Here is a 46,732-nt window from a genome sequence, read left to right as displayed (position 1 = left end):
CCCTATCGCCCATCCGGCTAATTGCAAGACTCAAATTTCTAACGGGGGCGTTAGGGTCACGCTATCGGTTGTAGTCCTCGTAGCACTTGGCTATCGCCGCGTGCTCCTGTGGGCTACTTACCTCTATCGTTGCCCGAGGTGCAAACCCAATCAGTATAATCAAAACCATGGCATGGTAAGCAGATGAAAAGCTGTTTAGGCAATTTATTGCCAGGCCTCATTAGACTATTACAGATCGGTGATCGGTCAAACTTCCAATATTTTTGGTGGGTAAAGGTGACGGCTCATGGGCTTGCACGGTCTTTCCGGGTAGGGATAGAGGCAAGTAGCCCACAGGCACACGCAGCGATAGCGGAGGGTGGCGAGGACTACAGCCGATAGCCCGGACCTGAGCCCGAAAAATTATGGGGAAAAGGATAATTTAATGCGAAGGTACCCGCCTAATTAAACAAAAAAATGGAAAATTCTTATTTAATTCCCTTCTTTTCGCGCCATCTTTCATTGAATGATTTTTGGGCAAGTTGAGGCATTTCACGGCGATTACCCCAAGCAGACTTGAAAAAACTATTCAGAAAGAAATTTTTAACAGAAGCCCCACCTTTGTTCATGTTTTTTCGGCTAAGAGTAACTTTTTTCCAAAAGAACATGGAAATATTTTCCACTTTAGAACTGTAGTTTTGATTGATACTGTCGCGACGGTTGTGAAGCAAATGCTTGTGAATGTCGATTTTAACAGGGCAAACTTCGGTACAGCGTCCGCACAGCGAGGAAGCAAAACTAAGGTGCCTAAAGTCGTCAAAACCACGCAAATGGGGCGTAATTACGCTGCCAATAGGACCACTGTAGGTAGTTGCATAGCTATGGCCTCCCACATTGCGATAAATGGGGCAGGCATTTAAGCAAGCACCGCAACGAATGCAATTAAGCGCTTCTCGTTGATCCGGCTGCGCCAATAAATTGGTACGTCCGTTATCGAGTAAAATGACATACATCTCGTCTGGTCCATCAATTTCTCCATTTTGGCGGGGGCCGGTAAGCAAAGTGTTGTAGACTGTTACTTTTTGTCCGGTTCCATGTACTGCCAGAAGAGGGAAAAACAGGTCTAAATCGGCCAAAGAAGGAATCATTTTTTCTATACCAACAATAGAAATAATGGTTTTGGGAAAGGCCACGCTCATAAATTGGTTGCTTTCGTTTTCGGTAATTCCAACGGCGCCAATATCGGCCACCAGGAAATTTCCTCCGGTAACTCCCAATTCAGCTTCAGTATATTTTTCTCTTAAAATTCGTCTAACATAGGCCATGATATCGGATGGGCTGCTACCCGGAGGTAGTCCTTTTTTCTCATGAAAAAGTTTAGCCACATCCTCCTTGCTTTTGTGCATGGCCGGGGTAACAATGTGGTATGGAGGTTCACCATCAAGTTGTTGAATATACTCACCCAAATCGGTCTCAATGCTTTCAATACCTGCTTTTTCCATGTGATGGTTTAGGTGAATTTCTTCAGTAACCATACTTTTGGCTTTTACCAAGGTTTTAGCATGAATTTTTTTGGCAATTTTCAAAACTTCTTCAATTGCCTGATCTCCATTTTCTGCCCAAAGAACTTTTCCGCCTCGCTTAACAAATGCAGCTTCAAATTCAATGAGGTATTTGTCCAGGTTATTGATGGTTTTGGTTTTAAGGTGAGAAGCACGTTCCCGGGCTAAATTCAGGTCGGAATAGATAAGTTTTCCTTCAACTACCTTTTTGTCGTATTGGGAAATATTGAATAATAGCTTACGCTTATGTTCTTTATCAAAGGATTTTTTATCGCTGGCAGAAATAAAATCCTTAAGTGTTTCAGTCATAACAGGAAATTTCAGAGCAAAAATAGGCTTTGAATCAAAAGAATTTACTATTTCCCCAATTGATTTAGTAACATTTTTAAATTAGCTGAAATTTTGGAGATGAGTAAGAAGACTTTGGTAGTTGGAGCCAGCCTGAAACCTGGAAGGTATGCCAATATGGCTATTGAGTTATTAAATCAATACGGGCATGATGTGGTGGCATATGGAAAAGATAAAGGGAAGGTAGGGGATATTGATATTCAGACGGAATGGCCTGAAGGAGAGTTGTTTGATACAGTAACTTTGTATGTTGCTCCTTCAAATCAGGAAGAGTTGATGCCCAAGGTTTTGGCTTTGAACCCCAGAAGGATTATTTTTAACCCCGGCACAGAGAATGTGGTTTTTGAACAACTGGCTCACCAAGCAGGAATAGGGGTGGATGAGGCTTGTACCTTGGTTATGTTGCGCACTAATCAGTATTAATGAAAGCAGTAGTTCAACGGGTTCAATCAGCATCGGTGCTTGTGGAAGGAACAACCATCAGTTCAATCGGAAAAGGTTGTTTGGTTTTGTTGGGTGTTCATGTGGATGATGAACCGGAAGATTTAGAATGGTTGGTAGGCAAAGTGGCTCGTCTTCGAATTTTTTCTGATGCAGCTGGTGTTATGAATTGTTCGGTGAATGAAGTAGGTGGCGCAATTCTGGTGGTAAGTCAATTTACGTTGTATGCTTCAACCAAAAAAGGGAATCGACCGTCGTATATAGCTGCTGCCCGGCCGGAGAAAGCTGTTCCGATGTATGAGAAATTTGTAGAAATGTTGGAGAAGGAACTTGGAAACAAGGTTTTAACAGGTTCATTTGGTGCCGATATGCAGGTAAACCTTGTCAACGACGGTCCGGTTACTATAGTCATTGATTCAAGAAACAAAGACTAACAGTACTAAAAATTCCAAGAATTGTTTTGGTGTTAACCGGGATCGATTGGTATTAAAACGTATCCGTTTTTTGTTTCAATTCGATGTATTCCGGTTTAGGCTTTTGTTTGGGAATGGTAAAGGAGAAAACAGCCCAATCGTTGTTGTCGGTGCCGGCAGAAATGGTTCCGCCATGTTTTTCAATAATTCGGCAGGCCAAGGCTAATTCCAAATTTATGGGATGGGTTTCATCTTCTCGTTTGATATTTTGAAAAACGCCGAACATTCGATCATTTTTGTTTTGCTGAAAAATGGAGCCATTGTCTTTGATTGAAATAATGACTTCCTGGTTGTTTTCTTCGGCACTAATTTCAATGTAAGGGAAGATTTTTTTAGAGGAAGAACGAATCGAACCCATGACCAGATTTTCCATCATGAGGGTAATAAATTCCTGATCAGCCCATATTTTAGGCAATGGGAGGATTTTTAGTTTGATGGTATCCAAAATTCCTTCCGGAAGAGAGTTCTGCAAGGTGTTATTTACTACTTCGTCTAAATCGCAATTTTGGAAGGATGGTTTTCTGTTAGTAATACGAAAGAATTCAAGTAAATCGTCGAGTTTGCCTCCGATGGATTCGGAAAATTCGATGATTTTTTTTAAGTTCTTATTGGAGTTTTCAATATCGAGGCTATAAAGGTCATTTCCCAGCAATTGAGCATATCCTGTAATGTTTCGGATGGGATTTCGAAGGTCATGAGACAAAGTGAAGAAAAAGGCCTCCAATTCTTTTTGAAGGTTGCCTACATGGCTGGATTGGGTTGCAAGTTCCTGGTTTAACTTTTCTAATTCTTCAAAGGCTAATTCAAGGCGGGTGTTGTCAATTAAAGTTAAATGTGCCAGCTCAATATTGCCTTCATTGTTCTTCTCGGTAATTCCGCTAATGGTTGCATTGAGTAGGCTTCCATCCTTTTTGCATATATCTAAATGGAGGTTATTAATGCTTCCTTTGATAAACAATTGATTGAGCGCATTGATAAATTTGGGTACAGAATTTCGGTCTAATAAATCAACAAATTGTATGTGGTTTAGGTTCTCGTTATCCGGTATTCCCAACCATTGCAAACCGGTTTTATTGGAACGAACAATTTGGCCATCCAAATTAATACTATGAATTCCGATCGGGGCTTTATCGTACAATTCTTTAAAAATATCGACTGCTTTTTTACGCTCCAATTCAGATTTTTTGTTGGTCGTGACATCAACAGTTAAGCAACCAAACTCCTCGGTCGCACCGGTTTTGTTTTCGAATTTGAATAAAAAGGTAACATAATGTCGTATCTCCCCATCGAAATTTTGTTCTTTTTCAAGAATCATTCCTTCGGATCCATTTTTGATTTTAATGAAATTTTCTTCCAGTTCTTCTGAAATGATATCAGGAAATAATTCGTGTATAGATTTGCCTTCTATTAAGCTTGTCGGACGTTTTAATGTGTTTGAAAGGTTTTGATTGGCCAAAGTCACTTTAAATTGATTATTGACAATAAAAATTGAAGCCGGAATATGATTAACTATACCTTCCAATCTACTTTGAAGTATTTCCTTTTTGACGAAATTGTGGGCTAGTGCCCATCCCCCGGAAATCAATACAAGAATGATTAGAATAAAAACCACTTTGGCAAGCCGAATTAAAAGGGCCTCGTTTTGTGCTCGATTAATTCGTTGATTTTCCAATTCTGTTTTTTGGTTTGTAATTAATAAGTCTACTTGTTTTCGGATTTTTTCCATTAATACATGGCCTTTTAACGTATTGACCAATTCTTTAGCATCATTTCCTTTCCCTTGATCCACCAAATAAAAAATTTGATTTCCCAATTCAACTTTCTCCTTAATTAAAATTTCCAGTGTGTCAAGCCTTTTCATTTGATCAGGCTTGTTGGCAAAAATCCGATGGAGGGTGTCCAGCTTTTTGTAGATTTTTTCTACAGCCAATTCACCCGGTTTTTTAACTTCTTTATTATTAGTTAAAATGTAGCCTCTGCCGCTAGTTTCAATGTCCGTAGTAAAAATTAATAAACGATTGGTATGGTAGAGGGTTCTTTCGATACGCTCTATGCTATGGTTGTTTTCTAAGGCCGAAACTCCAATGCGTTGAACAAGATAAAATAGTACTGACAATAAACCAACAAGGATAAAAACGATAAATAGAATTTTACCTTTTGAACTCATAAAAAACTAAAATTTGAATAAATTAATACCAATTTAAACCTGACTGCCTTGATAATCTAAGCAAAGATAAATGAAAATCGATTAGTACTAAAGAATAGTGTATTGGTGGTCTTTTGTCAGTCCTTAGGGTTTGATTGAAACCTGATCCGGGAGGAATCAATTTTCCTTTTTAAGCCAAATTATCCATTGGATGATTTCAAATCCGAACTACTTGATTTAGTTGGATTTACCCCTCCCGAAGCATTTCGGGAAGAAGTTGTTATACCAATGTTATTTGAAAAATAGTCCAAATACTAGTTTGAAAATTACAGTGGTAAATGCCGATGCAAAAGGTGTTTAGGTAAATTAATGCGAAGCATAATTGGACTATTACAGATTTGCTATCGGTATTATCAATTTGGACAAACAAATTAACTTAGAAATTCTTAACTCGTTTATGATTTTCTAATGAGTAATCTGGATTTAATACCTTGTATGCGGGCCCCCTCCGCCCAACTTTTTTTTGCCAAATCCATTCCTTCTTGCATGGCGTTCGGGTCACGCTATCGGCTGTAGTCCTCGTCCCCCTAGGCTAAAGCCGTAGTGGTACTGTGGGCTACTTGCCTCTATCGTTGCCCGAGGGTGCAAACTCAAAAGGTAGTAAATTGGTATTAACACAAAATTGTCATTTGAAACGAAGTGAACAAATGACAAGCGCGATGGGATGTGAGATGATTTGGGTTAATCCCGAGCTAGTGTTAGTTAGTGCCGAGGAAACAACATGTTAGTCCTATTTTACAAGAAATATTAACACTTAATAGGACTTACATTTTGTTCTCTCGGTAAAAATTACTTGAAAGCCTTACTAACACTTGTCTCGAAACGTAGTTTAAAATTTCTATTGACAATTTTGGGATTAAAACCCGTGAATGTCTATCCTAATTTAAAATGGTTTTTGGAAGGAGAATTTTTTTGAGGTGTTTATTTGCGACTATAAAAATCAAAAGAAGAGAGTCTGATTTTTAGGAAAGGGTTGCAATCAGCGGGGAAAGAAAAGTATAAAATCAATAAGGATTAAAAGTAGGAGGTGGAATGAATTATTTTTTTTCTTCCAACTTTAATTTTTCTGCGTTTTCAGGTTTTACCAAAAAAACTTCTTCCCCTTCATTTAATCCTGAAAGTACTACTACAAAATTTTCATTTGTAACCCCGGTTTTGATAGGTGTTTTAACTACGGATGTTCCTGATTTTTTATAAACAAAATTTAAGCTGTCACCTTGCACGTGTAAGGCTTCAAGAGGGATGTAAAGAACATTTTTAAGTTTATCTGCCAAGATGTAATTTCCTGTTGTCATTGCCGGTCTGAGTGAAGTGTCCTTTTCATTGATCAGGATGTTTACTTCAAAAACTTTGGCATCGCTTCTAGGATTTTGTTCTCCAACATTGGCAACCGCATCTACCAATCCGGTTAATTTTTTTTCGGGGTAGGCGTCCAGGGAAATGTTTACTTTTTGTCCTTTCTTAATTTTTCGAATATCTACTTCGTTAACATAGGTTCTGCTTTGCATAATTGAGAGGTCGGGGAGGGTTGCCACGGTTGGATCCCAGGCGCCAATAGTTGATCCAACGATTCTCTTTTTGCCGTTCCATTCCCGTTGGTAAATTACCATACCGTCTTCAGGGGCTACAATGGTAAAGTCATTCAGAAGGTCTTGCAAAACCTTAACTTTATTTTGAGATCTTTCTAAAACTGCAGTAACTTCCTGCATTTTGGCTTTAGCTTGTTTTTCTTTGATTTTATAATTGGTTTCTGCCTGATTTAACTGGCGTTTGGATTTATCCAAATCCATTTTTGCTTGTTGAATGATGGAAGGGGCTTCGTAAGTGCTTTGTGAAACAATGTTTTCTTTTTCTTTCACAGCGAAACCAAGATTAATAATTTCATCCCTTGCATTGCGCAAATCCAAGGTTGTATCTAATTTGGTTTGAATAAATCTACTTTCATTTTTAGCTATTTCGGAACTTTCATCTTTAATTCGATTCATTATTTCAGTTTGGTCTAATCGGCCTATGTATTCACCTTTTTTTACTCTGGTTCCTTCCGAAACCAAATCGGCAATTTTTACTTGCCAAATTTGAGCGTTTCTCATGCCGGTCGGACCATCTATATCCAAACTGTTCTTGGCCTGTAATTCCCCTGTAGTGAATACGGTTACTTCAAAATCTCCTTTAATAACTTTGGCAGTTAATTTTTCCTCACTGGAGTCTTTCCATAGGTTGGAAATGAAAAAATAGGCAAGAACAGCCATTGCCAAAGCGACTAATGCATAAATAAACTTCCGATTCATCTAGGTAAAAGTAGGAGATTTGCTAACAAGGCCTTTGATTTCCTTATCAATTTATCAACCTTTTCTTATCAGTATTTTTTGAAAATAGCTGTTGCCATTTTGTATCAGTTCTAACAGGTAAATTCCATTTTCCAATTTCGTAGTTTGAAGGGTTGGTAAAGTTGAATTAATGCTTCCACTCAGGCATTCTTTACCATCAAAGGAATAAATAGTCCAGGTTGTTATTCCGTTTTCAGGGGCATTGATGTAAAAATCGCCTTCGGAAGGATTAGGATAGATTTTTATCGAATTTGGAATCCAATCGGTTATGCCGGATTCACAAAATGCTGAATCAATCGTTAGTTGGGCAATTGGAATGCCGGATTGGGAGTTATAAATCGTTTCACCTCCCGGATAAAAGAAAGGATCAAGGAAATAAGAGTTTGGACCATTGGTATAAGGGTAGTCCAACTGACAAACATATAAACCCGATTCAGAAGGTGTGCTGTTTATTAGGGTTAAATTACCACCAGTCAAATTTAACGGTACTCCATCTTTTGTCCAATTCAAGAATGGATTATTGCTTGAACTAATAAATGCTGAAAAGCTATCGCCGGGACATAAATTGGAATCTGTAAAGTTGGAAAATTGAACATCGGGGAATTCAAATCGACCATACATGGCACGGTGGTCGCTAAACTGGGATAAATCCCACATTTCATCTGCAATACTTGTATAGGTTAAGGCTTTGTCTACTGCAGAAATAGGAAGTAAGTGTTGGCTGCTAATCCAAATATGGTCGATAAATCGACCTGTATCCAAACTGAAATTAGATTCATAAAAGCCTCGTTGAGGAGGATAAATGAAGTGAATTGAATCTTCGAAATGTTGAAATACTCCATCGTCACCATAAGGCCTGGTATTCAGATCTCCTCCAAAAATTACCGGTTCCCAGGATGGAATATTTTTCGTTAAAATGAACTGATTAATTTCATCTACTTGAGAATGGCGCGCTGCCATGTCTTCCGCATCACTTCCGGCATCCATGTGGGTGGCAAAAAAGTGATAGTTTTTCCCTAGTTTATTGATTTTAGCATACTTAACTCCTTTTCTCGCCAGGCAATCGGATGAAGTTGGTCCGCATTCTGCATATTCAATTTCATCGCTATCCAAAATTGGCCATTTGCTAAAAATCATCACTCCGCCATTGATAGGAAAAGGTATTAAACCCGGGTCATTTAGGATGGAGGTATGGTAGGTAAATCCCTGGGCTTCCATAGATGGAATCATGTGGTCGTTTCTTGGACTATCGTCGAATATTTCTTCAAAGGCAATAGCATCCAAATTGGAATTAAAATGGGATGGTAGTAGATCGCAGCGCAAAGCAGCATCTCCTAATCCTGAAACTCCAAAAGTGATCATTTGCACATTGTAACACATGATGTTCAGAACATTGGGATTGTTAAAGTCTGAATTTGCAATTGCAAGTGGTTGGTCATCATGAATGGTAACTCGTATATCCCTTGAAAACCCCGAATCATCGTTGTCCGGTTTATATTTGAGGTGTGCAGCTTGTTGGTTATAGGTAAGGGCGGCTTCATGGAAATTGGCATCACTAAGCCATCCTTCATCATAACCCGGACAAATAACCCTATATGAAAAATTACTTCCTAAATCATTACCTATTATTCTAAATAAAACAAGTGTTGAATCCGAAATGGATTTAAAAAGTACACGAAGAATAAGGCTATCCCCCGGATTGAAATGGTTGGAATCACGCAGACATTGCAAAACTTCGGTGTCAGTTTCCTTCCATGCTAGAACGGTATCTTCTAATAAAATCCAATTGGAGTCAGGAGCATTTAAGTTGGAAGTAATACTGACTTCGACATGGAAATCATTACCTGTGTTGTTTCGGAAAAATAAGGAAGATTGCCCCCAGCTAATGCAGGATAATAGGCTAAAAAACAAAAGTGTAAAGATGTATTTCATAAGTCTGATATAAAGCGAAAGTAAACAAATGGTAAACAAATTGTTACCGCCGAGGGTAATTTATCCAACTATTTCAGATTTGTTTGTGGGAAAGTTCTAATTGAAAGTTTATATCGTTGTTTTATCCTACTTACCTTCGCACCATGACAATACATAAAGAAGGATATCCCAGCATTTTTATTGCTACTGTTTTTGTTGCCATACTTATTACTGCTGTAACCTATTGGGCTCCAGAGGTAAAATGGTTAAATTACCTGGCATTGGCCGTAAGCATTTTTGTTATGGTAGTTGTTTTGCAGTTTTTCAGACATCCCAATAAAGAAATTATTATTGATGAAAATAGCTTATTGGCTCCTGCAGATGGAAAAGTGGTTGTTATTGAAGAAACGGTTGAAGATGAATACCTAAAAGATAAACGAATTCAAGTATCGATTTTTATGTCCCCAATTAATGTGCATGTGAATCGGTATCCGCTTTCCGGAGTGATTAAATATTTAAAATATCATCCCGGTAAATACCTGGTAGCCTGGCATCCAAAGTCTTCTACGGAAAATGAGCGTACCACCATTGTAGTGGAGAATGCGAAAGGGGAAAAATTTTTATTCAGACAAATCGCGGGTGCGTTAGCTCGCCGAATTGTTTGGTATGGTAAGGAAGGTCAGTCAGTTCGTCAAGGCTCTGAATTAGGATTCATTAAGTTTGGATCCCGGGTTGATATTTACCTTCCGCTTAGTGCCAAAGTTACTGTAAATCTGGAAGAAAAAGTTGTTGGAGGGAAAACAGTGATTGCTAAATTAGGTTGATTGTTAATTGGAATCTTAATTGAAAGTTTTGTTCTACCTTTACAGCATCTTAACGATCTATTTATGAAAAAAATTCTTGCCATTGTAGCTTTGGTTTCCTTTGTGGGAGCTAATTCAGCCCAAGTTTTTGCTTATTCATTACCTAAAGCCCAGTTGGTAATAACCAAAGGTGGTGAAAAGGAAAAGGAGAAGGGAAAAGACGGCAAAGCTTGCTGCAAAAAAGAGGGAAAAACATGTTGTTCTAACCCACATAATACTACAGAATCAAAGGAAGCAAAAGAAGCGAAACCCCAGGTTCCGCCTCAAAATTCCGAAAAATCCGGAGATAAACAACCCAAAAACTAGTTAAATCAATTCTAAAGTAGCCCTGTTCGACTGAATGGGGCTATTTTTTTGCCATCTATTTTCCCATGAATACTTTACCCAATATCAATCCAACAAAAACCCAGGCTTGGAAAAGGCTTAAATCCATTCAGAAAGAATTGTCTAAAGTGGATTTAAAGGATTTGTTTAAAAATGATCCTGAACGATATACAAAGTTTCATATTGAGCTGGAAGGAAATGTTTTTGACTATTCCAAGCATTTCATCAACCAAGAGGCGTTTAGGAGTTTATTAGATCTTGCGGATGAGTGCAAGTTGGATTTGGCTAAGGAAGCTGTTTTTTCGGGGTCATCTATCAATGTTACGGAGAATAGAGCGGTGTTACATCATGCTTTACGAAATCTGAGTGATTTGCCAATTGAATTGGAGGGTGAAGATGTTATGCCGGAAGTAAATTATGCTTTGGCTAAAATGCAGCTATTTACCAAACAGGTTTTGAGTAAAGATTGGAAAGGGTTTACTGGTAAACCCATCGAGCATGTTGTAAATATTGGCATTGGCGGGTCTGATTTAGGTCCTGTTATGGTGTCGGAAGCGCTAAAAGCTTACCGAACCAGGTTAAAAGTTCATTTTGTGTCCAATGTGGATCCTGCTCATTTAGGTGAAACTTTGGTTAATTTGGATCCTGAAACCACCTTGTTTATTATTGCTTCTAAAACTTTTACCACCCAAGAAACCATGGCCAATGCTCAATTGGCTAAAGATTGGTTAGTTGGCGCCTTGAAAAGCCAAGAAGCGGTTAAAAGGCATTTTGTAGCTGTTTCAACCAATGAAAAGGCCGTTTCTGATTTTGGTATTGATACATCCAATATGTTTGGATTTAAAGATTGGGTAGGTGGTCGTTTCTCGCTTTGGAGTAGTATAGGTCTAAGTATTTGTCTTGCCGTTGGTTATGAGAATTTTGAAGAGTTGTTGGAAGGTGCTTTTGTAATGGATTTGCATTTTAAATACTCACCAAACGATCGGAATATTCCGGTAATTATGGCTTTGTTGGGAATTTGGTATACTAATTTTTGGGGTTGTACAAGTCAGGCAATTCTTCCATATAGTCAGTATCTTCATCGCTTTCCGGCATATCTGCAACAGGCAGAAATGGAAAGCAATGGTAAATCAGTTGATCGGAATGGTAAACCGGTGGATTATGCCACATGCGGAGTGATTTGGGGTGAAGCAGGAACAAATGGTCAACATGCGTTTTATCAACTTATACACCAAGGCACCCAGTTGATACCTTCAGATTTTATAGGGTTTAAGGAAACTTGTTTTGATGCTGGTATGAACCACATGTTATTAGCCAATTTTATCGCCCAAACCGAGGCTTTAATGAATGGAAAGAGTAGGGAAGAGGTTGTAGAAGAATTAAGGAAATCGGGGAAATCAGCGAAGGAGATTGATCAATTGGCGCCTTTTAAGGTTTTTAAAGGGAATAAACCTAGTAGTAGTTTTTTATTTTCTAAATTAAGTCCACGTAGTTTGGGAAGTTTGATTGCTGCCTACGAACATAAAATCTTTGTGCAAGGAATCATTTGGAATGTTTACAGTTATGATCAGTGGGGGGTTGAATTAGGTAAGCAACTAGCCGGAAAGATTCTTCCGGAAATTAAGGCAGGGAAAAAGGTGAGTTCACATGATGCCAGCACCAATGCCTTAATTGGATTGGTTTTGTAAACCATTAGTCGCTTGAGTTCAAATCGGATGGCACCTATCGATTGGATGGTGGAATGTTTTTAAACCGATTGAGTAGGGTGGAGAAAGTTGTAAAATTGACCGGTTTTAAATAGGTATTTGTCTGTGGAGGGTGTTTTTCTAAGAGGTGGTTTGGACGTGTAGGGCGTTTTTCAAATCCACCTCCGCAATTGGGGCATACGTTGAACAAGAGGTTTTGTGCACAATCCTGGCAAAAGGTACATTCAAACGAGCATATCATTGCATCGGTGCAGGTATTGGGTAGCATTTTTCCACAGTTTTCGCAATTGGGTTTAAGTTCTAGCATGTTGGTGAGTGCAGGTTGGATGGTGGTCAATGGGGAAATTAACGGAATTGGCAATAAAGCACATAGCATTGGCTTTAGCATGTAAATCTAAGGCAGGTAATACCATGGAGGCATCACTAACTATAACCTCTGGGTTTAAGGTAGCGCCAGTGAATTTCCCGCTACCTTGTATGTTTTCTGTGAGAATTCCGTGTGCAATATCCCGGTATTCCATTACCTGAATGCCGGCTTCGGAGCACAAATGCAGGTACCAAAGCATATGGCATGAAGAAAGTGCGGCCAACAACAATTCTTCGGGATTATGTTTGCTTGGATCTCCCCGGAAACTGGAATCGGATGAGCCATAAAGTTCGGGTTTGTTTTCGATTCGAATGGTATGGCTACGTTCATACCCGGAGTAGGAGGAAGTTCCCGGTCCGAGATTGCCTGTCCATTCTGTGTTAACTGTAAACCTATGGTTTCGTTTCATGAATTGGGAAATGGATAAGAGTAAACGCAGTAGGAGTTTTTTAATAGTTAGGTAAATATATAGAAATGTTTATTTCGGATGAAAGGCGATGCTTTTTTAAGGTTGTATTCATGGTGTTGTACCTAGTAGGTAAGGATAAAAGGTTGAATACTTAATACAGTTTTAAGGAGCGTCGGGCAGGGATAGAAACGGAAAGCCCACAGCCCCGAACCCTTTCGGGGCGAGGACTTGTAGTGGATAGCCCGGCGCTTTCGCCTTTTTATTTTAGTTGGATTGATGGTTCATGTTTGTAGGCGAAAGCGGCCCGCATAATTAAAATTAGAACAAAAAAAAGTCCCACCTCATGGCAGGACTTCTTGTGTTGCATGGTAGCAAGAATTAAGAAACTTTGATTTCGCGGGTAGTTTTTACCGGCTCCTGAACTTTTTTTGGAATTTCTACATTGAGGATTCCGTTTTCGTAGCTGGCTTTAATTGATTCTGTTTCAATGTTTTCCGGCAAGGTCCAAGAGCGTTTGAAGGATCCGTAGCTAAACTCTTTGCGGGTGTATTTACGCTCAGAATTGTTTTCGGTATTTTCAGTTTTATACTCACCGGAAATAGAAAGAACGTTTTGTTCTACCTCAATTTTGAAGTTATCCTTGTTGAAACCTGGGGCAGAAACATGGATTTCGTAAAGGTTTTTGTCTTCCACAATGTTTACGGAAGGTACGTGGCTTGAATGTTCTTCGCCTGTAAAACGAGTAGTGAAAAAATCGTTGAAAAGGTTGTTCCACATTGGATTTACGAACTGTTTTGTTGGGTTGTTAACTTTAATAAGTGTCATGGTTTTATCCTCCTAAATTTTAATTGTTGTTTTGATGATTCGACCTTGACAAGGATAATGCCTGTTAAAAAAAACGGGACTAATAGCGACAAAATGACACTTTGTTTTGTATATTAGTGACAAAATGGCTTATTTTTATTGCGGCAGAAGAAATGTTGACTTGGAAGGGGCCGGTTACTGTGGTAGGTATTTCTTCCAATCTTCGGATTCTGCTGTTTTTTTTATGAATTCGTTTCTTCCAACCAAGAATTTGGTCATATAGTTTTTCAGTATGAAATAATCGAAGAGTTCGCCGATTATTCCGAAAGGAGAAGCAAATTCGAAGGTGTCGGTCATAGTGGTAGTACCATTCTGAAAGGAGAAAGTGTGATGATGGACAAAGTGATGAAAAATCCCTTTAATTTGGGTATCGCAGAAGGAATTAGGATAGGAAAGTTCGATAATTTTAGAGCTTAACCGGTGTTTAAAGCCAAAATGAACGGCTTCCCAAGTAACGTATTCTCCACATTCGATGAGGCCAGAAGTTCTGCCTCCGATGGCTTTTTCTTTGGTATTACTCACAGATTGGCTATGAAGGTCAATGCTTCTGGATAAGTCAAAGCATACTTCAATGGGTGCCTGAATGGTGGTAGTAAGAACAATAACAGGCATTGCAGAAATCAGGTTAGCCTATTTGGGTTGCTCGAGTAATTCGAAGGAGGCATTATCAATTCCATTCACCCTTAGGTTTTGCATTTGGTGGGTAATTTGGATGTAATAAGTTCCCTGACCTTTGATCATAATTTCAGGAATTTCTGTTTTAATGGTATTTTTGCTGTATTCTAGGAAGTCGCTGGTGTTAACCTCTATTTCTTTATTGAGAACTACGATTCCTTGTTCCGGACTTATTACCTTGATGCGTATAAAAAGTCTGTCGAATTCAAAGTTTTCTGTGAATACAAAGTTGATTCGCAAGTCTTTATGGGAGTCTTCTTGTTTGGTAATTTTAAAAAGAACAGGGTCATCTGCCGACCATAAGGTGCCGGGAAAAAGATTTTTGTTAAATTTATTATTAATTGGTAAAACACCTCCAGGGTTAAGGTTCATGGATCCTATAAGGTTTTTCACCTCCTCTGTTTCTTCATTGTTCAGGTAGAGGTACATTTCAATCGATTCTCCTGCTGTCAATGGTATTTGTTTGATTATTCCATCGTGGTTTCCGGTGAAATGCAAATAATCGGTAATGGTATCAGAGCCAATGATATAAATAGCCCGTAAGTATAAATTACGCTTTTTTGCTTTGGACGAATTTAGTTTAAACTTGACATCAACAATGGTTTTCGATTCTGCTTTAAAGCCTGCTTTAACAGGGTAGTTGCGAGAAAGGAAAGCAAAATCCTCCGCTTGAATTGTATTACAAGCAAAAACAAAAAGAAGGGTTTGAAGGAGAATGCGCACCATGTAATCTTATCTTGCAAATTTCAACAACTCTGTATGAGAGAAGTCATGAAGTTGGATAAGATTTTAACAATGATATGCTAACAAGCTAGGAAATCATTTTTTCCCGCTTAATTAGGTAAGGCATTAAAATTTGTTTGAAACCCTGAGCTATATCGGCCTCAATAAAATCGATGTTGAATTGACCGCACTTTAATTTCAAATCAGTTAGGTTTTGGCCAACCTGTCTGGTATAATATTCCTTTACTTCATTGGGAAGTAGTTTTAATTCTTCTCCGGTTTCCAGATCAATAAACTTGTAAGGTCGGTTTTCGAATTTAAAATCTATTTCGGTTTTTTTATCGGTGGTATGGAAGAGAATAACTTCGTGTTTGTTGTGCTTTAGATGCTGTAAAGCTGCAAATAAGTCATCTGTTTTACCGCCACCATCAACCATATCGCTAAAAATGATTACCAAGGATCTCCTATGAATGCTTTCGGCTATTTGATGAAGGCAGGTTGAAGTTTGGGTGCCATGTTTTTCTTTTTCAACCCCGGGTTGCAAGAGTTTTTCAAGTTCGTAAAAGAGCAATTTGCTATGGGTTAAACTACTTTTTGCCGGAATTTGTTGGTGAACTTGGTTATCGAAAAGGCTCAATCCAAAGGCATCTCGTTGTTTTTGCAGCATTAAAATCAAAGATGCCGCAGCAAAAATTGAAAAGCCAATTTTGGTTTGTTCAAAATCTTCCTTTTTAGATGGAAAAGGAAAGTACATCGAGGAACTGGTATCGATAACGATTTGGCAACGGAGGTTTGTCTCTTCCTCGTAACGTTTCATAAATAGTTTATCGGTTCTGCCAAACAAACGCCAATCAATATGCCGGGTACTTTCACCTGCGTTATAGAGGCGGTGTTCTGCAAATTCTACAGAAAAACCATGAAATGGACTTTTATGAAGTCCGGTAATAAAACCTTCAACCACCTGGCGAGCAATAAACTCCAAGTGACTGATTTGCTGGATATCCGAACCGGTTAAGTCTATCATGAAACAAAAATGGGATGTCGCTAAGTTAGCAACATCCCATCAAGATAAAAGGTTTAGTTGAGTTGGGCGTCTAATTTGCCGGCCAAAACTGTCTTTGGAACAGCACCTACTTGTTTGTCAACTACTTGGCCATTTTTGAAAACTAAAAGAGTAGGAATGTTTCTGATTCCGAATTTCATGCTAATGTTGGGGTTGTTATCCACATCTACTTTCCCAATAATTGCTTTTCCTTCATAGTCTTTCGACAATTCTTCTACGATTGGACCAACCATGCGGCAAGGTCCACACCATACTGCCCAAAAATCTACCAATACCGGTTTATCTGACTTCATAACGATTTCGTCGAAGTTCGCATCTGTAAGTTCTAATGCCATACTATTTGTTGTTTGTTGATTGACAAAAGTAGCCCTTTCTGATTAGCTTGTATACTTGATTTAAATGCTTTAACATTATTTTTTAAACAAGTACATATTTAGTTGTTGGTTTCCTTATCCACCACCAGGATGCCATTTAAGATTACCTTTTCAATCAGGTTCGATCCAAAACTGTAAGGCAAATAAGCCAAACTATTGATTTCTCGGGTAATAAACACATTGGCTTTTTTACCAATGGCAATGCTTCCGTACTCAGTTTCCAATCCCATGGCATAGGCAGAATTGATGGTTGCAGCATTGATAGCTTCTTCCGGTAGCATTTTCAGAAGTATGCAAGCCAGAGAAATAACAAAAGGGAAATTACCCGAAGGTGAAGAGCCTGGGTTAAAGTCTGTCGCCAAGGCCAAGGGCAATCCGTGATCCATCATTTTTCTGGCAGGAGGAGGACTAATTCTTAAAAAGAAAGCTGTGGAAGGTAGTAAGGTTGGCATGGTTTCGCTTTGGAGTAAGACTTCCATTTCATTGTCACCCGTAAATTCCAAATGATCCACTGATAAAGCTCCATTTTTTACCCCTACTTGAATTCCGCCGGAATAATCAAGTTCATTAGCATGAATTTTTGCCTGTAAACCAATTTTTTTACCAGCCTGTAGCAATCGGTCCGTTTCTTCAACAGTAAAGAATCCTTTGTCGCAAAACACATCGATATAGTCAGCCAAGCCTTCCTGTTGAATAATCGGTAACATTTTCTCTATTATCAAATCAAGATATGCAGAACGGTTTTCTTTAAATTCAATTGGTAAGGCATGAGCTCCTAGAAAAGTGGATTTTATTTTCACAGGCATGCTTTCTTTCAAACGCTTAATGACCCGTAACATTTTTATTTCACCTTCTACCGATAAGCCATAACCGCTTTTAATTTCTAAACAACCCGTTCCAAAGCCAATCATCTCCTCAATTCTTTTTTTGGCACTCTCGTATAATTCTTCCTCCGAAGCCAATGACAAACGTTTGGCACTGTTTAGGATTCCTCCACCACGTTTGGCAATTTCTTCATAGCTTAAGCCTTGGATTTTGTCAACAAATTCCGATTCTCTGCTACCGGAATAAACTATATGTGTATGTGGGTCATTCCAACAGGGGAAAACATATTTCCCACTTACATCAATTACTTCCAAGCCATTCCAATCGCTGATTCCTTCCCATTCTTCCATGGTGCCAAATCCAACTATGGTGTCATTTTCCATAGCCAACCATGCGTCCTCCAAAACGGGTAAGTTTTGCATTTCTTTTCCGCATCGCCTCCTGATTCTGGAGTCAGATTCTACCTGCACCAAACCCTTGATGTTCTTTAATAATAGTCGCTTTGCCATGATTATTTATCCAAAATGGATTTAATATTGGGTCTAAAGTACTTTTCGCTTTTCAGAATTTTACCGTCCTCCCTGAAAATGGGTTTGCCTTCACCATCTAATTTAGACATGTTGCTGCGATGAATTTCATCAAAAACCTCCTCGATTTTGTGCTGTAAACCATGTCTTAAAATAGTCCCGAATAAAATGTAAAGTTGATCTCCCAAAGCATCCGCGATTTCTACGATATCCCCATTCTTGCAGGCATCCAGGTATTCTTCGTTTTCCTCTTTAATCAGATTATAACGTAGCTGAAATTCATTTTCACCCACTTCAGCTGTGGGTTCATACCTATTCCCAATCAGGAAAGTATCGTGGAATTCTGCCACCGAATTGATTTTGTGCAGCAGATGTACTTTTTCACTCATCTTTAATAGTAATAAAACTGCTCGAAGTTATCTAAGCTAGTGTTGGGACGAGTGAAGATTTTTTTAACTACCCTGCCTGAGTTATCAAAAATTACCTCCGTTTTCTGAACTAATTCATTGTTTAATCCCATAATTTCTTCCAAAACTAATTCTCCTTTTGGGTTAAACTGTCGGGTTGTTTGTCCCCTTTTCTTTCCGGAAGCATCTAATTTTCGCTCAATTACAAAACCTTTGGCTGAGGTGGAAAATACAGATTGACTATCCAATACAGAACTTAAAGAGCCATATAGAATTTTATATACTTGCTGACTCTGATTGTAGAAAAAGTAACGTTGAATTTGAACCAATTGTCCGTTTCTATATACAAGTACAGTATCCAACTGTGGGGAATAGCTGAATTCTTTTTTTTCAACCTGATATCCCCCGTTTACAAGTGTATAGGTAGTTTGGGCAATTAGGCTGTCAAAATTATTGTAATTCCTGATAACCTTGGTGTTTATTCTATCTTCAGCATTCCAAAAGTAAGTGCTGTCGAGGCGATTTCCGGTATAGAAATATTGCAATTTCCCTTGCTTTTTTTCTTTGGTATTCAGGTATTCTTCTTCTGCCAGAAGGTTGTTTTCGTCGTAACGATACCTTACAAATCCAAGTGGTTTGCCATCGGAAACCACAAACTTTTTGCAAAGCAAATTTTGCAGATTATTGTCCGTTTCACAAGGGATATAGGTATCAGTTTGGCAGGAAGCAGCTCCAAGCAATACAAGTATGAAAATAAAAGAATGGAATTTTTGAAAGGTTTTCACAACTGGTTCAATACTATAAAAAAAGCCGCACCAATGGTACGGCTTTTTCGTTTATGAGATTTAAAATTAGGCGATTTGCTTTTTGATAATGTTCAAGGCAGCACCAGCTTTAAACCATTCAATTTGACCTTCGTTGTAGCTATGGCCTACACTAATTTCTTCCTTGGTTCCATCAGCGTGGTTCAATACCAGGGTTAAAGGAACACCCGGAGCAAAGCTTGTTAGCCCTACGATGTCAAAGGTGTCGTTTTCTTGAATTTTGTTGTAATCCTCTTTGTTCACAAAAGTCAAGGCTAGCATACCTTGTTTCTTTAGGTTTGTTTCGTGTATACGGGCAAAGGATTTAACCAAAATGGCACGAACACCTAAAAATCTTGGCTCCATAGCAGCATGTTCACGACTTGAACCTTCGCCATAGTTTTCATCACCAACAACGATTGATCCAATTCCGGCAGCTTTATAGGCACGTTGAACCTTAGGTACTTCGCCGTATTCGCCGGTGAGTTGGTTTTTAACACTGTTGATCTTTTCATTGAAAAAGTTGGTTGCTCCAATCAACAAGTTGTTACTGATATTGTCTAAGTGACCACGGAATTTCAACCATGGACCTGCCATAGAAATATGGTCGGTTGTACATTTTCCCTTTGCTTTTATCAAAAGTTTCAAGCCTTTCAAATCGCTTCCTTCCCAAGGTTGGAACGAATCTAACAGTTGCAAACGGTTCGAAGTTGGACTTACAACCACTTGCACCCCTGAACCATCCGCAGCCGGTGCTTGGTAACCTGCATCTTCCACGGCAAAACCTTTTGTAGGAAGTTCATCTCCAACCGGAGCATCCAATTTAACTTGTTCTCCTTTTTCGTTGGTTAGGTAATCAGTCAATGGATTAAAGGTCAAATCCCCGGCAATGGTCAATGCTGTCACTAATTCAGGTGAGGCAACAAAGGCATGGGTGTTTGGATTTCCATCCTGGCGAGCCTGGAAGTTACGGTTAAAAGAATGAACGATGGTGTTTTTTTCTTTTTTTTCAGCCCCAACTCGACTCCACATACCAATACATGGGCCACAGGCATTGGCAAACACTTTTGCTCCAATTTCATCAAAAGTTCCAATTAATCCATCTCTTTCAATAGTATAACGAACCAATTCAGAGCCCGGTGTAATTGTGAATTCTGCTTTTGTTTTTAAGTTTTTAGCTGCAACTTGCTTAGCCAAAGAAGCAGCTCTGGCGATATCTTCATACGAAGAGTTGGTACAACTTCCAATCAAGCCAACTTCAACTTTGGTAGGCCAGCCATTTGCAGCAGCTACCTCTTTCATTTTTGAAATTGGAGTAGCTAAATCCGGAGAAAATGGCCCATTTACGTAAGGCTCTAATTCATCCAAATTAATTTCAATTAACTGATCGAAATAGGCTTCCGGATTTGCATAAACCTCGGCATCTGCATTCAAATGCTCTTTTACAGCATTAGCCAATTCAGCTACATCAGCACGGTTGGTGGCTTTTAGGTAACGTTCCATCGAAGCATCGTATCCAAAAGTAGAAGTGGTAGCACCAATTTCTGCACCCATGTTGCAAATGGTTCCTTTTCCGGTACAACTTAATGCTTCGGCACCTTCACCAAAATACTCTACAATACAACCGGTTCCTCCTTTTACTGTTAAAATACCCGCTACCTTTAATATAATGTCTTTGGCCGAAGTCCAACCATTTAGTTTACCGGTCAATTTTACACCAATTAATTTAGGAAATTTCAGTTCCCAAGGCAATCCTGCCATCACATCACAAGCATCAGCTCCACCTACACCAATAGCCAACATGCCTAATCCGCCTGCATTTACCGTGTGGGAATCAGTTCCAATAATCATTCCTCCCGGGAAGGCATAATTTTCTAACATCACCTGGTGAATGATACCAGCTCCCGGTTTCCAAAATCCAATTCCATATTTGTTCGAAACAGAAGCTAAAAAGTCGTAAACTTCTTTTGATTCAGCATTTGCAAAAGCCAAGTCAGATACTGCTTCGTCTTTGGCAGTAATTAAGTGGTCACAATGAACGGTAGATGGAACCGCAACTTTTGGACGACCCGCTTGCATAAATTGTAACAAAGCCATTTGCGCAGTGGCATCCTGCATGGTAACCCTGTCAGGATTGAAATCTACATAGTCTTTTCCTCGATTGTAAGCCGCATTGGCTAACCCGTCCGAAAGATGAGAATAAAGAATTTTTTCGGTTAAGGTCAATGGACGACCTACTGCCTTGCGTGCTGCTGCAACGCGCTCTGGTAAACGGCTATATACCGTTTTTATCATGTCAATGTCAAATGCCATGTGATATTGTTTTGGTGAGTTGATTTCGAATGTTAAAGAACCAAATCTTCGCTTCAGATTTGCGGGTGCAAAAGTACGCCTATGTTGGGAGTTTTCAAAATGGAATTTTCTAAAAATTATGAACCTTCTCAATGCTTTGATTTTGAATTGGTGTTTTTTTTGTTTTGGAAAAGATCGCCTTTCTTTCAAAAAATCTTCATCCCCGCTTTACATTCCAAGTCCGGCCTACCCACTCCCCAACGCATTCGGGCTTTCCATTGCAATCGGGTTTAGATTAGGTGGTTCAGCTTTCAAAAAATCATATGCTATCACAGCTTCCACCTTTCACTTAATTCCCTACCAAATATACCGCTTAATAAATTCTTCCCCTACCTTTGCTCCATGGCATTATCACACGCAGCCCTGGGATCCGGTCTTCGAAATTGGATTTCCATGCTATCCGAAAATGCCGGCGATGTTTCCCTGTCCAAATCTCCAAACCTTCTCTCAATTACCCTAGCCATAAGCGGTGGAATTCCAATTCGACTCTATGAAAAATGGTCTAATCATTCAGGTATTTCTCAAACTAAAATCCAACAACCCCTCTTTATTCTTGGCTATTACCGCAGCGGTACTACTTTTCTCCATTACCTGCTCGGAGCCGATAATAGGTTCGCCTTCCCTGATACCTTTCAGGTGATGCTGCCCAATATGTTTCTCACCGGCGGACAAAGTTTTAAATCCATTATCCGGAATGCACTTCCGGAAACCCGGCCAATGGATAACCTTAAAATGGGAGCCTCTCTTCCAAAAGAAGAGGAATTCGCATTACTCAATATGAATGGTGCTTCCCTGGCAAAAGGTTATGTGTTTCCTAAAAAACTTATCGAATATCATAATCGTTATGTGCTTTTTAACCAAGGCGGAAACTATGAGTCCGAATGGAAGTCAGGGTTGGATTATTTTCTTCGTAAAGTAAGCTATGCCAAACCCGGGAAAAACCTGGTGGTGAAAACTCCTGCTAATACAGGCCGAATCAAACAATTGCTGGAACTTTATCCGGATGCTAAATTCATTCACATCCGGCGAAACCCCGTCCATGTTTACTATTCTAACCTGAAAATGCTGAATAAAATTGTTGGAATGCTGGCCTTGACTAATTATTCGGAAGATGATTTGAAAAACTTTTTACTTTATTCCTATAAAACTGTTTACCAAAACTATCATCGGCAAAAACAACTTATTCCTAATGGGAATCTGATCGAAATAGACTACGAATTCTTTGTTAAACAACCACTTACCGGTCTTGAAAAGATCTATAAGCAATTGAACTTGCCCGATTTTGAATGGGTTAAACCTAAACTGATTCAAGAATTGGAAGCCTATCAAAACTATGAAACCAATTCCTTTCAAACTCAAGGTTCCATAATCGACCTGTTGAAAGAAACTTGGTCCGATTCATTTGAACGTTGGGGGTATGAATAGCTTGGATTGAAATGGCTTACCTTCGCCCTTCTTTAAGACATGAATAAGCTTAAAATTATCAATGATCCGGTATATGGATTTATCACCTTGCCCAATACCTTGGTTTTCGATTTAATCGAACATCCTTGGTTTCAGAGGCTAAGGTATATACGCCAATTGGGAATGACTCATCTGGTATACCCCGGCGCTTTGCATACCCGATTTCATCACGCCTTGGGAGCCATGCATCTGATGACTAAAACCTTGGAAGAGTTAAAGGCAAAAGGTCATTCCATCTCCGACAAGGAATGCGAAGGTGCTATAGCGGCTATTCTCCTCCACGATATTGGTCATGGCCCTTTTTCCCACGCACTCGAAAACTCTTTGGCGGAAAATATCCATCACGAAGATTTAAGTCTTATGCTAATGGAAAAGTTGAATACCCAACTGGGTGGTCGACTTACAACAGCAATTGAAATTTTTACCAACCGTTACCCCAAGAAATTCCTACATCAACTGGTTAGCAGTCAGCTGGATATGGATAGATTGGATTACCTTATGCGGGATAGCTTTTTTACCGGTGTTTCTGAAGGAGTAATCAGTAGCGATCGTATTATTAAGATGCTTCAAGTGAAGAACGATCAATTGGTGGTGGAAGAAAAGGGGATTTATTCGGTTGAAAAATTCATTATTGCCCGCCGATTAATGTATTGGCAAGTTTATTTGCATAAAACGGTGCTAAGTGCAGAGAATATTTTAATTAATATCTTACTTAGAGCGAAAGAACTTTCTACTTCAGGTGTAGAATTATTCGCCTCTCCGGCCTTGGCTTTCTTTCTAAAAAACTCTCCGGATAAATCAGAATTTTTAGAAGAGAAAACTGCCCTGGAAATGTTTACCCAACTGGATGATAGTGACATTTTTTCTGCCATAAAAAACTGGCAATTTGCCCCTGATAAAGCACTGGCATTGCTCTGTAAACATTTGGTTCAACGTAACTTGTTTAGGGTAGAAATCAGTCAGGAGCAATTCAGCGAAGAAAGGTTGAATACGCTCAGAAATCGATTTATGGAACAAAGCGGGTTAGACCAAACTGCGGCTGAATTGTTTGTTTTCTCCAGAAGCATAGCCAATAATGCCTATAATCCCAAAAATGATAAAATCTATATTCTGCAACGCGATGGCGTAGTGAAAGATGTTGCAGAAGCGGCAGATCAATTGAATATTTCAGCTCTGTCTGAACCGGTGGTGAAGTATTTTATCTGTTATCCGAAAAGTTTATCGTAAAAATTTCGGATGGCAAATCAGGTAATACCGATTGCAAATCTATGATAGTCCAATTTTGGTTCGCAATAATTGGCTTAAACAGCTTTTGTATCTGCATAAAAGTTGTTTTGATTTTTCGGTTGGTTCAATGAATGTTAGCATGTTGAATTTTAATTCCTAAATTAGTAACCGGAACACAAAGCATTGAGCAAAGCTTTCTTCTTGGAGTTGATTGTAGTCAAGATCAAAAAAAATCCCTATTCCAAATGGTTACCCATGGAACAGGGATATAAAAGATAGGACAAATTCCTTTCTTTTTATCAACCTAAAACTACTTTTTATTAATGTATGGTGCTACAAACCAATCATAAACATAACAACCGGCGCAAATTTTAAAAACTGATTCCAGTAAGGCAAAGAACAATAGCACCCCTCCGGTCAGGTAAGCCAAAGTATACCAGTTCGGGATCAAGAACAAACCAATAAAAAATGAAAAAAAGGCCCCTATTCCTGCTGCAAATCGTTTGGGTGGAGCAAAAATTTGTACTGGTAATAGGTTCAATTGCTGAAAGATAATTTTAGAAAATACTGCAAGCAAGGAGGGTTTTGCCAATGCTCTTAAAACAAAATCCAAGGATAGTGCAAATGCTAAAATTGCCCAACCTTTCCATAGACTTAATCCGGTAATTACTATAACCTGGGCAGCCACTAATCTTACACTAGTTTCTTCCAGGTACAATGCCGATGTTTCTTTATTCATAGGTTAAAGGTTGGGTTGTGGTGTTAATCGTAAATACGGTTTTAATCTGCGGAAGCCTTTGGGGAATTTGGTTGGAATGTCCTCATCTTTAACTGCAGGTGCAATAACTACTTCCTGTCCTTCCTGCCAATTGGCCGGTGTTGCAACAGAATACAACGAGGTTAATTGTAAGCTATCAATTACCCTAAGGATTTCAAAAAAGTTCCTGCCAGTTGATGCCGGATAGGTAATAGTTAACTTAACTTTTTTGTCGGGTCCAATGATAAAAACTGAACGAACGGTAAAGGTTTCACTGGCATTCGGATGAATCATGTCAAATAGATTGGCTACTTTTTTTTCCGGATCAGCAATAATTGGGAAATTGACAATGGTATTCTGGGTTTCATTGATGTCCTTAATCCACTCCAAATGCGATTGGATAGGGTCAACACTCAAAGCAATTACTTTGGTGTTTCGTTTTTCAAATTCTACTTTTAGTTTGGAAGTTAATCCCAGTTCGGTGGTGCATACCGGTGTGAAATCGGCCGGATGTGAAAATAGTACACCCCATTGATCGCCAAGCCATTCGTGAAATGAAATGGTTCCTTCGGTGGTTTCTGCTGTAAAGTCGGGTGCAAGGTCGCCTAGTCTGATTGCCATAGTTGTTGGGTTTATTTGTTTGTAATTGTTATATTAATTTTAGAGGTGCTGACCGGATTCGAACCGGTGTCTTGGCTTTTGCAGAGCCACGCCTGAACCAGCTCGGCTACAGCACCATTCCTTCCGCTTATACCTTTTCGGTTTGCAGGTAGGCGGTAATTCCTCCTTTCAGATTGTATAAATTGTTAAATCCGAATTTTTCTTCCAATTCCCGAATAGCCTTGGCACTTCTTCCACCCAGTTTGCAATGAATTACAACTTTTTTGTTGCGTTCAATTTCATTTAATCTGGATGCAACCGTACCTAATGGAATCAATATGGCGTTGATATTTACCTCTTCATATTCGGCAGGTTCACGAACATCTATTACCTGTATGTCCTCTCCATTGGTTTGCCAGGAAATAAATTCTTCCACCGTAATTTCTTTAATTTTCTTTTCGACGGCTTTTACTCCGCAAAATTGCTCATAGTCAATTAGTTCCTTTATTTCCGCCTGGTCCTTTCTTTTGCTTATTTTTAAAATCCTGGTTTCAAAACTTAAGGCATCAAATACAAAAAATCGACCGCTTAGTGGCTCACCAACACCGGTAATTACCTTGATGACTTCACTGGCTTGTAAACTTCCAATTATTCCGGGCAAAACACCCAATACTCCGCTGTCGGAGCAGTTGGGTACTAAGCCCGGAGGTGGTGGACTAGGGTAGAGGTCCCGATAATTAGGGCCAAGGTTTCCATTTTTGTCTCGGTAGTTAAAAACAGAAACTTGTCCCTCAAATTGGAATATGGAAGCATAAACATTGGGTTTTCCGGCTATAACACTGGCATCATTTACCAAGTACCTGGTAGGAAAGTTGTCTGTTCCATCGGCAACAACATCATACTGGCTGATTAGTTCTAGGGCGTTTTTGGAGCTGAACTGGGTGTTGTAGGTGTTAATTTGTATATATGGGTTTAGGTTTTCTAATCTGGCCTTGGCTGCTTCAACTTTGGATTTTCCTACTTCCGAAATTCCAAATAGTACTTGCCTTTGTAAATTGCTTTGATCTACAGTGTCGAAATCAACTATGCCAATCGTGCCTACCCCGGCAGCAGCTAAATAGAGCAGGAGTGGACTTCCTAATCCACCGGATCCTATCACCAAAACTTTGGCGGCTTTTAATTTTTGTTGGGCTTCTAATCCAAATTCAGGTATGATTAGGTGACGATTGTATCGGTCGAGTTCTTCTTTCGAAAATTGAACGTTAGTATGACTCATCTTGATTTTTTTTAGTGAAATGATTAATACATAGGAATCTAAAGTCCGCCAGCAATAGCCGGAATAATGCTGATGGTATTGTTTTCAGTAATGGGAGTTAATTCTCCTTGAAGGTTGCGGATATCTTCGTCCTGAACAAAGACGTTTACAAAGCTTCTAAGTTTGTTGTTCTCATCCAGCAGGTTTTTCTTTAAGTCAGGAAATTGGAGAGTTAAATCGCTTATGGCTTCCTGTAAGGTTGATCCGCTTACTTCGATTTTAGACTGCTGATTGGTGAATTTTCTCAAGGGTGTTGGGATTACAATTGTTGCCATGGTTTTATGCTGCTTTAATTGATTGAATGGTTTGGTAAATGGGTTCTTCTTCAAATTGAAATTGGTCGTTTAACCTCCATGATTGGAGAGATTTAAATTCATCTTTCTCAACTGAGAGTATGAGGTAGCTGAAATAAGGTTGTGCAACTTTTCGGTCGTGTTCTGACGGAATCGAAGGGTGATTGGGATGGGAATGATACACGCCTAACAAAAGCAGGTCATGATCCAGGGCATATTTTTCTGCTTTCAGATAGTCGGAAGAACTAATTTCAAATCGTCTGGTTTGATCACCTTCCTTGGCGTTTTCAACCACCTGTATGGTATGCAGATAACGGATTTCGTTTACTTCCTGCCCAAAAACAAATCCACAGCACTCGAAAGGGTAAGTGCGTAAGGCATCTTTAATTAGTTGGGTTTGTACGTAGTAAGGAATATGTATCATAGGTTTTTATGTTGCTCGATTAGTTCAGGATAGCGGTCTGAGGAGTCTGGAAAAATGGTAACTATCTTACCCCGGTCCAATTGTTGGGCTAATTCTCTAGCCCCGGCCAAATTGGCTGCCGCTGATGGACTCAACAGCAAATTTTCTTTTTGAAAGGTTTCGTTTATTTGGGCGTAGGCTTTTTCGGTGCTTATAGCTAAGGTATTTTGGGCCAAGCTCGAATTGAAAATCTCTGGAATTTTGGCAGTTTCCAGGTGTTTCCAACCTTCCAGTCCATGCAATGCTAAATCGGGTTGAAGGGCCACAACTGAAATGTTGGAGTTGTATTCTAACAATCGACTGGCAGTGCCTGTGAAGGTTCCCGTGGTTCCTAATCCTGCAACAAAATGGGTTAATTGCGGTAATGCCTGAATTATCTCAACGGCAGTGCCTTCATAATGGGCTTTAACATTGTTCAGGTTTTTGTACTGGTTGGCATAGAAATACCGTTCGGGCTGCGAATCAGCTAATTCCTGGGCAACTTCCTGGGCTTCATCGGTGCCTCCAAAGCGGGAGGTATAAATTAAGGTAGTGCCCAGCGATTTTAATATCTCTTTTCTCCTCGAACTGGCATTCTCAGGAAGACAAATGGTAAGAGGTATTCCAAGTTCGTGAGCCAAGTAGGCATAGGCAATAGCTGTGTTTCCGCTGGATGCATCTAACAAAGTATTGCCTGAATTAAGTTTTCCACTTTCAATGGCTTCTCTCACAATATAATAAGCCGCCCTGGCTTTTACGCTGCCCGAAAGTTGATTCCATTCTGCCTTTGCCCAAATTTCTACCTCCGGGTTGGACGAACTTTCCCTTAGCTTTAGTAAGGGTGTTCCACCTATTTTTCTACCTAAAAGCCTTATTCGGCTCAGGATGTCGGTCTTTTGTATTTCTGTTGTTTCTTGATTCATGGTTAGGGTTTAAGGCAAAAAAAAAGCCCCACGGAAGGTGGAGCTTTTTGAATTTCTTATGAGAGGATTTACCGCGATCTATGTCCACCAATAGCCGGGCTCCTGCGCAGAATGGCAGCAGCAACAAGTATGGTTACAAAAATTCGAGTAAATCATCGGGGCAAATATAGAGGTATTCAAATTCCTTGTATTAGTTGAACTATATTTTTAACATTTTTTTTTTGATAGTTAAGCGCTGATATTATTTAAGTGGTTGATTGTTAATTAGTTGTTTGTTATTTGGTGCTGGGGGCTATTTTGGGTTGTATTTTTTTTGGCATTTTGGGGTACATACCGGTGCTTAAGATGGTTGGCGACTACTTTGGTTAAGCATTGGCTATCTTTGAGTTTTCTTCTCCTTTCGCTATTCGACCAAGTACCAAATGATCTGGCAGTTGCTTTGTTTTGGCAGATAACGGGGGTTGTTCCTTTTCTTTTGCAGGATTCTTTTAGCATTTAGTGAAGTTGCCCGGGAATTTGATGAGCTTGGTTATGAAATGGTATTGTTGGGGTTGCACCTCGGGCAACGATTGAGACAAGTAGCCCACAGGACCCCGACGGCCTTAGCCTCGGGGGACGAGGACTACAGGCGAAAGCGTGACCTGAGCGCTTTGCAAATAACCGGGTTGTTGCATTTTCTTATTGCGCGAAGGGGCCCGCCTATTCAAAAGATTATTGGATAAAACAGAAATGAAAATTGAAAAAAATTTCATTTTAATTGTAAAATGTTGGAACTTTGGATTCTGCGATTTCGTACCAATGCCATAATTTGAAGTTTGAATTGCTAGAAATCAAGTACGAATTAAAAAAATGAGGTTCAAAAAATTCTTTATAAATATTTTAATTATAAGATGGTTATAAAGATTGTTAGATTGTAAATAGTTAATTAGATTGTGTATGATTAGAAGAAAAAAAATTGGAGCTTTGGTTTTGATTACTGTAATGGCTTGTATTGGTTGTAGAAAGCAGGATTTCATTGTTACAGAGGATATTCCTAAGAATTTGAATGAATTGCAGGCGGATCCTGATTTTTTGTGGACAACAGAAAATAATGTGGCTTTGCAAATTACCGGATTGCCTACAGAGGAAACGGTTTACGCCGGTTTGAAAATTGCATTATCCGATGGTGCTGTGGTGTATGCAAGCAATCATCGAATGGATTTAGATACTACCCTAAATCTCCTTATTCCTTCTACCGAATCAAGTTTGAAACTTAAGTATGGTAGTAAAACTTATGACGTAGCGATTTCAGGAAAACAAGCTACTTTTTCATTTATTCCAGAATAATTTAAACTTTCGATTTAGCTTTTTATGAAAAGATTAGGATTTCTTTTGCTTTTTAGTGCGTGTTTTGGGCAGGTTAATGCCAATGTGAATTTAACATGTGAATCAGGTAACCGTGGCGTTGAAATAGGAAATTGCTGGGCATTTGGCGCAAATACTTATACCAATACCAGCGCCAATGTAATCAGTGGAAGTTGGTCATGTAAAAGCAATCAATTGACCAGTTCTTCCGTGACCGCCAGTTGGGTAAAATCGCCTTGGATTAAATTTTCTTCTGGCAATATTACGTTCAAGGCTAAGTTTGATAACGCTACAGGTACTTCCCGAGGCGTTAAAGTGTTTTATATTCCTTACAACTCAAGTGCAAGTGGTGGCGAAGGTACAGCCGTACAATTTTACGATTATACTTTCCCAACACCATTTCCAACTTCAACAGTTAAGAATTTTACCATCGCCGTTCCAAGTGCAATTGCAAATTCATCTTCTTCTTATAAAATTAGGATTAGCTTTATCGGTACTGGAGGTAATTCCAGAATTATTACCGACGATTATGTATTTCCTGGAACGTATTGGTCTGACCCATCTCGTGATTGTGAGCCAAAGAATCTCCACAATGATAATGATAATGATGGTACTTGTGACGATGACGACGATGATGATGACGACGAAAATGTATCTTCTATTTCTTATTACCCTTCACAAAATGGATTTGGTACCCTGGCTTTTGAAGATCAATGGCCTCAAAAAGGGGAATATGACCTCAATGATGTAGTGGTGAATTATAAAATTGCCACATCTACCAACTCAAATAATAAGGTTGTAGAAATAAATGCAACTTTTATTTTAAGGGCTACCGGAGCTGGTTTCCACAATGGATTTGGATTTCAATTGGATGGTATTGCTTCCAATAAAATTACCAGTGTTTCAGGAACTTCGGTTTCGAATGGTTCAATTTATTCGTTTAATGCCAACGGTACAGAAGAGAGTCAAACTTATGCCAATATAATTGTATTTGATGATTTTTATAAAAACATGGCCTGGCCCGGCGGCGGAATTGGTATAAATACAGATCCTTCGGCTCCATTTGTACCACATGATACCATTCAGGTGAAAATTGTATTTATTAATAACGGAGTGGTGCCTTCGGGCGGAACAGTCTCTATTTCGCAACTGAGTTCCGATAAGTTTAATTTTTACATCGTATCGGATCAGGAAAGGGGAAGGGAAGTGCATTTGGCAGATAAAGCACCTTCCGATAAGGCTAACATGGCATTATTTGGTACTGAAGATGATAGGAGTTCGCCGGCTAATGGTAAATTTTACCGGACCGAAAATAACTTGCCCTGGGCTATTAATGTATTGCAGGGGTTTGATTACCCAAAAGAAAAGAATCCGGTAAATGAAGCATACCTGCATTTTATCGATTGGGCGCGTAGTTCCGGAACCCTCTATCCGAATTGGTTTTCCAATACCGCCGGATATAGGAATACTTCCAAAATTTATTAGAAATTCTATTTCAATAAAAGGCTGATCAAAACTGGTCAGCCTTTTTTTTTGGGGTTAAATTGGACAAGTTTATACCAATTTTAATTTATAAATAGTCCGAAGGCTTTTATAAATTTAGATTGGTAAGTACCGAGGATACAAAAAGTTAGTCCGATTTTTTCAAGAAAATTTAAGTATAAAATTGGACTATACATTTTGTCCATTCGGTATAAATGCCGAGTATACAGTATGTTAGACCTATTTTTCAATCGGAATTAATACCTAAAATTGGACTAAACATAATGTACATTCGGTATTTTTTCAGCAGACCATAAAACCAGTATTACATAACTCTCATTTGGAGTAGATTGCCCCTGAGAAGAAGCAAAAATTAAAGATTTTTGACAATGAGGGATTAAATGGTCAGAAAGGTAATAGTGAATAATTAAGCCTATTACAGTTGCTATCCTGGAAAGGTCGCTGAAAATTATTACCTAGAATTCAACATCTTCATAACATACTTTCCTAATATGTCGAATTCTAAATTTACCTTACTTCCGGTCTGTAAAAGCTTAAAAACAGTATGTTCATAGGTGTAAGGAATGATGGCCACACTAAATTGACCCGGTAGAGAATTAATTACGGTTAAGCTTGTTCCGTTTACACAAATGCTACCTTTTTCAACAGTTATAAATCCATGTTCGGTTGGGTGGGAGAAGGTGAATATCCAACTTCCATTTTGATCTTCGATTTTTTCGCAAATTCCGGTGGTATCTACATGTCCTTGAACAATATGTCCATCAAAACGTCCATGAGCCGGCATGCAACGTTCAATATTGACCATATCGCCAATTTTTAATTGACCTAGGTTGGTTTTACTTAAGGTTTCGTGGATAGCCGTAACGGAGTGTTTTCCACCTTCAAGATGTATTACTGTTAAGCAAACCCCGTTGTGACAAACACTTTGGTCAATTTTTAGTTCTTGACTGATAGGGGATGAAAAAGTGAAAGTTATATTGTCCTTGTCCTGGGCCAAACCTTCCACTTTGGCCATGCATTCAATTATTCCGGTGAACATGATTAATCTACAGAACCACTTTTTGCGTTTCTAAACAAATGAATAAATCCTTTTAATTCCCGGGTTACTATTCCTGCCAATCGTATTTCATCGGCTTTGCATACGTAGAAGTATACCCCATCCACACAAGTTCCGCCGGAATTTTTAATTTTTCCGTTCCAGGAGATATTAGGATCGGTAGTTTGGAAAACCAAATTACCCCAGCGGTTGTATATCCGGATGTCGACCTTTTGTACGAATCTCCAACCTGGAAATGGGGTGAAGAAATCATTGGTTCCATCTCCATCGGGTGAAAAGGTATTGGGTAGGTTATATTCGGGGCAATTATCCACACAAACCGAATCGAGTAAATGACTTTCGTTATTAAATGAATCTACCCCGGCAATAGCATAGCAGCCGGCAATAGATTGTAGAAGATTGTCGTGTAGATAGGTAGTATCATTTAGGTCTGATGTGGAATAAATTAATTGCCAGGTTCCTGCCAAGGTTGGCGAGTAATAAACTTTGTAGTAAAGGGCATCTTCGTCGCATTCCTTATCCTGAGCAGTCCAGGTTAAGTCGTTTTCAAAATCATCGCAACTTGGAATAACGCTAAGCATGGGCTGACAAGGCGGGGTAGTGTCAACGGGGATTCCACAAATTTGTTGGGAAGCATTAAATAAGCTGTCTGTAATGGCCGGAGAATTGTATGTTCCGAGTGTAATTACATAGTAGCAATAGGTTGCTCCGTTTTGCAAACCGGTATCTACATACGATGTAGCCAAGGTGGTATCCAGAAAGCTAAAATTCGTTTCGGAAGGGGCTTTTCGGTAAATCCAAGTTTTGTAATTGGACCAAGGAACATTATTTGTCCAGGTTAAGGTGAGTTGGTTATCGTCGGGCGATAAATTCAAATAGACGGAAGATGCTTGGGTGTTTCCTATGGTATCGGTTGAGGCAGGGCTTTGGTTTACCAATTCAATTTTATATCGGTATGATTTTTCAAGGGTGTTTAATCCACTTGTTTCGACATAAACACTATCGTTCATGAGGTAATAATTCGGGTAAGAATTAGACCAAATAAGCTCATAATTGGCAGCATTACCTCCTTCTGTTCGATAAAGGTTATACCGATAAGGACCAGGAAAGGCAATGGTATCAAGTTCCGTGGGTTTCGACCATTGAATAGAATCGGCGCCCTGGCTTAAGTCTGTGTTAAAAATAGAAACATGGGTAATTATCGGAATATCCTTTTTTAATGAATTACACCATTCATCAGAAGAGTAGCTTTCTGCATTGTCAGGAAAAATTGCTACCACCCGATAGCAATATAATACTCCACTTACCAAACCCAAACCATTGTTATTGTCAATGAAGGTGGTGTTGTTAATTCCTTGGGTTGTTCCAATTAACACATATCCGGTGTAGCCCGGTACTCCGGTTTCGCAGGTATCATGTTCCCAACCGGTTTCTCCTACATGTCGGTAAATTTTATAGCTAACCACTTCCGGACATTCGCTTGGGTTCCAGGTGATTTTCATGTTTGATCCAATAGGTTCAACCTGGGTAATTGTAGGTTCCGGTCCAACCACCCGGATTGCGGTAGTGTGGTAGGCTGCAAGCTTAATGGCTGCTGCATTGTTCGGTCCTCCATCATCTTCTACCCTAAAATACATATAATGCGGATTAATTTGAACATGATTGCATTTGGTATTCCAGGTAAATTGACCCTGGGCAGCTCCAATTCCATATTGAGGTTGAGGAAAGCTAGCCGGATTTTCCATTAGCAAAGGACCACCGGTTCCGGTTAAGGTAAGATCGTCCATGTCGGCGTCTGTGGCTAACACATCAAATTGGATTTGTGTTCCGGCCACTACGCATATTTCATCCGGTGCCTGAATAACAGGTGGGGTATTAAGACAAGGAGAAACTTCCACTTGCATATCTCTTTTTACTTCTCCTACCAAATATACCTTATTGTCACCTTTATACCTTCTCCATTCTTCAATAATAAAAGCAAAGTTAAATTCCCCAATAATCGTAGGGACATCCCAAATAAAATCACCGGTAAACAAATCCATGAAAACATTATTGAGAGCACCCGGATTATTTGGAATATCCTGTCCTTCCGAACCACTACAAGGTACAATTCGGTACGAAAGGCTATCTCCATCCGGATCGTAAGCTCCGGCATTGTGGTGAAATGGTATGTTAATGCAAGCTTTGTCTATTGGCGGATTTAGGAGTTGAACGGAGTTGTTCGGTCCTAAAATGGGATTAATAAATAGCTCAGTTTCAATATAGAAAGGCACATTGACCGAATTGGTAATGTTAATTACCCCTTGATTCCTATTTTCATCGTACATGGAAATAGTAAAATGTCCGGGTCCTGAATAGGTATGAACACATTTGTAGACGTTTTTTTTGACATTATCTGCCAAATAATCGCCACAATGCGGACAATAGCCGGGCGAAGTTGACTGAGGGCAACCCTCATTCCCATTCGAAGGGTTACCGTTGGAACGAGTAGCTACACAACTATCACCATCTCCAAAATGGATGGTCAAGGAACAACGATCTACCTGGTTGCTACTGGTATAGGTGGTAACCGTTATTTCGTAAGTTAAGAAATTTGTGCTGTCCAGGCAGCGATAGGTTATTTCACCGGCACGATTGTGGGTGGCAAACGCAGAATACCATGCCAAAAGCAATCCCAACGTTAGGAATGATCCTAGTTTTTTCATAAGTAGTACTTGACTGGTAGCGTTTTATTCAAATGAGGGCTAATGTAAGGATTTTTCTTGGAGTAACAATCAACGCAAAGGTTTGACCTTGGATTTGAATTAATAGTTAATTACTTGCTCCTGCATTTGTGCCGGAATTTCCCTAAATTCATATTGCTGATTCCGAAGTCTTGGTTCCAAACCGGCCTCCCGAATGGCTTCCTGAATGGTCCGAGAGGTAAATCGGTGAGGAGCACCCGCTGCTGAAACAACATTTTCTTCAATCATAATAGAACCAAAGTCATTGGCTCCGGCATGTAAGCAAAGTTGGGCGGTTTCTTTTCCAACAGTTAACCAGGATGCCTGAATGTTTTTGACATTTGGAAGCATAATTCGGCTAAGTGCAATCATTCGGATGTATTCATCGGATGTAACCGAATTGCTGATTCCTTTTAATCGTTTAAGTAGGGTTCCATCATCTTGAAAAGGCCATGGGATAAAAGCCAAAAAACCTTTGGCATCAGCCGGTTTCTCGCTTTGAACTTCCCTAATCCATACCAAATGTTCAAACCGTTCTTCCAAAGTTTCAATATGGCCAAACATCATTGTTGCTGATGTGGTAAGGTGTAATTGATGAGCGGCTCTCATTACATCCAGCCATTCTTTTCCTCCACATTTCCCTTTAGATATCAGCCTTCTAACCCTGTCGTTCAATATTTCCGCTCCGGCTCCGGGTAAACTATCCAATCCTGCTTCTTTCAAGGCGGCAAGTACCTTCGAATGAGTCGATTTCTCTAACTTGGTAATATGCGCAATTTCAGGCGGACCAAGTGCATGTAGTTTTAAATTGGGATGGCGCTTCTTTAATTCCTTAAACAAGTCTACATAATAACTCAATCCCAAATCCGGATGATGTCCTCCCTGAAGCAAAAGCTGATCTCCCCCATATTGAAAGGTTTCTGCAATTTTTCGGTCGTATTCTTCCATACTGGTAATGTATGATTCTGCATGTCCGGGTATTCGATAAAAATTGCAAAATTTACAATTGGCAATGCATACATTGGTGGTATTCACATTCCGGTCTATCATCCAAGTGGCATAATTTCCAGGTACTTGCTTTTGCCTTAGCTCATTACCAATAAACATCAATTCCGAAAGCGGAGCATTCCGGAATAAATAAATACCTTCTTCGATGCTTAAAAACTCAAAATTTAAGGCCTTTTTATAGAGGTTGTTCAGGTTCATACCAAAAATAAGACCCCAAAGGTAGGACTGAATTCCCATAATTAACTCATTTGAATGCCTTTCTAAATGATAAAAACTCCTAAATCCGTTTCAAAACTTGTTGAAAACAAAGAATAGTTTTTATTCGAACTCCAATTCATGCTGTAAATTTGCATTCCGATGGGTAAACTCTACAATCGGCGCGATGCCGTCCTTCTATTACAGGATGGCACTTTTTTTATGGGAAAATCGGTGGGAATGGTTGGTACTGCCACCGGTGAAATTTGTTTCAATACCGGTATGACCGGCTACCAGGAAATCTTCTCTGATCCAAGTTATTATGGACAAATAATGGTCATGAACTCGGTTCATATTGGCAACTATGGGGTACATCCCAATGAAATGGAATCCAATACCTTACAGATTTCTGGTTTGGTTTGTCACGAATTTTCCGAAATCGCAAGCCGCCCTCAATCTTCCCAAACCTTACAAGATATTTTTGAATCCAAAGGCCTCGTCGGTATTTCTGAAATCGATACCCGGGCAGTAGTTCGCCACATACGTAGCAAAGGAGCTATGAACGCCATTATTTCTTCCGAAACTACCGATCTCGATGAGTTGAAACAACGACTTGCCAGAGTGCCATCCATGGAGGGCCTGGAACTTTCTTCCAAAGTGTCTACCGCTCAACCTTACTTTTTAGGTAATCAAAACGCTCCAAAACGCGTGGCAGTTATGGATTATGGCATTAAATTAAATATCTTAAAATGCCTGACTGATCGCGATTGTTATCTCCAGGTTTTTCCAATGAATACCAAGGCCGAAGATGTTTTGGCCTGGAAACCGGATGGAATAATGCTATCCAACGGACCCGGCGATCCCGGTGTTATGAAGGAAGTTATTGCTAACATTCAAAAATTGATTCAAAGCAATGTGCCTATCTTTGGTATTTGCCTGGGTCATCAATTACTAGCCGAGGCAAATGGTATTAAAACCTATAAAATGCACAACGGCCACCGTGGAATTAATCATCCGGTTAAGAATTTAATTACCGGAAAATGTGAAGTCACTAGCCAAAATCATGGTTTTTCAGTAAGCGACGAGCATGTTAAGAATAACCCCGATGTGGAAATTACGCATATCAACTTAAATGATGGTACCATCGAAGGTCTGCGAATGAAAAGCAAACCGGTTTTTTCTGTACAACATCACCCAGAAGCATCTCCCGGACCCCATGATAGCAGGTATTTGTTCGATAATTTTCTCTCCCTCATGAATTAATCCTGTGCCATTTTCTTCCTAAATTATTGTTTTTACTTGGCGGGCCCCCTCCGCCTCCCAAGTTTCCTTCAACTTCCAAAATTCTGTTAGGGCGTTCGGGTCACGCTTTCGTCTGTAGTCCTCGTCCCCCTAGGCTAACGCCGTCGGGGTCCTGTGGGCTACTTGCCTCAATCGTTGCCCGGGGTGCAACCCCAAAAGTATTTGTTTTCCCCAAATTTATTGAAATCAGGTATCAATTGCAATTGGGTTGTTTAAGCCTGGTTGCTAACTCAAAATAGGAAAAGGCCTCAACTACTAACCGGCTTATTCCAACTTGCATTCTAAACCTTTTGTCCTAATTGTTAAACCAAAGAGTAGGGGAAGAGCCGGGATTTTATACCTTACCAAGGCCCCAATAACCGGGGTAGTTAAACCAATCAGCAACAAACTGCCTAAAACAAAAAATAAGGCAAGTAATTGTATCGGTGATTGAAATAGTCCTTTAAATAGTTGAAACTTGAATAAACTATAACCAATACATAGTAAAACAAACATATTTTCGAGAAAAGCCATCCAGTATAGCGGGTTCTTTCCCGGACTGATAGGCTGTAAAAACACATTGAAGTAAGCATCAGGGATAGCCTTAAAATAGCTTTGCCAATCCGGTTTTAATTCCGGTATTTCAATTTTGCTCCTCGTTACTCCATTGTCTAATAGCACTCTGCCTTGAATATCGGAATTCAAATATGGATTTTTAAAAGGTTTAGAAAGCTTTTTTTGGCTGTATCGTTGAACCTGGAAAACCTGTTTAATTTGAACTTTGCCTTTTTGTTGGATAATTCGGCCATACTCTTGCGATGAAACGAAAAGGGTATCAATGCCTTGATTATCTGAAATTTGAATATACATTCCTCCTTTGGCCAGTTTTATAAAGTCACTCTGTTTGTGTGCTAGGTTTTCTGCCGGATCCAATGCCGGACTAATTTTTCCGAGAAAAAAGAAAGATAGTAAGGCAACAAAGTATAAAGCTATAAACGAATATGCAGGTTTGAACCAACGGAATTGCATACACATAAAGCTCGCAATTACGCCGGGAAGTAAAATAGCTAACAGGTAATATTTGGTTAGAGCCAAAATGAAAATCGAACAAGAAAAAACTAGGGTAAAATAAGTCGTTCTTCCCTGGTTCAACCATGCACGTAAGCTCCAAAATAGTCCTCCTATTCCGAATATTACTAAGCCTTCTTTCAATACCCCGGAACCCCAAAAGGCCAAAGACGGGGTTATAAATAATAAAATAAAGTAATTTTTATTGGGCTCCATTGTTTCAAAAGCTCGATACGTGGCTATTAACCCAATGGTGGATACGAAACTCATGTACAACGTGTGAGGCATAAAATGTCCTTTGGAAAGAAACATTATGAGAACATTCCAGCGTATAATAGTATGGTTATCATTGTAGTAAGCGGAATACTGCCTATACCAATGATTCATTCGGTTGTAGTAATTTTGGTTGAAATAATCTGAATCATTACCAATTCCACTCATCATTTTTAAAAAATCGATAGGGTTGGTATATACAGACTGGTAAATTATCTTGGCATCATCGAAATACTTGTAAATGTCTGCGGTACTTCGGTCGGTGTAATAAAAGGTATAGATGGCAGTTAAGGCAGATCCTCCCAAGATTTTGATCCAAAAGCCAATCAATGACCAATGGTTTGGAATTCCTCTCAGTTGAAAAAAGGGATGCCTCCAAATTACATAACTTAATATGGAAAAATGAAGGAGGGTGATGAGAATGGCTTCCAACATGCTAGATGTGGATTTGGGGGCCTAAATGTCTAGGTTTTTTGTGGGTAATATGGATGTCCACTAAAACTTTAACCCTTGCAAAGTATTCCCTTAATTTTGTTTTGAAACCGTATCTCAAATTTACATCTTCTGCATCATATCCAAATGCATAAATGCCTCTATGCTGAGCGATATAAATAGCTCGTTGGTTGTGAAATTCTTGTGAAACTATAAGGATTGAATCCTGTCCAAAAACTTCCTTACTTCTCACCACAGAATCCAGGGTTCGAATACCTGCATAATCCGGATGAATACATGAGTCAGGAATTCCACGGCGAATTAAGGCTATTCGCATATCAAAAGCTTCGTTGTAGCTATGCTTTCGGTTGTCTCCACTTACAATAAATTTTTTAACTTTCCCCGACTTCCATAAATTCTCACAAGCATCAATTCTTCTTGAAAAGTATAAATTGGGTTTCCCATTTTTCAAAAATTGGGAAGTTCCTAAAACCAAACAAGTTGGTAAAGAAGGGATATTCTGAACTGAAGAGGAATGTAAATGTTTGGTTGAATCGATTACAACGCGGTTGGAAAAGAAGACAAGACCAGTTCCACTCATGGTCAAAAGAACCAATAGCATACTTGCTTTTTTCCATTTTTTCATACCTAAGCCATTACTGAATTCAAGTGCGGGAAGAATTTTCTTTGTTTAAGGTGGTAGTGATTGCCTTTGCACATCACATGCACAATCAAATTCTCTATACTGATTGGGTTCCCATCCTGAATGTCGGCTATGTTGGTATGTCGGATGGAATGACCATCAAAAATAAGGACTAACCCGGAGCCAATTGCCTCCAGCTTATTTCCTTCAGTTACCAAAACCCCGGTATCCTCGCCCAATCCAATTCCGATACACTGCGGGTTGGCTGCAACAGCTTGTGCTAACCGTCCAAATCGACCTCTTTTTACAAAGTGACTATCAATGATTACATCTTTCATGAAGGCCAATCCGGTGGTTATTTTCACTTGACCCTTTAGTAAGGCTTCGGCAGAACTGCCTTCGTATATCATGGTATTACTCATAGCCATTGCTCCTGCACTGGTTCCGGCAATAACAAAAGGTTCGTTTAAATAACGTTCATGTAATATGTTTAAAATGTCAGTACCACCAAAAATCATACTTAATCGAAGCTGGTTTCCACCTGTAAACAGTACTCCGTCCGCTTTTTTAATACGTTCAATGAACTCCGGATTTTGGGTGTCTTCCCGATTGCGAATATGCATCACCTGTACATCTTTAACATTTAATTTTCCAAATGCATCCAGGTAGTTTTCTCCAACCTCCAAAGGGATGTTAGAAGCAGTAGTTATCACTTCAATATGTGGATTCGGATTGTTCATTTCATCCTTAATCCTTTGTAAAATCTGCAATTCGAAAAAGTTCAAATTGTTGCGATTTTGAATTCCGCGTTCAGGATCAGAACCTTTGTCTTCATTGCCTCCTATGGAGATTAATTTTCCTTTGGGTATATTCATAATGTAGTGCAAAGTTAGGGAAATGCATTTGGATGAATTCAGTATTATCCGGAAGAATATTAACAAAGATATAGGCAGATGCAAAAGAGAATTTGCCTAATCAGCTTATTTGCCTATATTTGAAAAAATTATGCAATGAAAAAAGTAATACTATTTGGTTTTATTTTGCTTTTAGGGTTTATTGAATTAAGCCAAGCCCAACAAAAAAGAATTGGTTATTCCGGGCCATTCCCCAAAAGTATTGGTCCGATTGTTAGTGATATTAATAGCCCAAGACCCGATAGTGTTATTGCCGCTACCTTGTTTGGAAGCTGTGTTGAAATTCTGAATTTTCATATTACTACTCCTTTTTTGCAATCCATGGGGATTTATCATGATAGTTTGGGTTTGTTAGGTTTCAATGATGGTTTGTTAATGACTTCAGGAATGGCAGTGATGGCCAATGGCCCAAATTCAGCTCAAAATGTTGGGTATAATATTTCTGGTCCGGGCGATTTTCAATTGAATGCCCTGGTTCCACAAAGTGGGCAGACTTACGACGCCTGTGTTTTGGATTTTGATTTTATACCAATGGCCGATACTATCTATGCTTCTCAGTTTGTTTTTGGTTCTGAAGAATATCCGGAATATGTTGGAACCAGTTTTAATGATGTGTTTGCGTTTTGGATTTCAGGCCCCGGAATATTAAATACCGATAATTTGGCTTTAGTACCTGGAACTTCCGATCCTATTTCGGTGAATACGATTAACCCAAATGTTAATTCGTCCTATTTTATGTCAAATGATTCCGGACAAATAGCAAATCTCTTCCAATATGATGGTTTTACTGTGCCAATTCCTCTTTATCACGCAGTAAATCCATTAGATACTTACCACTTTAAAATTGCTATTGCTGATGTGAGTGATGGAATTTATGATAGCGGGGTATTTATAAAAAAAGCTAGTTTTTGTGGTAATACTGCCTTGATTTTTTCCGGTTTTGTTGCTCAGTCCGGTGGAGGAAATACAGTGAACTTTACTAATACTAGTGGTCACGCAGATGGATTTCTTTGGGATTTTGGTGATGGTACTACTTCCATCGAAGAAAATCCAACCCATACTTTCCCGGATAATGGAGTCTATCAGGTAAGTTTGGTTGCCACTAATTTATGTAAAAGTGATACCTTTAATCAAGCATTGGATCTGGTTACTGTAGGAATGGCCCAAACGCCAACTCAGATGAAAGTGGATTTTTACCCTCAAGGCGATGGCAGATATGAGGTTAAAGCATTGTTGACAAATCAATCTGCCTTGTATTTGGAAGTTTTGAACGGATTAGGTGAACGGATTTTTAATAGATCCTGTGAAGGTCAGCGCACTTATAAATTAGACGTTGATTTATCTGACTTATCCCAAGGGGTCTATTTTGTTCGGATTCAAACCAATGGGGAAACAAAATTGATTAAGTTCTTGAGGTAGATTTTGAAATAAAATGATCTTTCTTGTAATTTGGGATAGTATTGAATCGAAGCCGATACCTTTCTTTATAGGAAAGGCTATCTTGTAAATCTTTTTCTAATCCATTAATGATTAAGATTTTTTCCAGCTCTTGGTTGTAAGTGCTGTTGCAATGAATCAAGTCTTGGTCTGCGAAAAGTTTAATAGAAGATTCTATTTCAGTATGTGAAACAGCAAAAGCTGCATATCCTTTTTGCCAAGAGAATTTCTCAGGTAAAAGGTTCCCAAAATTAATTAAGTGGGAAGAGTTGCCTTTGACTGTTTTTATTATTTCGGCTGTGTTTTTGGATTTGTTCTGTAGGAATAAGCAATGAATATGGTCAGACATGGCTGAAATTGCTTCGAGGTGACAGCCCATTTCCTGAAACTGAATTGCAATAATTTCATTGAGTTTTGGCCGAAAAGATGTTTGAATTAGTGGAGATTGATTTTTGGTGGTCCACATCGCATGGATCCAAATTCTGGAAAAGGATGAACTCATGAATAAGGTAAGTTAATAAGTTATATTTTAATATCGGAAACAACTTATTGACGGTTTAAACCGTCATAAGTTGTCAAAAATAGTTATTAAGTTGTTTTTAATTTGTATTGGTGAAAATAATTGCTGACAGGTCGCTGGGTAAATAACTTTAGAATTGAAGCAAAAGGCCTAAAATTGTTAATTTTTTAAAATAATTCTTTATGACGGTTTAAACCGTCATAATTAAAAAATAGTAAAATTTCAAATGATTTTTATTTTATTTTTCGAATTTATTAACACCCCTAAAATCTGAAATAAAACGATGGCTTCACTATAAACCCATACGTACCTGGATTTCCCCTGTAATCCAATCTCCAAACAAAATCAATCCTTGCAATTTTGAATATATTCTCTAACCCAAAACCTACCTCATAATACGGGCGACCTATGGCTTGACTCGCGTACAACAAAGGAAAATCCAAATTGTTGCCATTGCCCTTATCTAATCCTCCATAATAGGCCTTCCCAAATACAAATTCCCTCCACTTTAATTTCTTCACCAAGGGAATGTAATTTAAAATCAATCCATCTAAATGGTATTCTCCTTGGAAGGTAATATAGCGGTCTGAAACAAATTCTAAATAATTCATTAAATTAAAGGCAAGCTTGTCTCCTAGTACCATTTGATTGGCTGCCGGTGTAAACAGCAAGGGCCAAGCTGCATTTCCCCAAATTTTTCCTCCTTCAAGCATCCAATCCAAATATCCTAATCGGTTTAATTTGGTTCTGTTTTCTACTCTTGCTCTCATTTTTTTGTACTCAAATCCACTTCCCCATATGCCTGCCTTGCTCCATGTAAATTCTCCTGATAAACATGGCCATTTGGAAATGTTTCTTCCTCCGTATCCATCTCCAAACCTCGCATCGGTATTTGCCTTGCCATAATTTATTCGAAACGAAAACTGTAAACCTGCATCCCGGATTTCTTCTACAATCGCAAAATGCCCCGAATCCATTCCGGTCGAAAAACGATAACTGCCGTAATTTTGAATACGCTTATGAAAAGCAGTAATCCGGGTGGCAATACCGGCTAACCATTGCCTTTCGTAAAATAGGTGCATGTCGGTATTGAATGTTCGAAATTTTAATTTATCGGTTCTTATTAAGGTCGTTAGAATATGGTCTAAGGGTATCATGTTTTCGGTACGACCGTTTTGGTTTAAATCGTGCCGGTAATAAATGCCTAAGGTATGTTTACGGTGAAAATCGTTCTTAATTCCAAAATTCCAATTAAAATGACCTCCATATTTCCATTGTTTGTCACCAAATCCATAAGCTGCATAACCATCAAAATCTACATGCTTGTCTACCTTTTTTCCCGAACGTAAGCCAAATTTTAATCTGGATTTTTCATATAAGTTATAACTATAAAAAGTCCAGATATTACCTAACTCTAAATAATCAGTTGGAAACCAGGAGTTAGTAACAGTTAGGGTTGTCTTGGCTAGTCGCTTAAATTTTTTGTCACTTGCCAAACTATCGGTCATTTGAACAACACCTTTGTCGTAGTTGCTTAAACCATAAGGTCGAAGGCTTGCCCATTTCTCTTCCGTAGTTTCTTTAGCCGAATCTAATTCTATTGGTATGCTTGCATTTCTGTAAAAATGGTCGTCCATCGCTTGGTTGAGTTGTATGTTGCGGTTTACTAGCAGTTTTCTTCCAAAAAAGCCGGTTAGCTCACTTGAATTTTCTACCACCGTAAAATCGCCTAACAACTCACTTTTGGTTAGCATCCAATGCAATGAATCGGGCTTGCTGTAGTGTTGCTGAACGTAGTAGTTGCGAACAAAATTCACATTTGCCTGAATCGAAAATTGCAGATCAACTTGAACTACAGCCCAACTCAAAGTGTCAATATACATGCTGCCGGTAAATGCCACATCCCCCGGGTTTTGGGGTTTAAAATATATTTTCCGACAAGGGTAGTCGTCCTTGGTGTAAATGGTATCGCCTGCCAAAACATATTTGTAATACAATTTGAAATTATCGTTAATCGGGCTAGGAAAGGGCTTTTCAAGAATGCTGACAAAATTGGAATAGATATCAGTTTCCAGGTTCATGTCCTGGGCAAATTTCATAATCTTGGGACCTTTTAAGCCCTTAGTTTGGGTGGCCTGTATGTAAATTTTAGTGCTTTTAGGATTGGACCGATGGTAAACTTTACTCGCTGTTTCGCTAAATAATACCGGTAAAAAGGTAATGCTGTCTCCTGTTGTATCGGAATAGTTCCAAATAAAATCAAATGGTTTAAGCAGTGCATTTTTCTTTAGCTTGTCGGTAAAATGATTTAAGTCAAACCGGGTCTTTTCATATCGATCCAGGGAGTAATATGCTATATTTTGTGGATTGTTTCTTTCCTTATTTTCTATTACTTTCCTAAGGATTTCAAATGCCGGATTCTCTCCCGGCTTTACTGCAATTTCCTTTAGTTGGAAAACTTCTGGCTCTAAACCTACTTCCATACGTGAAGTATTTTTTACCGAAACAGTTAATCGCTTGAATCCAATACATGAAAAACTTAAACTATCGGCAGACTTGCTTAACCTGATGCTGAAATTTCCTGCACTATCACTTAAGGTTCCATTGTTGGTTCCGGGTACCGAAATGGCTACATATGGTAATCCTGGTTTGCCTTTTTCAATTGAAAAAACACGGCCTTCCAACTGAATGCTTTGGGCATGAACCATCTCCGAACTTATCAGCCCTAAACATATCAGTGTTCCAACTAAAAATAAATAGAAAAGTACAGGTTGTATCCTTGGCATTTTCTTGATTGGAGCCTCCACCACGCAAATATCTTGCCGTTCATCCTTGGTTTGAAAAAATGATGAGAATATTTTTCCAATTTCTGTCAAATTACCTCTCCATTTCCGATATTTGCCCTGTATGAATAATCCCCTTGTAGCAGCCGAAGAAGAATTTATTGAAGTACTCGGGGCCAGAGAACATAACCTTAAAAATATTGATATTTCTATTCCTCGAAATAAACTGGTGGTTATCACCGGACTTAGCGGAAGTGGAAAATCATCCCTGGCTTTTGATACCATTTATGCAGAAGGACAACGACGCTATATGGAAAGTTTTAATGCCTATGCCCGCCAGTTTTTGGGCAATATGGAAAGGCCGGACGTGGACAAAATTAATGGCTTGAGTCCGGTTATTTCCATCGAGCAAAAAACTACCAACCGCAACCCGCGAAGCACCGTCGGAACGGTTACTGAAATTTATGACTTCCTCCGTTTATTATTTGCCCGTGCCTCAAAAGCCTACTCGTTTAATACGGGTGAGTTGATGCAAAAATATTCCGACGAGGAAATCGTAGATACTATTCTCCGCAACTTCGCCGGTAAGAAAACAGCTATTCTTGCTCCCATCGTTAAAGGTAGAAAAGGGCATTACCGCGAATTGTTCGAACAAATTCAAAAACAAGGCTATTCCAAGGTCAGAGTGGATGGGGAAATTATGGATGTATCCTCCAAACCCAAATTGGATCGCTATAAAATCCATAATATCGAAGTGGTGATTGATCGGATAATTGCCAAAGAATCGGACAGGGAGCGAATTTATAAATCTGTTCAAACAGCCATAAAACAAGGAAAAGGTGAATTGATGGTGATGGACCTGGATTCTAACCTGCTTAAACAATATAGCCGTAACCTGATGTGCCCCAGTACGGGAATTAGTTACGAAGATCCTCAACCCAATACCTTTTCTTTTAATTCACCCTACGGAGCTTGTCCAAAATGCCACGGACTTGGAACTG

Annotated in this window: 41 protein-coding genes and 1 tRNA gene; 12 read left to right on the top strand and 30 right to left on the bottom strand. The window is 39.1% G+C overall.

All coding sequences use genetic code 11. From position 1 onward, the window contains the following. Positions 1-467: 467 nt before the first annotated feature. Positions 468-1,850 carry a lactate utilization protein gene (locus tag K1X82_04435; protein ID MBX7181339.1) on the bottom strand — a complete coding sequence of 461 codons (1,383 nt, stop codon included), beginning with the start codon at positions 1,848-1,850 and terminating at the stop codon, positions 468-470. Positions 1,851-1,949: 99 nt separating this feature from the next. Here K1X82_04435 and K1X82_04430 point away from each other — a divergent pair, with 99 nt between their 5' ends. Both K1X82_04430 and dtd read left to right on the top strand, forming a co-directional pair. Continuing rightward, entirely contained in the window at positions 1,950-2,312 is a 363-nt protein-coding gene (locus tag K1X82_04430) for a CoA-binding protein (protein ID MBX7181338.1), read from the top strand. After that, the gene (gene dtd, locus K1X82_04425; GenBank protein ID MBX7181337.1) at positions 2,312-2,764 is read left to right on the top strand and encodes a D-tyrosyl-tRNA(Tyr) deacylase; all 453 of its coding nucleotides are present in this window, start codon (positions 2,312-2,314) and stop codon (positions 2,762-2,764) included. The genes K1X82_04430 and dtd overlap by 1 nt, the downstream gene beginning before the upstream one ends. Positions 2,765-2,816: 52 nt before the next feature. Here the strand turns inward: dtd and K1X82_04420 are convergent, their stop codons facing one another. From K1X82_04420 to K1X82_04410, 3 genes are all read right to left on the bottom strand, one after another. Further along, positions 2,817-4,970: a CHASE3 domain-containing protein gene (locus K1X82_04420; GenBank protein ID MBX7181336.1), complete on the bottom strand. Its 2,154-nt coding sequence runs from the start codon at positions 4,968-4,970 to the stop codon at positions 2,817-2,819. A 1,076-nt stretch (positions 4,971-6,046) separates the two neighbouring features. After that, on the bottom strand, positions 6,047-7,297 hold the full coding sequence (locus K1X82_04415) for an efflux RND transporter periplasmic adaptor subunit (protein MBX7181335.1): 1,251 nt from the start codon (positions 7,295-7,297) through the stop codon (positions 6,047-6,049). 54 nt (positions 7,298-7,351) lie between these two features. Beyond that, entirely contained in the window at positions 7,352-9,268 is a 1,917-nt protein-coding gene (locus K1X82_04410; GenBank protein MBX7181334.1) for a T9SS type A sorting domain-containing protein, read from the bottom strand. 143 nt (positions 9,269-9,411) lie between these two features. On the opposite strand from K1X82_04410, the gene K1X82_04405 reads away from it, so the two are divergent. The 3 genes from K1X82_04405 (at position 9,412) to pgi (ending at position 12,122) form a co-directional block, all read left to right on the top strand. Beyond that, positions 9,412-10,071 (top strand): phosphatidylserine decarboxylase family protein, encoded by a 660-nt coding sequence (locus tag K1X82_04405; protein MBX7181333.1) that lies wholly within the window; start codon positions 9,412-9,414, stop codon positions 10,069-10,071. A 63-nt stretch (positions 10,072-10,134) separates the two neighbouring features. After that, entirely contained in the window at positions 10,135-10,416 is a 282-nt protein-coding gene (locus K1X82_04400; GenBank protein ID MBX7181332.1) for a hypothetical protein, read from the top strand. A gap of 65 nt (positions 10,417-10,481) precedes the next feature. Then, positions 10,482-12,122 (top strand): glucose-6-phosphate isomerase, encoded by a 1,641-nt coding sequence (pgi, locus tag K1X82_04395; GenBank protein MBX7181331.1) that lies wholly within the window; start codon positions 10,482-10,484, stop codon positions 12,120-12,122. Positions 12,123-12,156: 34 nt separating this feature from the next. Here the strand turns inward: pgi and K1X82_04390 are convergent, their stop codons facing one another. The 11 genes from K1X82_04390 to K1X82_04340 all read right to left on the bottom strand — a co-directional run bounded on the left by K1X82_04390 (position 12,157) and on the right by K1X82_04340 (position 21,490). Then, positions 12,157-12,447, bottom strand: a complete 291-nt coding sequence (locus tag K1X82_04390; protein ID MBX7181330.1) for a DUF1272 domain-containing protein — start codon at positions 12,445-12,447, stop codon at positions 12,157-12,159. Beyond that, positions 12,434-12,916 (bottom strand): OsmC family protein, encoded by a 483-nt coding sequence (locus K1X82_04385; GenBank protein ID MBX7181329.1) that lies wholly within the window; start codon positions 12,914-12,916, stop codon positions 12,434-12,436. The genes K1X82_04390 and K1X82_04385 overlap by 14 nt, the downstream gene beginning before the upstream one ends. 378 nt (positions 12,917-13,294) lie before the next feature. Further along, positions 13,295-13,741 carry an Hsp20/alpha crystallin family protein gene (locus K1X82_04380; GenBank protein ID MBX7181328.1) on the bottom strand — a complete coding sequence of 149 codons (447 nt, stop codon included), beginning with the start codon at positions 13,739-13,741 and terminating at the stop codon, positions 13,295-13,297. 174 nt (positions 13,742-13,915) lie between these two features. Continuing rightward, on the bottom strand, positions 13,916-14,392 hold the full coding sequence (locus tag K1X82_04375; protein ID MBX7181327.1) for an SRPBCC family protein: 477 nt from the start codon (positions 14,390-14,392) through the stop codon (positions 13,916-13,918). Between the two features lie 18 nt (positions 14,393-14,410). Next, a complete protein-coding gene (locus K1X82_04370; GenBank protein MBX7181326.1) occupies positions 14,411-15,181 on the bottom strand; it encodes a hypothetical protein in 771 nt (256 codons plus the stop codon). A gap of 85 nt (positions 15,182-15,266) precedes the next feature. Then, entirely contained in the window at positions 15,267-16,202 is a 936-nt protein-coding gene (locus tag K1X82_04365; protein MBX7181325.1) for a DUF58 domain-containing protein, read from the bottom strand. A gap of 53 nt (positions 16,203-16,255) precedes the next feature. Then, positions 16,256-16,576, bottom strand: a complete 321-nt coding sequence (gene trxA / locus K1X82_04360; protein MBX7181324.1) for a thioredoxin — start codon at positions 16,574-16,576, stop codon at positions 16,256-16,258. A 98-nt stretch (positions 16,577-16,674) separates the two neighbouring features. Then, entirely contained in the window at positions 16,675-17,949 is a 1,275-nt protein-coding gene (gene hutI, locus K1X82_04355; protein ID MBX7181323.1) for an imidazolonepropionase, read from the bottom strand. Positions 17,950-17,951: 2 nt separating this feature from the next. Further along, positions 17,952-18,338 carry a nucleoside triphosphate pyrophosphohydrolase family protein gene (locus K1X82_04350; GenBank protein MBX7181322.1) on the bottom strand — a complete coding sequence of 129 codons (387 nt, stop codon included), beginning with the start codon at positions 18,336-18,338 and terminating at the stop codon, positions 17,952-17,954. Between the two features lie 20 nt (positions 18,339-18,358). Then, the gene (locus K1X82_04345) at positions 18,359-19,159 is read right to left on the bottom strand and encodes a hypothetical protein (protein ID MBX7181321.1); all 801 of its coding nucleotides are present in this window, start codon (positions 19,157-19,159) and stop codon (positions 18,359-18,361) included. A 66-nt stretch (positions 19,160-19,225) separates the two neighbouring features. Beyond that, the gene (locus tag K1X82_04340; protein MBX7181320.1) at positions 19,226-21,490 is read right to left on the bottom strand and encodes an aconitate hydratase; all 2,265 of its coding nucleotides are present in this window, start codon (positions 21,488-21,490) and stop codon (positions 19,226-19,228) included. A gap of 381 nt (positions 21,491-21,871) precedes the next feature. Here K1X82_04340 and K1X82_04335 point away from each other — a divergent pair, with 381 nt between their 5' ends. Together K1X82_04335 and K1X82_04330 are read left to right on the top strand one after the other, a co-directional pair. Continuing rightward, the gene (locus K1X82_04335; GenBank protein MBX7181319.1) at positions 21,872-22,954 is read left to right on the top strand and encodes a sulfotransferase; all 1,083 of its coding nucleotides are present in this window, start codon (positions 21,872-21,874) and stop codon (positions 22,952-22,954) included. 39 nt (positions 22,955-22,993) lie between these two features. Then, positions 22,994-24,220, top strand: coding sequence for an HD domain-containing protein (locus K1X82_04330; protein MBX7181318.1), 1,227 nt, complete (start codon positions 22,994-22,996; stop codon positions 24,218-24,220). 310 nt (positions 24,221-24,530) lie between these two features. Here K1X82_04330 and K1X82_04325 read toward each other — a convergent pair whose 3' ends face one another. The 7 genes from K1X82_04325 to K1X82_04295 all read right to left on the bottom strand — a co-directional run bounded on the left by K1X82_04325 (position 24,531) and on the right by K1X82_04295 (position 28,550). After that, complete coding sequence (locus K1X82_04325) at positions 24,531-24,959, bottom strand: DUF4395 domain-containing protein (GenBank protein ID MBX7181317.1); 429 nt, start codon at positions 24,957-24,959, stop codon at positions 24,531-24,533. 3 nt (positions 24,960-24,962) lie between these two features. Further along, positions 24,963-25,598, bottom strand: a complete 636-nt coding sequence (locus K1X82_04320) for a peroxiredoxin (protein MBX7181316.1) — start codon at positions 25,596-25,598, stop codon at positions 24,963-24,965. A gap of 43 nt (positions 25,599-25,641) precedes the next feature. Beyond that, a tRNA-Cys gene (locus K1X82_04315) sits at positions 25,642-25,714 on the bottom strand. A gap of 11 nt (positions 25,715-25,725) precedes the next feature. Continuing rightward, on the bottom strand, positions 25,726-26,853 hold the full coding sequence (moeB, locus tag K1X82_04310; GenBank protein MBX7181315.1) for a molybdopterin-synthase adenylyltransferase MoeB: 1,128 nt from the start codon (positions 26,851-26,853) through the stop codon (positions 25,726-25,728). A 38-nt stretch (positions 26,854-26,891) separates the two neighbouring features. After that, on the bottom strand, positions 26,892-27,167 hold the full coding sequence (locus tag K1X82_04305) for a MoaD/ThiS family protein (GenBank protein ID MBX7181314.1): 276 nt from the start codon (positions 27,165-27,167) through the stop codon (positions 26,892-26,894). 4 nt (positions 27,168-27,171) lie between these two features. After that, positions 27,172-27,609 (bottom strand): M67 family metallopeptidase, encoded by a 438-nt coding sequence (locus K1X82_04300; GenBank protein ID MBX7181313.1) that lies wholly within the window; start codon positions 27,607-27,609, stop codon positions 27,172-27,174. Further along, positions 27,606-28,550 (bottom strand): cysteine synthase family protein, encoded by a 945-nt coding sequence (locus K1X82_04295; GenBank protein ID MBX7181312.1) that lies wholly within the window; start codon positions 28,548-28,550, stop codon positions 27,606-27,608. The genes K1X82_04300 and K1X82_04295 overlap by 4 nt, the downstream gene beginning before the upstream one ends. 936 nt (positions 28,551-29,486) lie before the next feature. Between K1X82_04295 and K1X82_04290 the strand changes: the two genes are divergently transcribed. Both K1X82_04290 and K1X82_04285 read left to right on the top strand, forming a co-directional pair. Next, positions 29,487-29,876 carry a hypothetical protein gene (locus K1X82_04290; GenBank protein ID MBX7181311.1) on the top strand — a complete coding sequence of 130 codons (390 nt, stop codon included), beginning with the start codon at positions 29,487-29,489 and terminating at the stop codon, positions 29,874-29,876. A 24-nt stretch (positions 29,877-29,900) separates the two neighbouring features. Continuing rightward, positions 29,901-31,379 carry an LruC domain-containing protein gene (locus tag K1X82_04285; protein MBX7181310.1) on the top strand — a complete coding sequence of 493 codons (1,479 nt, stop codon included), beginning with the start codon at positions 29,901-29,903 and terminating at the stop codon, positions 31,377-31,379. Positions 31,380-31,848: 469 nt separating this feature from the next. On the opposite strand, the gene K1X82_04280 is transcribed toward K1X82_04285, so the two are convergent. From K1X82_04280 to mqnC, 3 genes are all read right to left on the bottom strand, one after another. Next, positions 31,849-32,436, bottom strand: coding sequence for a riboflavin synthase (locus K1X82_04280; GenBank protein ID MBX7181309.1), 588 nt, complete (start codon positions 32,434-32,436; stop codon positions 31,849-31,851). A gap of 2 nt (positions 32,437-32,438) precedes the next feature. Then, positions 32,439-35,159 carry a gliding motility-associated C-terminal domain-containing protein gene (locus K1X82_04275; protein ID MBX7181308.1) on the bottom strand — a complete coding sequence of 907 codons (2,721 nt, stop codon included), beginning with the start codon at positions 35,157-35,159 and terminating at the stop codon, positions 32,439-32,441. A 99-nt stretch (positions 35,160-35,258) separates the two neighbouring features. Beyond that, a complete protein-coding gene (gene mqnC / locus K1X82_04270; protein ID MBX7181307.1) occupies positions 35,259-36,383 on the bottom strand; it encodes a dehypoxanthine futalosine cyclase in 1,125 nt (374 codons plus the stop codon). 159 nt (positions 36,384-36,542) lie between these two features. Here mqnC and carA point away from each other — a divergent pair, with 159 nt between their 5' ends. Then, positions 36,543-37,643, top strand: a complete 1,101-nt coding sequence (carA, locus tag K1X82_04265; protein ID MBX7181306.1) for a glutamine-hydrolyzing carbamoyl-phosphate synthase small subunit — start codon at positions 36,543-36,545, stop codon at positions 37,641-37,643. 303 nt (positions 37,644-37,946) lie between these two features. On the opposite strand, the gene K1X82_04260 is transcribed toward carA, so the two are convergent. Genes K1X82_04260 through K1X82_04250 form a run of 3 tightly spaced genes read right to left on the bottom strand, consistent with a single transcriptional unit; the run spans position 37,947 to position 40,952 of the window. Further along, positions 37,947-39,437: a hypothetical protein gene (locus K1X82_04260; GenBank protein MBX7181305.1), complete on the bottom strand. Its 1,491-nt coding sequence runs from the start codon at positions 39,435-39,437 to the stop codon at positions 37,947-37,949. A 1-nt stretch (position 39,438) separates the two neighbouring features. Further along, on the bottom strand, positions 39,439-40,080 hold the full coding sequence (locus K1X82_04255; protein MBX7181304.1) for a YdcF family protein: 642 nt from the start codon (positions 40,078-40,080) through the stop codon (positions 39,439-39,441). Between the two features lie 2 nt (positions 40,081-40,082). Continuing rightward, positions 40,083-40,952: a cyanophycinase gene (locus K1X82_04250; protein ID MBX7181303.1), complete on the bottom strand. Its 870-nt coding sequence runs from the start codon at positions 40,950-40,952 to the stop codon at positions 40,083-40,085. A gap of 135 nt (positions 40,953-41,087) precedes the next feature. Here K1X82_04250 and K1X82_04245 point away from each other — a divergent pair, with 135 nt between their 5' ends. After that, positions 41,088-42,410, top strand: coding sequence for a choice-of-anchor L domain-containing protein (locus tag K1X82_04245; protein ID MBX7181302.1), 1,323 nt, complete (start codon positions 41,088-41,090; stop codon positions 42,408-42,410). On the opposite strand, the gene K1X82_04240 is transcribed toward K1X82_04245, so the two are convergent. Next, positions 42,394-42,930: a transposase gene (locus K1X82_04240; GenBank protein MBX7181301.1), complete on the bottom strand. Its 537-nt coding sequence runs from the start codon at positions 42,928-42,930 to the stop codon at positions 42,394-42,396. The genes K1X82_04245 and K1X82_04240 overlap by 17 nt on opposite strands. Before the next feature lie 281 nt (positions 42,931-43,211). Beyond that, a complete protein-coding gene (locus K1X82_04235; protein MBX7181300.1) occupies positions 43,212-45,734 on the bottom strand; it encodes a DUF5686 and carboxypeptidase regulatory-like domain-containing protein in 2,523 nt (840 codons plus the stop codon). Positions 45,735-45,855: 121 nt separating this feature from the next. On the opposite strand from K1X82_04235, the gene K1X82_04230 reads away from it, so the two are divergent. Next, on the top strand, positions 45,856-46,732 hold an 877-nt coding region (locus K1X82_04230; protein ID MBX7181299.1), incomplete at its 3' end, for an excinuclease ABC subunit UvrA.

Source organism: Bacteroidia bacterium (assembly GCA_019695265.1).
In the GTDB taxonomy this organism is placed as follows: Bacteria; Bacteroidota; Bacteroidia; order JAIBAJ01; family JAIBAJ01; genus JAIBAJ01.
The sequence above is the reverse complement of the archived record's forward strand: the minus strand, read 5'-3'. Positions and strand labels throughout refer to the sequence as shown.

Coding starts and splice junctions, on each gene's coding strand:
- mqnC (MBX7181307.1), bottom strand. CDS start 36,383: ATGAACCTGAACAACCTCTATAAAAAGGCCTTAAATTTTGAGTTTTTA.
- K1X82_04415 (MBX7181335.1), bottom strand. CDS start 7,297: ATGAATCGGAAGTTTATTTATGCATTAGTCGCTTTGGCAATGGCTGTT.
- K1X82_04260 (MBX7181305.1), bottom strand. CDS start 39,437: ATGTTGGAAGCCATTCTCATCACCCTCCTTCATTTTTCCATATTAAGT.
- K1X82_04245 (MBX7181302.1), top strand. CDS start 41,088: ATGAAAAAAGTAATACTATTTGGTTTTATTTTGCTTTTAGGGTTTATT.
- K1X82_04430 (MBX7181338.1), top strand. CDS start 1,950: ATGAGTAAGAAGACTTTGGTAGTTGGAGCCAGCCTGAAACCTGGAAGG.
- K1X82_04410 (MBX7181334.1), bottom strand. CDS start 9,268: ATGAAATACATCTTTACACTTTTGTTTTTTAGCCTATTATCCTGCATT.
- K1X82_04340 (MBX7181320.1), bottom strand. CDS start 21,490: ATGGCATTTGACATTGACATGATAAAAACGGTATATAGCCGTTTACCA.
- K1X82_04390 (MBX7181330.1), bottom strand. CDS start 12,447: ATGCTAGAACTTAAACCCAATTGCGAAAACTGTGGAAAAATGCTACCC.
- K1X82_04420 (MBX7181336.1), bottom strand. CDS start 4,970: ATGAGTTCAAAAGGTAAAATTCTATTTATCGTTTTTATCCTTGTTGGT.
- K1X82_04290 (MBX7181311.1), top strand. CDS start 29,487: ATGATTAGAAGAAAAAAAATTGGAGCTTTGGTTTTGATTACTGTAATG.
- K1X82_04305 (MBX7181314.1), bottom strand. CDS start 27,167: ATGGCAACAATTGTAATCCCAACACCCTTGAGAAAATTCACCAATCAG.
- K1X82_04400 (MBX7181332.1), top strand. CDS start 10,135: ATGAAAAAAATTCTTGCCATTGTAGCTTTGGTTTCCTTTGTGGGAGCT.
- K1X82_04250 (MBX7181303.1), bottom strand. CDS start 40,952: ATGAATATACCCAAAGGAAAATTAATCTCCATAGGAGGCAATGAAGAC.
- K1X82_04285 (MBX7181310.1), top strand. CDS start 29,901: ATGAAAAGATTAGGATTTCTTTTGCTTTTTAGTGCGTGTTTTGGGCAG.
- K1X82_04330 (MBX7181318.1), top strand. CDS start 22,994: ATGAATAAGCTTAAAATTATCAATGATCCGGTATATGGATTTATCACC.
- hutI (MBX7181323.1), bottom strand. CDS start 17,949: ATGGCAAAGCGACTATTATTAAAGAACATCAAGGGTTTGGTGCAGGTA.
- carA (MBX7181306.1), top strand. CDS start 36,543: ATGGGTAAACTCTACAATCGGCGCGATGCCGTCCTTCTATTACAGGAT.
- K1X82_04385 (MBX7181329.1), bottom strand. CDS start 12,916: ATGAAACGAAACCATAGGTTTACAGTTAACACAGAATGGACAGGCAAT.
- K1X82_04405 (MBX7181333.1), top strand. CDS start 9,412: ATGACAATACATAAAGAAGGATATCCCAGCATTTTTATTGCTACTGTT.
- K1X82_04320 (MBX7181316.1), bottom strand. CDS start 25,598: ATGGCAATCAGACTAGGCGACCTTGCACCCGACTTTACAGCAGAAACC.
- K1X82_04280 (MBX7181309.1), bottom strand. CDS start 32,436: ATGTTCACCGGAATAATTGAATGCATGGCCAAAGTGGAAGGTTTGGCC.
- K1X82_04235 (MBX7181300.1), bottom strand. CDS start 45,734: ATGCCAAGGATACAACCTGTACTTTTCTATTTATTTTTAGTTGGAACA.
- K1X82_04335 (MBX7181319.1), top strand. CDS start 21,872: ATGGCATTATCACACGCAGCCCTGGGATCCGGTCTTCGAAATTGGATT.
- K1X82_04370 (MBX7181326.1), bottom strand. CDS start 15,181: ATGGTGCGCATTCTCCTTCAAACCCTTCTTTTTGTTTTTGCTTGTAAT.
- K1X82_04275 (MBX7181308.1), bottom strand. CDS start 35,159: ATGAAAAAACTAGGATCATTCCTAACGTTGGGATTGCTTTTGGCATGG.
- pgi (MBX7181331.1), top strand. CDS start 10,482: ATGAATACTTTACCCAATATCAATCCAACAAAAACCCAGGCTTGGAAA.
- K1X82_04255 (MBX7181304.1), bottom strand. CDS start 40,080: ATGAAAAAATGGAAAAAAGCAAGTATGCTATTGGTTCTTTTGACCATG.
- K1X82_04295 (MBX7181312.1), bottom strand. CDS start 28,550: ATGAATCAAGAAACAACAGAAATACAAAAGACCGACATCCTGAGCCGA.
- K1X82_04325 (MBX7181317.1), bottom strand. CDS start 24,959: ATGAATAAAGAAACATCGGCATTGTACCTGGAAGAAACTAGTGTAAGA.
- dtd (MBX7181337.1), top strand. CDS start 2,312: ATGAAAGCAGTAGTTCAACGGGTTCAATCAGCATCGGTGCTTGTGGAA.
- K1X82_04375 (MBX7181327.1), bottom strand. CDS start 14,392: ATGCCTGTTATTGTTCTTACTACCACCATTCAGGCACCCATTGAAGTA.
- K1X82_04240 (MBX7181301.1), bottom strand. CDS start 42,930: ATGAGTTCATCCTTTTCCAGAATTTGGATCCATGCGATGTGGACCACC.
- K1X82_04435 (MBX7181339.1), bottom strand. CDS start 1,850: ATGACTGAAACACTTAAGGATTTTATTTCTGCCAGCGATAAAAAATCC.
- K1X82_04380 (MBX7181328.1), bottom strand. CDS start 13,741: ATGACACTTATTAAAGTTAACAACCCAACAAAACAGTTCGTAAATCCA.
- trxA (MBX7181324.1), bottom strand. CDS start 16,576: ATGGCATTAGAACTTACAGATGCGAACTTCGACGAAATCGTTATGAAG.
- moeB (MBX7181315.1), bottom strand. CDS start 26,853: ATGAGTCATACTAACGTTCAATTTTCGAAAGAAGAACTCGACCGATAC.
- K1X82_04365 (MBX7181325.1), bottom strand. CDS start 16,202: ATGATAGACTTAACCGGTTCGGATATCCAGCAAATCAGTCACTTGGAG.
- K1X82_04300 (MBX7181313.1), bottom strand. CDS start 27,609: ATGATACATATTCCTTACTACGTACAAACCCAACTAATTAAAGATGCC.